The organism is Streptococcus acidominimus (assembly GCF_001921825.1).
GTDB lineage: Bacteria > Bacillota > Bacilli > Lactobacillales > Streptococcaceae > Streptococcus > Streptococcus acidominimus.
Genome location: NZ_MSJL01000017.1, coordinates 1 through 45,848, shown reverse-complemented (window position 1 = coordinate 45,848; position 45,848 = coordinate 1). Strand labels below are relative to the sequence as shown.

Annotated in this window: 40 protein-coding genes and 1 pseudogene; 11 read left to right on the top strand and 30 right to left on the bottom strand. The window is 40.8% G+C overall.

From position 1 onward, the window contains the following. Positions 1-175: pseudogene (locus tag BU200_RS10920) on the bottom strand (IS5/IS1182 family transposase); the annotation flags it as partial. 470 nt (positions 176-645) lie between these two features. On the opposite strand from BU200_RS10920, the gene BU200_RS11685 reads away from it, so the two are divergent. The 6 genes from BU200_RS11685 (at position 646) to BU200_RS04925 (ending at position 8,427) form a co-directional block, all read left to right on the top strand. Beyond that, the gene (locus BU200_RS11685) at positions 646-780 is read left to right on the top strand and encodes a hypothetical protein (protein WP_265588261.1); all 135 of its coding nucleotides are present in this window, start codon (positions 646-648) and stop codon (positions 778-780) included. A gap of 904 nt (positions 781-1,684) precedes the next feature. Next, positions 1,685-2,437 (top strand): ABC transporter ATP-binding protein, encoded by a 753-nt coding sequence (locus BU200_RS04945; protein ID WP_075099116.1) that lies wholly within the window; start codon positions 1,685-1,687, stop codon positions 2,435-2,437. 3 nt (positions 2,438-2,440) lie between these two features. Continuing rightward, positions 2,441-4,411, top strand: a complete 1,971-nt coding sequence (locus BU200_RS04940) for an ABC transporter permease (RefSeq protein WP_075099115.1) — start codon at positions 2,441-2,443, stop codon at positions 4,409-4,411. 45 nt (positions 4,412-4,456) lie between these two features. Next, positions 4,457-5,122: a response regulator transcription factor gene (locus tag BU200_RS04935; protein WP_075099114.1), complete on the top strand. Its 666-nt coding sequence runs from the start codon at positions 4,457-4,459 to the stop codon at positions 5,120-5,122. Further along, positions 5,119-6,060 carry a sensor histidine kinase gene (locus BU200_RS04930; RefSeq protein WP_075099113.1) on the top strand — a complete coding sequence of 314 codons (942 nt, stop codon included), beginning with the start codon at positions 5,119-5,121 and terminating at the stop codon, positions 6,058-6,060. The genes BU200_RS04935 and BU200_RS04930 overlap by 4 nt, the downstream gene beginning before the upstream one ends. A gap of 852 nt (positions 6,061-6,912) precedes the next feature. Beyond that, on the top strand, positions 6,913-8,427 hold the full coding sequence (locus BU200_RS04925) for a phosphohexomutase domain-containing protein (RefSeq protein ID WP_089503548.1): 1,515 nt from the start codon (positions 6,913-6,915) through the stop codon (positions 8,425-8,427). Positions 8,428-8,472: 45 nt separating this feature from the next. Here the strand turns inward: BU200_RS04925 and xerS are convergent, their stop codons facing one another. After that, a complete protein-coding gene (xerS, locus tag BU200_RS04920) occupies positions 8,473-9,543 on the bottom strand; it encodes a tyrosine recombinase XerS (RefSeq protein ID WP_075099111.1) in 1,071 nt (356 codons plus the stop codon). 205 nt (positions 9,544-9,748) lie between these two features. On the opposite strand from xerS, the gene BU200_RS04915 reads away from it, so the two are divergent. Further along, positions 9,749-10,207, top strand: a complete 459-nt coding sequence (locus tag BU200_RS04915) for a GNAT family N-acetyltransferase (RefSeq protein WP_075099110.1) — start codon at positions 9,749-9,751, stop codon at positions 10,205-10,207. A 200-nt stretch (positions 10,208-10,407) separates the two neighbouring features. Here BU200_RS04915 and BU200_RS04910 read toward each other — a convergent pair whose 3' ends face one another. The 4 genes from BU200_RS04910 to BU200_RS04895 form a co-directional block, all read right to left on the bottom strand. After that, entirely contained in the window at positions 10,408-15,561 is a 5,154-nt protein-coding gene (locus BU200_RS04910; protein WP_075099109.1) for a ZmpA/ZmpB/ZmpC family metallo-endopeptidase, read from the bottom strand. Between the two features lie 1,206 nt (positions 15,562-16,767). Beyond that, positions 16,768-18,333, bottom strand: coding sequence for a signal recognition particle protein (gene ffh, locus BU200_RS04905; RefSeq protein ID WP_075099108.1), 1,566 nt, complete (start codon positions 18,331-18,333; stop codon positions 16,768-16,770). 11 nt (positions 18,334-18,344) lie between these two features. Continuing rightward, positions 18,345-18,677, bottom strand: a complete 333-nt coding sequence (locus tag BU200_RS04900) for a putative DNA-binding protein (RefSeq protein WP_075099107.1) — start codon at positions 18,675-18,677, stop codon at positions 18,345-18,347. A 191-nt stretch (positions 18,678-18,868) separates the two neighbouring features. After that, a complete protein-coding gene (locus tag BU200_RS04895) occupies positions 18,869-19,567 on the bottom strand; it encodes a GntR family transcriptional regulator (protein WP_075099106.1) in 699 nt (232 codons plus the stop codon). A gap of 134 nt (positions 19,568-19,701) precedes the next feature. On the opposite strand from BU200_RS04895, the gene guaA reads away from it, so the two are divergent. After that, positions 19,702-21,249, top strand: coding sequence for a glutamine-hydrolyzing GMP synthase (gene guaA, locus BU200_RS04890; protein ID WP_075099105.1), 1,548 nt, complete (start codon positions 19,702-19,704; stop codon positions 21,247-21,249). 499 nt (positions 21,250-21,748) lie between these two features. On the opposite strand, the gene BU200_RS04885 is transcribed toward guaA, so the two are convergent. The 9 genes from BU200_RS04885 to BU200_RS04840 all read right to left on the bottom strand — a co-directional run bounded on the left by BU200_RS04885 (position 21,749) and on the right by BU200_RS04840 (position 29,107). Continuing rightward, positions 21,749-22,054 (bottom strand): hypothetical protein, encoded by a 306-nt coding sequence (locus BU200_RS04885; RefSeq protein WP_083609361.1) that lies wholly within the window; start codon positions 22,052-22,054, stop codon positions 21,749-21,751. A gap of 135 nt (positions 22,055-22,189) precedes the next feature. After that, on the bottom strand, positions 22,190-24,025 hold the full coding sequence (locus BU200_RS04880) for a hypothetical protein (protein ID WP_075099103.1): 1,836 nt from the start codon (positions 24,023-24,025) through the stop codon (positions 22,190-22,192). A 17-nt stretch (positions 24,026-24,042) separates the two neighbouring features. Continuing rightward, positions 24,043-24,336, bottom strand: coding sequence for a hypothetical protein (locus BU200_RS04875; RefSeq protein WP_075099102.1), 294 nt, complete (start codon positions 24,334-24,336; stop codon positions 24,043-24,045). A 141-nt stretch (positions 24,337-24,477) separates the two neighbouring features. Beyond that, positions 24,478-25,647: a site-specific integrase gene (locus BU200_RS04870; protein ID WP_075099101.1), complete on the bottom strand. Its 1,170-nt coding sequence runs from the start codon at positions 25,645-25,647 to the stop codon at positions 24,478-24,480. Beyond that, the gene (locus BU200_RS04865) at positions 25,640-25,858 is read right to left on the bottom strand and encodes a DUF3173 family protein (protein WP_075099100.1); all 219 of its coding nucleotides are present in this window, start codon (positions 25,856-25,858) and stop codon (positions 25,640-25,642) included. The genes BU200_RS04870 and BU200_RS04865 overlap by 8 nt, the downstream gene beginning before the upstream one ends. Before the next feature lie 213 nt (positions 25,859-26,071). After that, on the bottom strand, positions 26,072-26,452 hold the full coding sequence (locus BU200_RS04855) for a hypothetical protein (RefSeq protein WP_075099098.1): 381 nt from the start codon (positions 26,450-26,452) through the stop codon (positions 26,072-26,074). Next, positions 26,439-27,686, bottom strand: coding sequence for a Rep family protein (locus BU200_RS04850; RefSeq protein ID WP_244912650.1), 1,248 nt, complete (start codon positions 27,684-27,686; stop codon positions 26,439-26,441). The genes BU200_RS04855 and BU200_RS04850 overlap by 14 nt, the downstream gene beginning before the upstream one ends. A gap of 535 nt (positions 27,687-28,221) precedes the next feature. After that, positions 28,222-28,632 carry a hypothetical protein gene (locus BU200_RS04845; RefSeq protein WP_075099096.1) on the bottom strand — a complete coding sequence of 137 codons (411 nt, stop codon included), beginning with the start codon at positions 28,630-28,632 and terminating at the stop codon, positions 28,222-28,224. After that, positions 28,625-29,107 carry a hypothetical protein gene (locus tag BU200_RS04840; RefSeq protein ID WP_083609360.1) on the bottom strand — a complete coding sequence of 161 codons (483 nt, stop codon included), beginning with the start codon at positions 29,105-29,107 and terminating at the stop codon, positions 28,625-28,627. Before BU200_RS04840 ends, BU200_RS04845 begins: the two co-directional genes overlap by 8 nt. A gap of 252 nt (positions 29,108-29,359) precedes the next feature. On the opposite strand from BU200_RS04840, the gene BU200_RS04835 reads away from it, so the two are divergent. After that, positions 29,360-29,950 carry a helix-turn-helix domain-containing protein gene (locus BU200_RS04835; protein WP_075099095.1) on the top strand — a complete coding sequence of 197 codons (591 nt, stop codon included), beginning with the start codon at positions 29,360-29,362 and terminating at the stop codon, positions 29,948-29,950. Positions 29,951-30,509: 559 nt separating this feature from the next. On the opposite strand, the gene BU200_RS04830 is transcribed toward BU200_RS04835, so the two are convergent. After that, complete coding sequence (locus BU200_RS04830; RefSeq protein WP_075099094.1) at positions 30,510-30,800, bottom strand: hypothetical protein; 291 nt, start codon at positions 30,798-30,800, stop codon at positions 30,510-30,512. 189 nt (positions 30,801-30,989) lie between these two features. Between BU200_RS04830 and BU200_RS04825 the strand changes: the two genes are divergently transcribed. Then, positions 30,990-31,442, top strand: a complete 453-nt coding sequence (locus BU200_RS04825) for a helix-turn-helix domain-containing protein (protein ID WP_075099093.1) — start codon at positions 30,990-30,992, stop codon at positions 31,440-31,442. 266 nt (positions 31,443-31,708) lie between these two features. On the opposite strand, the gene BU200_RS04820 is transcribed toward BU200_RS04825, so the two are convergent. The 9 genes from BU200_RS04820 to BU200_RS04780 form a co-directional block, all read right to left on the bottom strand. Further along, on the bottom strand, positions 31,709-32,158 hold the full coding sequence (locus BU200_RS04820; RefSeq protein ID WP_075099092.1) for a hypothetical protein: 450 nt from the start codon (positions 32,156-32,158) through the stop codon (positions 31,709-31,711). Next, positions 32,155-32,928 carry an SDR family NAD(P)-dependent oxidoreductase gene (locus BU200_RS04815; protein WP_075099091.1) on the bottom strand — a complete coding sequence of 258 codons (774 nt, stop codon included), beginning with the start codon at positions 32,926-32,928 and terminating at the stop codon, positions 32,155-32,157. The genes BU200_RS04820 and BU200_RS04815 overlap by 4 nt, the downstream gene beginning before the upstream one ends. A 375-nt stretch (positions 32,929-33,303) precedes the next feature. Beyond that, a complete protein-coding gene (locus BU200_RS04810) occupies positions 33,304-33,903 on the bottom strand; it encodes a lysozyme family protein (protein WP_075099090.1) in 600 nt (199 codons plus the stop codon). Between the two features lies 1 nt (position 33,904). After that, entirely contained in the window at positions 33,905-34,879 is a 975-nt protein-coding gene (locus tag BU200_RS04805) for a nucleoid-associated protein (protein WP_075099089.1), read from the bottom strand. A 5-nt stretch (positions 34,880-34,884) separates the two neighbouring features. Then, on the bottom strand, positions 34,885-36,141 hold the full coding sequence (gene glyA / locus BU200_RS04800; protein WP_075099088.1) for a serine hydroxymethyltransferase: 1,257 nt from the start codon (positions 36,139-36,141) through the stop codon (positions 34,885-34,887). Next, the gene (locus BU200_RS04795) at positions 36,138-36,746 is read right to left on the bottom strand and encodes an L-threonylcarbamoyladenylate synthase (RefSeq protein WP_075099118.1); all 609 of its coding nucleotides are present in this window, start codon (positions 36,744-36,746) and stop codon (positions 36,138-36,140) included. The genes glyA and BU200_RS04795 overlap by 4 nt, the downstream gene beginning before the upstream one ends. Further along, positions 36,739-37,569: a peptide chain release factor N(5)-glutamine methyltransferase gene (prmC, locus tag BU200_RS04790; protein WP_075099087.1), complete on the bottom strand. Its 831-nt coding sequence runs from the start codon at positions 37,567-37,569 to the stop codon at positions 36,739-36,741. The genes BU200_RS04795 and prmC overlap by 8 nt, the downstream gene beginning before the upstream one ends. Next, a complete protein-coding gene (gene prfA / locus BU200_RS04785) occupies positions 37,569-38,648 on the bottom strand; it encodes a peptide chain release factor 1 (RefSeq protein ID WP_075099086.1) in 1,080 nt (359 codons plus the stop codon). The genes prmC and prfA overlap by 1 nt, the downstream gene beginning before the upstream one ends. Before the next feature lie 8 nt (positions 38,649-38,656). Further along, on the bottom strand, positions 38,657-39,226 hold the full coding sequence (locus tag BU200_RS04780) for a thymidine kinase (protein WP_075099117.1): 570 nt from the start codon (positions 39,224-39,226) through the stop codon (positions 38,657-38,659). A gap of 152 nt (positions 39,227-39,378) precedes the next feature. Between BU200_RS04780 and BU200_RS04775 the strand changes: the two genes are divergently transcribed. After that, complete coding sequence (locus BU200_RS04775) at positions 39,379-39,564, top strand: 4-oxalocrotonate tautomerase (RefSeq protein WP_075099085.1); 186 nt, start codon at positions 39,379-39,381, stop codon at positions 39,562-39,564. 67 nt (positions 39,565-39,631) lie between these two features. Here the strand turns inward: BU200_RS04775 and BU200_RS04770 are convergent, their stop codons facing one another. The 5 genes from BU200_RS04770 to BU200_RS04750 form a co-directional block, all read right to left on the bottom strand. Next, the gene (locus BU200_RS04770) at positions 39,632-40,447 is read right to left on the bottom strand and encodes a metallophosphoesterase family protein (protein ID WP_075099084.1); all 816 of its coding nucleotides are present in this window, start codon (positions 40,445-40,447) and stop codon (positions 39,632-39,634) included. A 698-nt stretch (positions 40,448-41,145) separates the two neighbouring features. Continuing rightward, positions 41,146-42,144 carry an ABC transporter ATP-binding protein gene (locus tag BU200_RS04765; protein ID WP_075099083.1) on the bottom strand — a complete coding sequence of 333 codons (999 nt, stop codon included), beginning with the start codon at positions 42,142-42,144 and terminating at the stop codon, positions 41,146-41,148. Between the two features lie 3 nt (positions 42,145-42,147). Further along, the gene (locus tag BU200_RS04760; RefSeq protein WP_075099082.1) at positions 42,148-42,921 is read right to left on the bottom strand and encodes an ABC transporter permease; all 774 of its coding nucleotides are present in this window, start codon (positions 42,919-42,921) and stop codon (positions 42,148-42,150) included. Then, entirely contained in the window at positions 42,896-43,759 is an 864-nt protein-coding gene (locus BU200_RS04755) for an ABC transporter permease (RefSeq protein WP_075099081.1), read from the bottom strand. The genes BU200_RS04760 and BU200_RS04755 overlap by 26 nt, the downstream gene beginning before the upstream one ends. A gap of 463 nt (positions 43,760-44,222) precedes the next feature. Next, complete coding sequence (locus BU200_RS04750) at positions 44,223-45,305, bottom strand: ABC transporter substrate-binding protein (protein WP_075099080.1); 1,083 nt, start codon at positions 45,303-45,305, stop codon at positions 44,223-44,225. Positions 45,306-45,848 lie beyond the last annotated feature (543 nt).

The window sequence follows — 45,848 nt, the reverse complement described above, 5'->3', positions numbered from 1 at the left end:
GATAGTCTAGGTGAGGACGACCGCCACGACTGATGACTTTATCTTTACGACTGAATAACTCTGACAACAAAGGAAGAAAGATATTCCAATCCATAACGGCATCCAAACGTTCTAAGGGATTGCCTTTTTCTGATAGTTTTGACAAGATTTTTTCATCGTCTGTGAATAAATGCATGACAGCTCTCCTCATTACTTTTTATTCTATTATCTCATTTTGGGGAAATTTAGGAAGTTTTTAGAGGTCCCCTTCAAAGTAACAGGGGGGTGATGTATGTGAAGAAGTATGCGCCAGTTTTTTTAGTGTTGGAAGGAGTGATTGTTCTATTTTTATGCCTTACTATATACTTACTACAGCCTAAATTTAATCATTTATCAGGTGTTGCATTGGTAACAGCATTAGGGCAACTTATTTTGTTTGCCTCGTATTGGTCAATGTCTAAAGGAAAGTAAACCTTTTATCTAAGATGTAGTAGATTGCTGAAATTTAACTCTATTCCGGAGAAGACAAGTTTCGTCTTCTCCTTTTTAATTTCCCAATTGGCTACCTTACAAGATTGTAAGGTAGAATGATAAGGCTGTAAGGTTGTTGAGGCTTGCATTAGGGTATACTAATAGTATAAAATCATACGAAAAGAGGAATCACCTATGTGGAACAAAGTATTTAAAAAGCAAGCAAAACAAAATGAGGGAGAAGATACAGCAGTTCTGCTGGAAAAAGCCCAGTATGTTGCCGCTCTCTACCAAGACATGAATAGCACCTACCAATTCCTACATAGCTAATATACTCATTTAGTTTATTTCGTTAACTCGTCTCACTGACAAAGCCTAGTCAATTCAAAAGTTGAGTAAATCCAGATATCATCACAGTAGGCAACTGATTATCGCTTTGTCTAGGAGTTCTTCACCAGTCTGGGAATGGTTGGAGATACAACCAAGTAGCGCTCGTATCAAACATCTTCGTATCTTGTAATTGAGTTCAGCCTAAAACCTCGGAAAAAAGAGCCATAACTGTTTCAGCTTTAGTTGCTTCACCAGTCTATTCCTAGACTGTTGAAGGTTGGAAATAGAATGAGTGAAACTCGTGTCGAACGCCTCGTATCTTGTTTAATTGAACTCGAGCTACAACTCACTGACAAAAAGATAAATCTCATTGGGTGCAAAACACCCTGCTTCGATTTCCTATTTTGTCTAGGAGTTGTTTAACGCTCTCGTATCTTGTTTAATTGAACTCGAGCTAAAATTCTAGTGAAAAAGATAAATTTCCTTGTGTCCTGAGACACAGCGTCAATTTCCTATTTTCATACGAATTTTTTTACGCCCTCGTATCTTGATGTAATTGAACTCGAGCTAAAATTCTAGTGAAAAAGATAAATTTCCTTGTGTCCTGAGACACAGCGTCAATTTCCTATTTTCATACGAATTTTTTTACGCCCTCGTATCTTGATGTAATTGAACTCGGGCTAAAATTCTAGTGAAAAAGATAAATTTCCTTGTGTCCTGAGACACAGCGTCAATTTCCTATTTTCATACGAATTTTTTTACGCCCTCGTATCTTATGGAACTGAACACGCCCTAAACTCTGTGCGAAAAAGATAAATTCTCCTAGAAACTGAAGTTTCTTCGTCAAATTTACTATTTTCGCTGGGAGTTCTTAACGGGCTTTGTATCTTATAAAGGAGTTTATATGTTTTTAGAAATCAATCATTTAGAAAAAGTTTACCGTACCCGTTTTTCACAAGAAGAAACCCGTGCCTTGCAGGATGTGGACTTCAAAGTTGAAAAGGGGGAATTTATCGCCATTATGGGAGAGAGTGGTTCTGGAAAGACAACCCTCCTCAATATCTTGGCTACCCTCGATAAACCGAGCAATGGAAGTGTCATTCTCAACCGACACAATATTACCGATATCAAGGAAAGCCAGCTAGCTGATTTCCGCCTGCGTAATCTGGGCTTTGTTTTCCAGGATTTCAACTTGCTGGATAGCCTATCCATCCGTGACAATATCTTTCTACCATTAGTCTTAGCCCGCCACCCATACAAGGAGATGGAGGAGCGCTTGCTCCAGCTTGCTCCTAAGTTGCGGATTACTGACTTGCTCAACAAACGTCCCTTTGAACTTTCAGGTGGACAGAAGCAGCGGGTCGCCATTGCACGGAGCTTGATTACCCAACCTCAATTGATCCTAGCAGATGAACCAACAGCCGCTCTTGATTATCGTAATTCAGAAGATTTACTGAATCTTTTTGAAGATATCAATGCAGACGGGCAAACCATTCTCATGGTGACCCACTCTGCTAATGCTGCAAGCCATGCCAGTCGTGTCCTCTTTATCAAAGACGGTCGCATCTTCCACCAACTCTATAAGGCCAATAAATCTAGTGTCGATTTTGCCAAGGAAATCTCACTTAGCATGTCTGCGCTTCTAGGAGGTGAATAATTCATGTTCTATCTCAAATTAGCCTACGGGAATATCCGAAAATCCCTCCAGACCTTTGCGCCTTTTATCCTAGCCAGCCTGGTACTTTTTATCCTCAACTGCTCAACCCTGCTCCTCATTTCTAGCCCAATGGCACAGAGCATGGGAACCGGAGCTTTGGCACTTGGTTTAGGAACGGTCGTCCTGACCATCTTCTCACTCATCATGGAAATATACAGTTTCAACTTCTTGATGAAGCAACGTGCAAGAGAATTTGGTCTCTACAATATGCTAGGCATGAACAAGAAAAAGCTAGCCTTGGTTGCAACACTGGAATTGATGATGGTATTTGGCTTGGTCGTAATCTTCGGGAGCATACTAAGTGCCGCCTTCTCCAACCTTCTGTACCTTATTTTTGTCAATCTGGTACAGGGAACAAATCTGCATTTTGAGATTTCGTTTGTAGCCTTTTTCATCAATATCTTGATTTTTGCTGTGATCTTTTTCCTATTGGAATTACTGGCTATTCATAGGGTTGGTTTTTCCTCTCCCCTTATCCTGTTTAGAAACAAGGAAGAAGGTGAAAAAGAACCAAAGGGCAATTGGCTGCTCGCCATGTTAGGACTTGTCTGTCTTGGTATCGGCTATTATCTCTCCATTTCATCCAGTCAAATCAGCGCTGTTGTTGTTCTCTATCGTTTCTTCATTGCTGTTTTGTTCGTTATTGTAGGAACCTATCTCTTTTACATCAGCTTCATGGCATGGTACTTGAAACGTCGTCGTAATCAGAAGAAGTATTTCTATACACCTGAACATTTTATTTCTACGTCACAGATGATTTTCCGAATGAAGCAGCATGCAACAGGGCTTGCCAATATCACCCTCCTTGCTGTTATGGCGTTTGTGACCATTGCCACGACCACCTCTCTCTATACCAATATGACTAGCATGATGGATACCCTGTTTCCAAGAGACAGTGCGATCAATTACTACGTAAAAAATCGTCAAGAAGGAGAAGCCGTTTTCCAAAAGACCGTGCTGGATACCTATCCCGAAAGAGCCAAGGACAGTTTACCCTACCTCCTCTTATCAGAGACTATTTTTTATAATGGTGGCAAAACTCTTTCCCTCAATAAGGATAGTCTCAATACATTTTCAGTCAATGATGTCCTCTATTTACAAATTGCTACCCAAGATGATGTCAAGAAATTGGGGAATGCTCTTCCAGATCTGCAAGAACAAGAAGTTATTTTTTACCAACCCAATCAATCCAATCGCCTTGAAACCCTCTACCTAGGTGAAAAGAAGTTTGTGGCTCTGCAAGGTGATCAGAAGATTCAAATACCAGATTTGTTAAATACCTATAACCCTGCCTTACTTATCGTCAGCAACGATCAAGTGCTGGAAGAATTTTTCCAATTCTTTAAAGAGAGTAAGGCAGAGGCCTACGACCGTTTCATGACCTATAAAGTTCAGACCGACCTAAGTAAGGAACAATACCAGACGCTAGTTGGTGCAAGTTCTGGAGATTTTTTGACAGAAGATGGTAGTGGCGTCCTTGGAACGGTGACCCAAAAAGAAGATATTCAAAGTGATATTTTAGGCTTCTTTGGCGGTTTTCTCTTCACAGGTTTCTTACTCGGCATTAGCTTCTTACTGGGGGCTGCCTTGATTATTTACTACAAGCAGTATTCGGAAGGATATGAAGATAAGAAGTCCTATAAAATTCTCCAAGAAGTAGGAATGGGTCAAACGGATGTCAAAAAGACCATCAATTCCCAAATTTTACTGGTCTTCTTTATGCCACTTGCGATGGCAACTCTCCATTTTATCGTATCTCTCGTCATGCTCAAGCAGATGCTTCTCATATTTGGCGTAACCTCGCATACTATGATTTATACCGTGAGCGCGATCACCATTGCGATCATCTGTCTGATTTATTTCGGCATCTATAAATGGACAAGCAGAACCTACTATCGTATTATTGAAAGATGACATTAAAAGTGGCTTGCCTAGCCACTTTTTTGATACAATAAGAATATGAACAAAGAAAAAATTTATATCGTAGAAGATGATGAAACGATTGTCCACTTATTGACGAGCCATCTAAGTCAGCAATACCAAGTGCAAAGCGTCAGTAATTTTCGGGCAGTTAGCCAAGAAGTAGCAGAATGGCAGCCAGATGTGGTACTCATGGATATTAGCCTACCTTATTTTAATGGTTTTTATTGGACGACCGAGATTCGAAAGAGCATGACCATGCCCATTATCTTTATTTCGAGTAGCGATGATGAGATGAACGCTGTAATGGCAATGAATATGGGTGGGGATGATTTTATTTCAAAACCATTTTCCCTAGCTCTTTTGGATGCTAAAATTGCTGCCTTTCTACGTCGTGTCCACCAGTTTACTCACCTGCATCAACTGGTTCTAGATGACTATCAGTTGAGCGTAGACGGTCGTTTTAGCTGTGGTACAGAGTCCATCCAGCTATCGCCTACCGAAAACAAGATTTTAACCACCCTGATGCAGAGCCAAGGGCAGATCGTAGCCAAGGAAAAGCTGTTAGAACAGCTCTGGGAAAACGAAGAATTTATTGATCAAAATACCTTGAATGTCAATATGACCCGCCTGCGGAAAAAGGTCAGCGACCTAGGGTTTGATCGCATTCATACTATTCGTGGAGTGGGGTATGTCGTCCAATGATAAGGAAATTTTTCAAAGAATACCGTGGCTGGTACCTGCTCTATCTCCTTATCTGCCTTGGTTTGATGGGGATGTTTGCTCTCTATCAGCTTCCCTTTGACTTTATCTTGCAGAGCCTCTTTTTTACAAGTAGTCTACTAGCTATATGGACAGTTGGGCTCTTTGTCAAGTTTCAAAGCAAGCAGACCTTGCTAGAAACAGGTCTCTATGAGGATCATGTAGATGCCCTCCATCTCCCGTCTGATCTTGCTTATTTGAGGGTATTAGCACAAGAAAAGACCAGAGCCAAGGAGCATATCTTGGCATACAAGTCCCGAGAAAATGAGCTAGAATCGCTAGTGAAAATCTGGTCCCACCAGATGAAAGTGCCCTTGGCTGCCCTGTCTCTTATGAGCCAGACCAATCAGCTCAATCAGACCGAGGTCGATCACCAACTCTTACGCCTAGATAATTATATGGCAAATCTGTTAAATTATATGAAGCTATCTAGTCAAGCGAGCGATTTCCGTTTTGAAAAGATCGAGGTCAAGGACATTGTCGTTGAATTGATAAAAAAATACCGTAGTCAGTGTTTCCAGAAAGAATTGACGGTTGATGTTTCAGGTAGCTGGCAGCTAAAAAGTGACCGTAAATGGCTCTCTTTTGCTCTTTCACAGGTGATTGATAATGCTGTTAAATACAGCCAAACTGGTGGAACTGTCCGTATTCAGCTAGAAGAGGGGATACAGATTTCCGATCAAGGCATCGGGATTTTACCAGAGGACATTCCGCGCTTATTTGAAGAAGGATTTACAGGCTATAATGGTCGCGAACACCAGAAAGCCAGTGGTTTTGGACTCTATTTGACGAAGCAGGTTCTCACACAGTTGGGCTTATCCATTGACATCACCAGTCAAATCGAGCAAGGTACCGAGGTTCGTATTTGGCAAGAGAAGTAGGAGTGACTGTCGATTTCCCAATCTCAAATTCTATCTTAAAATTTAAATATCCAAAAGTTTACATAATATTTATTATGTAAACTTTTTTAGATGACCAACTGGGGATTGAGCAGGAGTCCCTTTCCTCCCCATCTTTAATTCCCTTTACAACTATCTGCTATTTTCTTACCTCATTAAGATACGAGGACGTCAAAAAAGCGACCGAAAATTAGGAAACATGACGAAGATATTAGAGAGAGTTTGCTTCGCAAACTTCTATTTCTCGCCTCCAAAGGTATCCCATACCTTTGGAGCTAGGAATGTTTATCCCTAAAGGGAGCCACACCTGTAAGCAACTAAAGTTGCAACAGTTGCGTCTCTTTTTTCCGAGCTTTTAGTCCGAGTTCAATTTCAAGATACAAAGCCCGTTAAAAACTCAAAGCGTACTTCTTAATGTATTAACAGTCACTTTCCTGACTGTTAATACCATATCTGTAAAGCAGGCATAGCCTGCAACAGCTACGGCAAACACAGTTATCGCTCTTTTTTGCACAGCTCGTAGCTCAAGTTCAATTATACAAGATGAGTTAACGAAGTAATAAAAATATAAACTAAATGACTATATAGCGCCCAAAATGCGAACACTCCTGTCTCTTTTTACACTGTCTTTTCATGAAAAATCTTCCTATCAAGCCCAAGTTAGGACGAAGAGATAGTGGTGTAGCGCAGATTTCGAGCTTGTAGATATACATAAAAGCAGAAAGACTATCAGAGGTGCTATATATAAAATGCAAAAGAAAGTTTTATCATTACGAAAGACAAACTTGAAAACGGTTTAAAAGATGATATACTAGAAAGTAGATAAAGGAGGAAATTATGGCACATCATGTTTTGCAAAATGGTTCGGATATTCGTGGAATTGCACTTGCAACTGACGAACTAGAAGTTAATTTGACACGAGAAGCGGTCACAAAAATCGTGCGTGGGTTGATTCGTTGGCTCCGTAAAGATGATCAACTAGAGAAGATTTATCAAACAGGCAAACTGACCATCGGGATTGGTCGAGACAGCCGCCTTAGTGGACCCGATTTAGTTGAAGCCTTTACAGCAGAAGCGGTAAGACTGGGCGTACAGGTGATTGATTTTGGTCTCGCAACAACTCCTGCCCTCTTTATGAGTACCCAATATGAAGAATTTACTTGTCATGCTGGCGTTATGGTGACAGCTAGCCATCTTCCCTATTACTTTAATGGGATTAAAATTTTCAGCCAAAAGGGTGGTGCAGAGCATGAAGATATCGCCTTTATTCTAGAAAATGACCAAGATTTAGCCGAGCGAGATGGTGGCTCTCTTCAGACAGCAGATCTATTGACCCCTTATGCAGCGGATCTGGTTGGAAAAATTCGTCAAGCAAATCAAGGAAGAAAAACACCACTTGAAGGCTTGCACATTATTGTTGACGCAGGAAATGGAGCAGGAGGCTTCTTTGCAGAGAAGGTTCTAGAAGCCTTAGGCGCTGATACGACAGGGTCTCAATTCTTAGATCCTGACGGTACCTTCCCAAATCATATTCCAAATCCCGATAACAAGGAAGCTATGGCTAGTATTCAGTCTGCGGTATTAGAGCAAGAGGCTGATTTGGGCATCATCTTTGATACGGATGTTGACCGCGCTGCCCTAGTGACCAAGTCAGGTGAGATTTTAAATCGCAACAATCTTATCGCTATCCTAGGTCAAATCATCTTGCAAGAACATCCTGGAACCAGTATTGTAACCAATTCACCAACTTCCGAGCACTTGAAACGCTTTATTGAAGAGTTGGGAGGCAAGCAAATCCGCTATATTTCGGGTTACCGCAATGTGATCAATAAGGCTATTGCAACCAATCAGGCAGGTATCGATTGCCAACTTGCCATTGAAACTTCTGGGCATGCTGCATTTAAGGAAAATTATTTCCTAGATGACGGAACCTATGCTGCAGCAAAAATCCTCATGCTCTTACCAGATCTACAAGCGGAAGGAAGAAGCCTAGATGACTTAATTTCCCAATTGAAACAACCTGTTGAAACGCAAGAAGTACGTTTCAAGCTAGAGGCAGAGGACTACCGAGCGCTCGGTGAACAGGTCATTGCTGATTTACGCACTCAAGCGATCAAGGGCTTTCATTTCAATCCTGAAAATGAAGAAGGAGTGCGCTTTGATGTGACGGCTCCCTATGGAGAAGGCTGGTTCTTATTGAGAATGAGCCTCCACGAACCTCTCTTGGTACTCCAAGTAGAAAATGATCAATCTGGCTATATCCTGCCTATTCTTAAACGCCTTTCTGAATTTTTAGCAGCCTATCCTCAGGTTAATCAAGCCAAAATGCGAGAGATTATTGGAGAATAAGCAAAAAAGTTTACATAATAAATATTATGTAAACTTTTTGTTTTTCTATAATTTGTCCAAAGCGTTTTTCTGTTCATCATTGACGATATGGGTATAGAGGTCTGTTACCTGTGTATTGGCATGTCCCAGTTGGTGACTGACCAAGACTTGAGACTTGGTTGCATCATAAAGACGGGTAGCGAGGGTATGCCGAAGTTTGTGGGGGGTTACACGAATTTTGAAATCAGCAGAGTATTTGGCGACCATTTTTTCGATACTAGATGCATCCATGCGATTAGGAAGTCCACGGTATTCGGATAAAAAGAAAGCGACGTCGGTCTTTTCAGCCTTGTAGCGTTGTTTGCGAACGGCAAGATAATTCTCTAAGTAAGGTTTCGCAAAAGCTGCTACATTTACTGAATCGCGTTTGCCCCCTTTGCGATTGACTTCAATGATCATCATCTTTACATTGACATCAGATAGATTGAGATTAACAGCCTCTGAAAGCCGGACACCAGAGGCAAGTAGAAGGGCTAAAATCGCCAAATCTCGCTCCTTATTTTTCTGGAAAGATGAGAGGGCACGTTTGGATAATTTGCCCTGATACTCGGTGTCTACATAGTCTAAAAATTCCATGGTTTCATCACCCAAAAAGAGCTTTTGCTTGATGTTTTCAGCTCTGGCAGCAAGGGTTTCTTTTTTCTTCTTGGTGGAAACCTTTTTCATGACATTTCGGTAAAAATAAGGTTCGCCTTGCTCATTTTCAACCTCCTCGGTCAGGTACTTGTAGAGACTGGAAAGTGCGGATAGAGTACGGTTAATGGTCGTCTGTGAAACGCCATTTTGAGTTGTATTGGCATTCAGCAAGGGTCTTTCCCGTAAATATAGGATAAAAGATTCCATGTCTTTCTTGGTCAAATGTTCCAGAGTATCCAAAGAGATCTCTGATATGTGTACCGCAGATACCAAATCCGTATCGATCAGCCATTCAAAAAATCGGCGATATTCTTTTAGGTATTCATATAAGGTTGTAAAACTGTAAGGAACAGCCAGCTTAGACTGATAGTAGTCTAGGATATACCAAGGCATGATTTCCTTTAATTGCTCAATCTTTTCCAGTAATAATTCACGACGCATCATTTTCTCCCAATAGTTTCTTTTCTCTAAGTATAGCACAAGTATCAATATATTTCAAGAAAATTATAGTTTTTCGGAAAGATGTTGATGGGATATGCCATCATCTATCTTAAAACTAGACACTCTTTCCTCACTCTTAATACGTTTGATTTTTACAGTTTTATATGATATGATGTTGCATTATGGTCTTTAGGAGAATGATGAGTTGAAAATTATTGAGATTACTTTAAAAAATAGAACCAAAGATTTAGTGGAACAACTATTAAAGGTTTGGGAAAGTTCTGTAAGATCTACCCATCTCTTCCTTTCAGATAATGAAATCAGAGAAACTAAAAACTATATACCGCAAGCCTTACATGAAATACCTCATTTAGTGATTATAAAAAATGATAATGATCTTCCTGTTGGTTTTATGGGGATTGTTGACAATCATCTTGAGATGCTTTTTATTGCCCATGAAGAAAGAGGAAATGGACTGGGGAAGAAACTCCTTGAATACGGAATCGCTAAATACTCTATCAATGATCTTGCTGTGAACGAACAAAATCCGCTTGCTAAAGGCTTTTATGAATATATGGGGTTTGAAGTCTATAAGAGAACTGATCTAGATGAGCAAGGCAACCCCTACCCGCTTTTATATATGAAATTAAAGAAACCAAATTAGAATGCTTTTGTTTTAGACACTACTGTAACCTGTGCCTGTGTATCTTGGTTTGAATTTTGGTTGTAACATTTTACATAATTTTTATTATGTAAAATAATTTTCTAGTCGATATAGTAATAGTCAGCATACCAAAAACCCCTTCACAATTTTAATCTTGTGAGGGGGTTCACTATTTCTATTTTCGTAGAAGTGAGTAACTTCTAATCATTAAAGATAGAGCTTCTAAAGTCGTCTGTTAGACGAAGGTAGGCATTGTAGACCTTAGAATGAAGCAGGTTGACCCAGCTAGCTGGTGCATGGCTTGTAGTACGATCAATATTGGTCATATCTCGCTCTACTGCTTCTGCCACCATCTCGCGTAATTGGCTTAGAGAGCTGATGGTAACTGTCTTAGTCGAGTTAGGCACGCCAAGTTCATATTGAATGGTAATCGGTTTGATTCCCAGAGTTTCAGCTTTTTGAATCCTTTCTTGATACATAGCTTTCTTGAAATCAGCCCAGGAATTGTACTCATTCTTTAAGATTTTATCAAAGATAAATTGATCGCTGACAAGACCAACGTAGCGGCCAAACCATGAAGACCAGACATGGTGACCTGCCGCAAAAGCTTCGCCTGCATACATATTAGAAACATAAGGTAGGAAGCCTTCACGATAACCCTTAGCTGCTAGAAGCTCAAAGGCTGTCCGCTTGAAGGTCACATCTCCAGGTGCTCCCGTATCATTTGATAGTGCCGAGTAGATAGCAGAGAAAAGTGGAACGTTGTAGTAACTATTTCGTTTGAAAGTGTCTTGATCACCAATACCACGCCGATTAGCAATATCCTTGTCAATCAAGTCATTAAAGACTTTTAGTTGGCTTACTTCCTCATCAGTTAGACGACGAACACGGTTTGAAGCGTGGGTCGGATTGCCATCCTTATCATTATGCTTGACATTTTCAAACTTTCTCCACCATTTCTTCTTCGTCTCCGTACCCTTACTTAGAAGAGCCTCTCCTTCTAAATATTCCGATAGATAGACAATATCAAACATGCCATGCATATATTCTTTCAAATCATCAAGTGTCCGATAGCGTTCATTCGGATTCGCAGCATGATAACGCTTGGTGCTATTCACATCTTCTTGGAAGATGCTATTGATCCCCATTCCTGTATGATCCTGATTGCTCGGTGCTTCAAAAAGTCCCGTAGCAAAGAACTCAGCTAGCAATCCCTCTCGGCGTCCATATCCTTCGAAGAAGACAGAACCATCAAAATTATGGGTCATTTCATGCGTATAGGTTCCAGAACCAAACCTATCTAAGACACGGTTAACAACATAATTGGTAATCTTTCCGGTTGCATAGGCTCCAGAGTAATTGTTTTCATAATATCGTCCTACTGGACCGAAGAAACCTTGGATGGAAGCATCTTTATCTCGAAGCGTTCTCCAGCTTTGACCTCCATCTTTATTAGGATAATAGAAACCCTCATAGGTCAAGATAGGTTTGAATAGCTTATCGCGTGCTTCTTCATTGACCATACGGTACCAGAAATCTAGGAAATCCCTTTGCCAAGTAGCTCCTTGGTTGACCACTTCATGCATTCTCTGATAGTAAGCCTCACCTTCCAAGGTACCGATCTCTCCCACTTTGTAACGTTCATAACCACCAAAGGAGAGGGTGGACATATTGGAGATGACATACATGTTTTCTTCAGAAAGGGTTAAGAGTGGCAAGAGCATATTGCGGTATTCCCAATCATCGCTCGTGATGCGATCGTAGATACCAATAGAATACTTGTTATCCTTCTGCCCCATGGCAGCCTCTTGGATTTGCCTTGCTTCGTCCATATTAGAGAAGCTTTCTACCATATAGGCCTTGCTATTTTCCTTCAACCACTCATTGTTGGTTTTATTTGGTAAGAAAAGCTGACGGTAGGCTTCAACATAGTCAAAGAGAGTAGCCTTTCTTATAGTTGGAGCCAAATGAGAACGATAGGTTTCAGGGGTCTTAGAAGCCCGCAAGACATCATAACCTGCATTTCCTAGAGCAATGATATGGTCCAGAGTAGATACTTGTTGATTGCCGAAGAAGTCCAGTTTATAAGCAGACAACTCCTTGACATTGATGTCTCCATAGTTGATATTATACCAGCGGTTCAGGTAGCTCAACCCTAACATAAAGGCGTTAGCATTGTCTTTTATCTTCTTAGCAATCGCTTCTTGGACAGCACCTTCTGAAGTGTTGAACCCTTGGTTTGTCGCTAAAACTTTCTTCACTTCCTGTGCTAGGTTTGCCTTAACTTCAGCAAAGGTGCGATCTAGGTAGAGATCATCTACCAGCTTATTGGTATCGCCCTCCTGAATTTTCAGGGTCTCGCGCATACTATCAGAGTTCAACTCTACCGCTTCTAAGGTCGGTAAAATCGCGTCTACCACTGATGAGTACGAGCTGATAAAGGATTCTGGCGTGTAAAGAAGTGAGGTGCCGGTAATACTATATTCAGCGATCTGGTTGTTCTTGAAGTCTTCTTTAAATGCCAGTGGCAGATAGGCAACTGTCTGATCGGCATAGTGCAACATCAATTTATTGATGGCAGATTTGTCTGGGTAAACATCTGTTACAATACGATTATCAACCATTGGTACAACGTCTATGAGACGAGTTTGGTAGAGTTTATCACTTGCGCTAATCTGATTTCCTAAATGCACAATGTATTCCTTATTATAGAAAGGAAGTAATTTCTCTGTATTTGCATAGGCAATTGTCCGCTCTGGGCTAGCACCTTGAACAGCTAGATAATCCGCTCGATATTCATTAAGATGACCAATATCAGAATTGTGGTCTCGAGGGATATAAAAGACATGGTTTGGCTGATACTGCCCCTCCTTGCCCTGTACCAATTGTTCGAGCGAAAGACTAATCTTGTAAACAGACTGACCATCTTTTTCTGTTGCTTCAATCGCTGAAACTGGAAGCAGGAGCTCCTTGCTCTGGCTCGGTTTTATTGCAACGTAGTAAGCACTTGTTGCTTTAGGAGCGCTGAGGCTGGTTCGAAGATGATAGTCTTCTCCCTCTTTTTCGTACAAGTTAACGGATTCAATATCCTTAAATTCAATCTTCTTGTAATCGAGGCGGAAATCACGGCTATCTGGCTCCTGAGCAGTCATGTCAGTAGTTGATTGACGGTAGCTAAGCTCCGTTTTTAGCTGGTAATCGGTATAATAGTCCAGACCAGTGATGAGGAGCGGTTGGCTTGGATCCGTAATCGCTACTTCTTTCACTAGCTGATCGCCCTTGTAAATCAAGGCTTTAGCAGATACATAGGCCTTATCTGGATCGGTTAGCTGATAGGTAACGGTAATAGACTTGCGATCCTCATCCTTGGTCAATTCTTGGATTGAAAGAACAGGTTTTGTCTTGACCGCTGGCTTGGTCCCAACCCGAACGACCCTCTCTACGGCTGGAGTGGTTTCAACTACGGGTTCGCTAGCTGTAAGGACACCGGTTTCTTCATTGACTGTATAGGTAATGGTAGTAGTCTTGAGACCTTTTTGCCCCTCGCTTTCGACTACTTCCAGTCCCTCTGACATGTTTTCATCATTTATTTGGCGGGTAGGGAAATCCAATTCCTCACGGGTCACCGTTGGCTGTGTACCAACCTTGATGAGGCGGGTAACAGGAACAGTCAGAACCGTCTCGCTCTTCACTTCACCGGTCTTGCCGTCCTTAACAATCTGCTTTTCACCTGCCTGCCCTGCTTGGGCTTCCTCGGTTTGACCGTGGGCTAGACTAGGATCAGCTTGGTAGCGGGTTTCAAAGGCGATTGGCTCAGTAATGGTAACGTCTGCTTTCTTAGCCCCAACCCGAACGACCCTCTCTACGGCTGGAGTGGTTTCAACTACGGGTTCGCTAGCTGTAACGACACCAGTTTCTTCGTTGACCGTATAGGTAATGGTAGTAGTCTTGAGACCTTTTTGCCCCTCGCTTTCGACTACTTCCAGTCCCTCTGCCATATTTTCATCATCTATTTGGCGGGTAGGGAAATCCAATTCCTCACGGGTCACCGTTGGCTGTGTACCAACCTTGATAAGACGGGTAACAGGAGCAGTCAGAACCCTTTCGCTCTTCACTTCACCGGTCTTGCCGTCCTTAACAATCTGCTTTTCGCCTGCCCGCCCTGCTTGGGCTTCCTCGGTTTGACCGTGGGCTAGACTAGGATCAGCTTGGTAGCGAGCTTCAAAGGCGATTGGTTCAGTAATGGTAACGTCTGCTTTCTTAGTACCGACCCGAATAACCCTTTCTACGGCTGGAGTAGTTTCAACCACGGGTTCGCTAGCTGTAACGACACCAGTTTCTTCGTTGACCGTATAGGTAATGGTAGTAGTCTTGAGACCTTTTTGCCCCTCGCTTTCGACTACTTCCAGTCCCTCTGACATGTTTTCATCATCTATTTGGCGGGTAGGAAAATCCAATTCCTCACGGGTAACAGTTGGCTGTGTACCAACCTTGATGAGGCGGGTAACAGGAGCGGTCAGAACCTTCTCGCTCTTCACTTCACCGGTCTTGCCATCCTTAACAATCTGCTTTTCGCCTGCCTGTCCTGCTTGGGCTTCCTCGGTTTGACCGTGGGCTAGACTAGGATCAGCTTGGTAGCGAGTTTCAAAGGCGATTGGTTCAGTAGTGGCAACATCCTGAGGCTGCACCTCGATTTCCCCTGATTCTGGCACTGGTTTCTCTGCGGACTTGTCAGGGGTAGAAAGTTTCTCCTTATCCTGATCTTGGTTCTTGATCTTAGGTGAGCGAATGTAACCGAGATATTGATGGTTCTCAATTTTTAGAGGACTAGGAAGCTGCTGGCCGCTTTCAAGAGCCAGAGTTTGGTTATAGTCAGCCAATGCACTATTTGACAAGGCTAGAGCACCTGAAGAAAGTACGCTACCTCCCAAGCTCGTGATCAGAATGAAAGTACCCAGTTTTTTCTTTCCATTCTTTCCTAATCTAATCCCTACTACGAGTAAACTTGTAGTAGCTAGGAAGAGAGGCAGTCCCAGCTCTTGGCTTCCGGTACTAGGTAAAACCGACTTCTTTTTAAGGGGAGAGGCAGTTTCTAGCAGAGGGCGGTATACCAAATAGTAAACGCTATCATCTTCCTGGACAAGTTTAGGGAGTTCTTTCGTAATCAGCTGATGTTCAGCTTCCGTCAAATCTCCCTCTTGAACATATCTATACTCAATGGTTTTTGTTGCGATTTCTTCTGCGGCATGAACAGTCTCAGGTGCAGAAAGTAACCACACGCTACCTACTGCGATAGGAACCAAGCCAACGGATAATTTTCTAAGAGAAAATCGTTTTATAGCATCTTTTTTCATATTCTTTCCTTTTATTTTAACCTTTCAATCGGCTTTCACAGTTGAATTTCTTATTCACATGTGAAAGTGAGAATCAGACATCTTACTAGCTCTCCAGCCAAAGATAGAAGAGGTTTAGGCTTGCTTCGGCAAAACGTCAAACTCTTCTATCATCCATCTGATATAGTCATTTAGTTTATATTTTTTATTACTTCGTTAACTCGTCTTGTATAATTGAACTCGGGCTACGAGCTGTGCAAAAAAGAGCGATAACTGTTTCAGTTTTAGCTGATGATGGTTCTTTAGGAAATAGGCTGAAAACCTCCACTGGAGCTTTTCACTCGTCAAAACTCCTATTTTTGCTTTGCTCGCTCCCACAGTCTAGAAATAGACTGTGGGAGGTTGGAGATAAAACGAGTGAAACTCGTGTCAAACGCTCTCGTATCTTGGGGAATTGAGTTCAGCCTAAAACCTCGGAAAATAGATAAACATTCCTAGAAGCTATGCTTCTAGGAATGTTTCCTAATTTTCAGTCGGTTTTTTAACGGCTTCACATCTTAACTGAACACGCCCTAAACTCTGTGCGAAAAAGAACGATAACTGTTTCAGCTTTAGCTGATGATGGTTCTTTAGGAAATAGGCTGAAAACCTCCACTGGAGCTTTTCACTCGTCAGATTTCCTAGTTTGCCGTAGCTGTTGCAGGCTATGCCTGCTTTACAGATATGGTATTAACAGTCAGGGAAGTGACTGTTAATACATTAAGAAGTGCGCTTTGAGTTTTTTACGGGCTTTGTATCTTGAAATTGAACTCGGACTAAAAGCTCGGAAAAAAGAGACGCAACTGTTGCAACTTTAGTTGCTTATAGGTGTGGCTCCCTTTAGGGATAAACATTCCTAATTTTCGGTCGCTTTTTTGACGTCCTCGTATCTTAAATTGTACCATTGAGAAAAGTTACACTTTTCTTATCTGTCACTTGTCTAGTTATCAACTAGACAACTACCTGCGACTTTTAACGAAAACTTCCTTTTCTTCATTTCCCACCTCCAACAGTCTCTCCCCAGACTGTTTTGACGAAAACGTCGTTTTCTTCATTTCCCAGCTCCAACAGTCTCTCCCCAGACTGTTTTGACGAAAACGTCGTTTTCTTTATTTCCCATCTCCAACAGTCTCTCCCCAGACTGTTGGAGCTAGTACTAAAAATAAACTAAACGGCTATACTGGATTGCTACTTACGTTTTTTCTTGGCTTTTTTGAGTTTATTCGCCATTCGTTTCATGGACTGCTTCATAGCGAACTCTCCAATTTTACCTTTCAAGCCGCCGCCAAACATTTGTCCCATATCTGGCATACCAGCACCACCCAAGGCTGATAAATCAGGCATTCCACCTTGTCCCATCAGACCATCTAGGGCAGATAAATCCATATTGTTTGGCAGATTTTTAGGGAGATTATTGGGGTTAATACCCATTTGTTTCATCATTTTCTTCATGTCACCAGACATCACACCTTGCATCATAGCCTTAGCATGATTAAAGTCCTTGATGAATTTGTTGACTTCGACAAAGGTATTTCCAGAACCGTTGGCAATGCGACGACGCCGGCTAGGGCTTAATAAGTCTGGATTTTCCCGCTCGGCTGGTGTCATGGATGATACAATGGCACGCTTTCTGGCAATTTCCCGCTCATCTACCTTGAGATTGGCAAGGGCAGGATTACCTGCCATTCCTGGGAGCATCTTGAGCAGGTCTTCCATCGGTCCCATATTTTGAACCTGATCCAATTGATCAATGAAATCGTTGAAATCAAAGGTATTTTCCCGCATTTTTTCTGCGAGTTCAAGAGATTTCTTCTCGTCGTATTCTTGAGAAGCCTTTTCAATCAGGGTCAGCATATCCCCCATACCGAGAATACGGCTGGACATGCGGTCTGGGTGGAATGTTTCAATATCGGTAATCTTTTCACCAGTACCCGTGAACTTGATTGGTTTACCCGTGATATGACGGACAGAGAGCGCTGCACCACCTCGAGTATCCCCGTCAATCTTGGTCAAGATTACCCCGGTAACTTCCAACTGATTGTTGAACTCCCGGGCAACATTCGCAGCTTCCTGACCGATCATGGCGTCCACTACGAGGAGAATTTCATTGGGCTGGGCAAGCTCCTTGACATCGCGCAATTCATTCATCAACACTTCGTCAATTTGTAAACGCCCCGCCGTATCAATCAAGACATAGTCATTGTTGTGCTGTTTAGCTACTTCAAGACCTTGTTTGACAATCTCAACTGCTGGCACCCCTGTCCCCAACTCAAAGACAGGCACTTCAATCTGTTGTCCCAAGGTTTTTAACTGGTCAATAGCTGCTGGACGATAAATATCCGCCGCAATCAGCAAGGGACGAGCATTTTCTTCTTTTTTGAGCTTGTTTGCCAATTTTCCTGCAAAGGTGGTCTTACCCGCACCTTGCAAACCGACCATCATGATAATGGTAGGAATCTTTGGTGATTTAATAATTTCTACCGTATCAGAACCCAGAATAGCCGTCAGCTCCTCATCAACAATCTTGATGATTTGTTGGGCAGGGTTCAAGGTCTCAATCACTTCATGACCAACCGCACGCTCGCGAACTTTCTTGATGAAATCCTTTACAACGGGGAGAGCAACGTCCGCTTCAAGGAGGGCCAAGCGGATTTCCTTGGTCGCCTCTTGGACATCACTATCACTGATTTTTCCCTTGCGACGTAGGTTTTTAAAGACATTCTGTAAACGTTCGGTTAAGCTTTCAAAAGCCATGGTATTCTCCTCTACTCTCTATTATCGATACTGCTTAAAATGCTGATTTGCTCCTGCAAAAAGTTATCTGCTGGATAGCGTTCAAGAATTTGATCAAAAATCTGATTGCGGACAATGTAATCGGAATACATGTGCAACTTCTTCTCGTAGTCTTCTAAGATTTTCTCTGTCCGCTTGATATTATCATAAACCGCCTGACGGCTGACCTGAAATTCTTCTGCAATCTCGGCTAAGCTATAATCATCAGCATAGTAAAGCTCAATATAGTTCATCTGTTTGTCGGTTAAGAGTGCCGCGTAAAATTCAAACAAGGCATTCATTCGATTTGTTTTTTCAATTTCCATACCCTTTATTATACCAAATTTCTCCTATATGATAAAGTGATACTTCGCACACATTCTAGATTATTTCTTAGTTGTGAGAGCTACTACTTTCAAGGATTATTGCTCCTGCGACTATGAATGGAATGAGAGTTTACATGTTGCAGCATTGAGTTCTCTTCCGGCATTAGTTTACATAATATTTATTATGTAAACTAATTGTTTTCCAAATAAAATTCAAACCGCTCTCCGACATACTGGCTGTTTACATACTCGAAGGGCTGTCCATCTTCTAAGTAGGACACTTGACGCAGGGCTAAAATAGCTTGATTCTTCGCTATTTGCAAGTGTTTTGCGACCCGTTCGCTCGCCAAGCGAGCATAGATGGTCTGGTGACTTTTGCCAATACGGTAACCATTTTCTGTCAAGGTTTTAAAGAAATGATTGGTCACATCACTTTTTTTGACCTTGTGAATCAAGCGCTCAGGAATACTTGCCACTTCATAAACGACTGGAATATCATCCGCAAAACGCACACGTTCCATCCGTACAATATATTCTCCATCCTGTAAATTCAGCTGGCTAACTTCTTTATCATTGGGCTTTGTTCGGATATAGGATAATAATTGGCTAGAGGGTGTTTTGCCCTGAAGTTGAATAATATCTGTAAAAGACATGGTCCCACGCATTTTTTCTTGAACACGAGTGCTGGCTACGTATGTGCCCGAACCAATTTTCCGCTGTAAAATCCCTTCTTCCACCAGCAGGGTAATCCCTTGGCGCAAGGTCATTCGCGACACGCCAAACTCATCTGCTAGGTCGCGTTCACTAGGCAAACGTTCTCCAATTTTCCAGACCCCTCGGTCGATTTCTTCTTTTAATTTATCATGAATGGCAATATAAGCAGCTTTCATAATGACTCCCCTTTGTTTCTGTCCCTATTGTACCAAATTTCTATCTTTTTAACCATTCTTACTGCAAATTGTTCGTTTTTGTGATAGAATAAGAAACATCATTTGATATTTTGAAATGAAAGAAAGGAACTAACATGACAACCCAAGACGTCGAAAAAATCATTGTTCTGGACTACGGTAGCCAGTACAATCAACTGATTTCACGCCGTATTCGTGAAATTGGGGTATTTTCCGAACTCAAGAGCCATAAGATTTCAGCGGCAGAAGTTCGTGACATCAATCCTGTCGGAATTGTTCTCTCTGGTGGTCCAAACTCTGTTTATGAGGACGGATCTTTCGATATTGACCAAGAAATTTTTGAAATAGGCATTCCCATTTTAGGAATTTGCTACGGAATGCAACTCTTGACCCACAAGCTAGGCGGTAAAGTTGTGCCTGCCGCTGATGCAGGAAATCGTGAGTACGGTCAGTCCTCACTCTCCCATACTCCTTCTCCCCTCTTTGAAGGAACACCTGATGAACAGCTTGTCTTGATGAGCCATGGAGATGCGGTAACAGAAATCCCTGATAACTTTGTCCGTACGGGAACTTCTGCTGACTGCCCTTATGCAGCTATTGAAAATCCTGACAAGAAGATTTACGGAATCCAGTTCCACCCAGAGGTTCGTCACTCTGTTTATGGAAACGACATTTTACGGAACTTTGCGCTCAATATCTGTGGTGCCAAAGGCGACTGGTCAATGGATAACTTTATTGACATGCAGATTGCAAAAATCCGAGAAATAGTTGGGGATAAAAAAGTATTGCTTGGACTTTCTGGCGGTGTGGATTCGTCTGTCGTGGGTGTCCTTCTCCAAAAAGCTATCGGTGACCAACTCATCTGTATCTTCGTAGACCACGGTCTTCTTCGCAAGGGAGAAGCTGATCAGGTAATGGATATGCTGGGCGGTAAGTTTGGCTTGAATATCATGAAGGCAGATGCTACCAAACGTTTCCTTGATAAACTGGCAGGCATATCTGATCCTGAACAAAAACGTAAAATCATTGGAAATGAGTTTGTCTACGTCTTTGATGATGAGGCGAGCAAGCTCTCTGATGTCGCATTTCTTGCCCAAGGAACCCTGTATACAGATGTAATCGAGTCTGGAACAGACACCGCTCAAACCATTAAATCGCACCACAATGTGGGGGGATTACCAGAAGACATGCAATTCAAGTTGATTGAGCCGCTCAACACCCTTTATAAGGACGAAGTTCGTGCTTTGGGAACAGAGCTTGGCATGCCTGATGAAATTGTCTGGCGTCAGCCATTCCCGGGTCCAGGACTTGCCATTCGCGTTATGGGAGAAATTACTGAAGAAAAACTAGAAACGGTTCGTGAATCTGATGCCATTCTCCGCGAAGAGATTGCTAAGGCAGGTCTCGACCGCGACATCTGGCAGTATTTCACAGTCAATACTGGCGTACGCTCCGTCGGCGTTATGGGAGACGGTCGTACCTATGACTACACCATTGCCATTCGAGCGATCACTTCTATTGACGGCATGACCGCAGACTTTGCCAAAATCCCGTGGGAAGTTCTCCAAAAAATCTCGGTTCGTATCGTCAATGAAGTTGAACACGTCAACCGTATCGTCTACGACATCACCAGCAAACCACCCGCAACTGTTGAGTGGGAATAGAGTTAATAAGTATAAAAAGCCTATAAAATCAACATTTCTAAGGCTTTTTATTTTATTCTAACAACATTTTAACAACAAAAAATAGTTAGGGGCTATGCTGGGTAAGTCCTACAAATCGCTTACTTTATTCCATGGTCTAATTGACAACAAGTAACCAGTTGCTGTCGTACTGCGTCCGTGTCCCTCCCAAACGCTAAAGCCTTTCGGCTGGCACGTCCTAGCGTACTTTGCAACTGCTTATTGTCAATCAGCTTTCACGGCATAAATCGCTTGATGTAGGCAGTAGGTAACAGTAAAACGTAGTGGCTTGTTGTTTTATTTGGTCGCACGTGCAAAAAATGTTCGGGAAATAAAGGGACTATCTGAATCTGGAGCTGAAATAATGTTCGGGAAAACGTGCTGATATAGCGTATCCCTGGTTGAATTTTGTTCGTGTTCTTTAAATAGTTATCCCCTCAACAATTATCCAGTTGCCGAGGGGATAGGGAATAGTATTCTGCTACTTCATAGCTTCTTCCAAAGCCTTACTATCTTCTTTGTAATATGTTCCTTCCATACCACCGCCATTTAATATCTCCAATTCTCCCGTATCAGAAATATTATATGCAATTACAACAGTCAAAAAACCCGAAACTGCAAATTGTTTTTTATCCCGTTCAATATTAGTAATCGGTACTGCACCACCCATCGAAGACAAATGATAGAAACCAGAATCTTTATCAAACTCAAAAGCAAGTGTCTTCTCACCTTCATATACTTTATAAAACTTGCCTTCTAAACTATTGGCAGGTTTGCCACAAGCCACAAAGAATAGAGAACATAAAGCAATAATAACTACCCAATAAACCTTTTTCGTAATATAAACTCCTATTCATTTTTTTGTATTATACTAATTTAACACACAAACGTCAACATTCTAATAACACTATATTCTTATACTTCATAGCTTTTTCCCTAAAGTATAATTTCTAGTATTATGATTAACCTTTGGTACTGGTAGTTTCGTTTTAAAGGTCTTATTACGAAAATCAATAAACATTGGACCTGTCGGCTCAATCACAGCTTGTTCTGGTTGCTTCCAGTTCTTCTTAAAGTTATCTATCCCTTGTTGGTGGCGGATAGAGCGGTCTAAACTCTTAATCCGTTGTTTTCTATCCAGTGTGTCGATTTTGTCTTTCTGAATACTAAGCAATGCCCCCTGTCGTTTTCGTCCATAATGCTGGCTACCTGCAGTATTATCTCTATAACCTTTTGATAAGAGATGATAGGCTAAAGCTTTACTTTTATTCCCCACTGCTCGTATCTGTTTCATTGGTTCTTTTCGCCTTAAAGTGCGCATCTCTTGACCTCTTTCTGTCTTTTGAGTAGCGACCTCAAAGCTATCTCCTCGTTTCATATAGCCTTTCACAGAACGATTATAGGCATGTGCTCGTTGTTTGGCTAGTAGCTTTTCTGCTCCTATTTTACCCGCACCAACTGCCATTAGTCCACCGACTAAAGCAGTTTTTGAAGCCATTCCTAAGCCTTTCTTGACAGTTGTACCTGTATTTGAGGTTAGTTGCCGTAACATGCGACCTGCTGGCGCTAAGCGTCGACCTTGAAAAATACGAGCAATTTGTGAACGGAACTTCCAAAGTAAATAATAAATGATTAAGCGGAGGAACAAGGAAAAGACAATATCTTGCCCCGTCAGTTTCAAAAGAATACTATTTAGGGTGGCATTAAAGATAACAAGTAAGGTTGTACTTGCTCCTATCATAGAAGATAAAACCATGGCATAGCCAATTGTTCTTGTTGTATTCCATAAGACATTCCAAAAGAAGGGGAAAATAGCGATTACAAGAATATAAGGAAAGCCAATAAACAGAAAAAGAATCCCTATTTTTAAGACAAAGGCAAATATAGATAAACCATTTAGAAGAATCCCTAAAAACGGAACCTCTATTAACATGACTAGAATATATTTCATTTTTGTACCTAAAGTCCTAATATTTTTTACTTTAGGTTGTTCTTTGGTTCCTACTACCTCCTCTATTTTTTTACCTAAAACCATATACTCTTTATCGTTATCACGAAAACCAAACAGGGCTATCATTTGTTTGTCTGTAAGGTTGTACCCTCCCTCTTTTTTCAAATCCGCATTCATACCCCAATACGGCTCCCAGATAGCCTGCTCAAAGTAAGCAACAAGTACTTGATTAGAACTTTCTTCTAACAATCCCGCCGTAATCTCTTTCTGTACCTTATCAAGAGCAGTTGATATACCATAATACAATTTAGAAACATAGGTACGGGGTTGCGTTACCTCCACACCACCTGAGAGAGAATAGGCGACTGGGTCAAGTTTGGGAGGAGCTACATAGAGTTGTTGCACAAACCCCATGACAAGCATACTTAAACAGATGATTTTTAAAGCAGAACCTCGCCTAGCTACCTGCATATAGAATGCATAGGAAAATATAACAATTAAAGCATACCAATGCACAGCCCCGAAAAGAGTTTGAAAAGTAGAAGCGCTTTGATCTATCATTTTGACAATTGCCGTATCTACAGTACCGCCACTTTTTCCTAGCAAGTCATAGGTTTTTACGAATAATTCAAATAAGAATTGAGCTACCCAAATAAGCCCATTAAACATCTTATTAAAAAAAGTATCAATACCAGTCATTGGGTTATACCAATCCACATCATTTAACAATTTAGAACCTAGGTCGGATAAATTGATAGCTTGTTCAGTTCCTTTTATAAAAAATTCACCGTCTTTAAATTCAAACATAGCTATCCCCTTTCTCTCTAATCACTCTTTTTTGTCTCCTTGAAAAACAATATGCCTATTATAAAATCAGATGTCACCAAGATATACTTAATTAAAAAGCAAGCTACTGCTGTTAAAATTAAAAACATATAAAAATAATTAAACACGAAACTTAAATATTCATAACGTACTCCTAAAACCAATAATAAACCAAGAACAAGTGGTAATAAGACACTTAATCCCACTAATAGTACGATACGAAATAAGACAGTAGTATATTTATCTTCTGGGGTATTCAATTTTACCCATAACAGTTTTAATAATTGTTTCATCATTTTTTCCTTTCTGTGGTAGCTACTTTGGTAGCCAAATCTTAAAAACTCCCATTTTTTCCTAATTTCGGTTAAAACTAAACATTGTTAAATCAACTTTTATTCTCTTTTTGAATATAAGTTTTGAATTAGAAAAAGCTGTCACATTTTTATAGTATGTTGATTGCCATTGAATTTACTTTGCCTGATATTATTTTCTGTTACTACTACTTTTCCTGTCATACGATTAGCGACTTCTTTCATAGCATTAGGTCGTAAATGGGAGTATGTGCCAAGCGTTGTCTTAATGTCAGCATGTCCTAGGCGATTTTGCATTTCTAAATCATTCATACCAAGCGATAACATGAAACTAGCATGTGAATGTCTTAAATCGTGAATACGAATAGTTTTTATGCCTGCAAATTCACTATGTACTTGTAATACACGTTTCAACGTTGATTTTACAAGCGGGTTATCTGCTAAAGAAAAGACAAATCTGCATTTTCCTACTTGAACTTGAGCATGCTTCCAGTATTTCAAGTATTCCAAAGTATCATCATCAAGATACAATAGCCTAACACCTGAGATTGATTTTGTATCTGTAATGTACCATTCTTTTTGATTTTTATAATACATTGAACAGTCTATTAGAACTGTACTACTATCAAAGTCAATTTTTGACCACTCAATAGCTTGTAATTCACTTGTACGAACTCCAGTCATAAAGAAAAACCAGAACGTAGTAAAATATAACAAATCATAAATATTCGACCTATCAAATGTGCTGATAAATTTCTGAAACTCTTCAACAGTCCAAAAATCAACCTTAGGCTTATCTTTTTTGACATTGCCGACTTGCTTAGCCACATTACTAGATAACATACCTAGTCGAACAGCTAAATCAAAAACTTGTTGCAATATCTGATGTACAGATCGAATATAGTTATTAGACAAACCCTCAATAAACATAGTATTCTGCCATTGCTTAATATGAGGAGCAAGAATATCTGATAACTTCATATTTTCAAAGTAACTTAATCTTTTAAACTTTGAACGTGTCATATCAAAAGTACGTTGTCTAACTTGGCTTTGATAATCTGGGATAAAATAATCATCTAAAAACTTTTTAAAAGTCATTGAACTATTAGATGACAATGCACCCTTACCAAAATCAGCAAGTATTCTCATGCGCCATTCTAACGCTTCTTTTTGCGTTTTAAAGCCGTTTTTAAACTTATGTATCCTTTTACCTGTTATAGGGTCAAATCCAAGCGATACAGACGCCCTAAACGTACCATTTGACATAGGATAAACATTGGGGATTTTAGGCATGTTCTGCCACTCCTTTATCAATCAAATCATCTTCATCAATTTTTACCCCCAAAATCTCTTCAACCGTTTCTAAAGGAACTCGCCCCAATCCCTTACTCTCATACCATGCTAGACCTTGACTGGCTAATTTTGCTTTTGCTTGTTTTACCAACATCATAGCCTGCCAAGAACTAAATCCTAGTTTCATCAAATCTTTTTTTACCACAAACATAGCTTTTATTTTCCTTTCATGTTAAAATGTAGTTGGTTATTTTTAATTTTGATGCGGTTTGCCGACTGCATCATTTTTTTCATTTTGCAATACCTTGCCTTACTTTGTAAAAAGATATAAATATCTGGCAAGTATTGGTATTTTTCGGGAGCTTGCCTAAAATCGACAAGATAGTTATCTTGCTTGGTACGTTCTGTAAATATGATTATCTTCCTAGTCATTGGTCACGTCCTTGTTATTGCTATCTAAATATTCCATATTATAAACTGTGAATGCGATATAAGCTAGTTTCATCAAGCCAACATCATTTTCGCAACATAAGTACGCAAGTAAATCATCTTTTTCCCAAGTAACCAAAACACTACCTACAAATTTTAATAATATGGCTCTTTCTCTAGGGATCAAGTCTCCTAATTCTTTTTTATTAAAATCAAGAATACAATCATACAGACAATCAAAATCTTCTTCGCTTTTTGCATGTCGTGATAGATATTCTTGTAAGTTCCATCTAAAAACTTTATCTTCATGTACAACGATATGAATAAACAACATCATCACCATGTACTCTTTTTCTGAAATATCAATTTTCTTCATTTGTCACATCCTTTACTTTCTTTGGCAAAATTCTAGGATAAATATACTCATCTAGTAATTTTGTTATAAACGCTCCCTTATCTTGAAGCGAGAATAAATCCTCATAGTCAAAATTTAAGACAACACTAGAGCCGTCAGAACGTTGATAATGTCCGTTAGCTTTTCTCTCTTTTACTTCTGATACGCTATAAAAACGTTCCTCCATGCCATGCTTTCTGGCAATTTCAGAAGAATAATTTACTCGACGCAAATATTGGTTAATATCTTCTGTCTCAATTTTTCCAAAAAATTGCTTAGGAGACATGTGTGCAGACATAATCACTAAGCGAGGTACGACTAATTTGTTACGATACCGTGCTGACATTCTCGCAGAGTTTACAGGGTCAAAGAGTTTCAACCAATCTGTTGCTGATAAGCTATCTTCTCGTAAATCGTCTAACAGTAAGATTTCTTCTCCAGCGTAGTTATCAAATGGATTTTTTGAACTAGCTGAATAAGAACTACCTTTCAAACCTGCATTATCTAAAGCGGTTTGCACCTCTAACGCAATATCTCGGGCAAGAGTTGATTTTCCTATCCCTGGTTTTCCTTGAATATAGAGAACCGTCAAATCATACTCGCCATTTTGTAAAGCTTCCAACCGTAACACGCTCTCACGTTCTCCAAAAATATCAAATCCCTCTAGGAATTTTTGGCGATTATTTGCCATTAGATAATACAGGTTATCATCTTTCATAATATCAAAATAGGTCAGTTCACCCTTATATACTTTGGCTAAGACTAAATCAAGGCTTTCATCTGACTTCTCACGCTTTTTAGTTGCAGAGTATTTTTCAAAATCTTCCTTGTTTTGATTGATGAATGTTTCATAATCAAGCGTATCAAAGGTTTCTACATCACTGACAGGATATTGGTACTTATCTTTATCTTTTGCATGGATAAGATACGCTAAAGCATTAATACGTGTATAGGCTCTACCACCTTTTGATTTTGGGGTTTCTATTCGCTCACGCTCCAAACCTAACGCACCAGCCACTTTTGATAAATCGATACGTTTCGGAAAATCAATATAACCATGCACATGTGGTTCTACTAATTTTGTGCCATAAGAAATATCTTTATCATGAACTACTACTGCAAATTCTACAAACTCATCTTCTTCTACAAGCTCGCGGATACAGTCAAAGATATGTCTGAATATCTTGTCTTTATTTTCCTGCCAATTATCTAGCATTTTTTTCTCCTCGGGAGACCAGCTCCAATAATTCGATTTCAACTGTTGCTCAAATAGAAATCGTCTGTTTTGAATTCTTTTCGTCATATTTTCCTTTCTTTTCATTTTCAGTCTTTTTTCATTAAAACTATGAGTATATACTCCGATTTTTGGAGAATATACTCATGTATATACTCACGTATAAGCTCACCATTTTTTCACCATTTTAGGACTTTTTCGCTTTCCCTTTCGGGGGATTTTTTGCTTCAAATCCCAATGGTGACAATGGTTTTGCACCATTCTATCGTCAAGTCCAGAATGGTGCCCGCACATAGAAATGAGTATATGAGTATATACAACCCCTATAAAACTCTTGAGCAAAAAATGACTACGGAAAATCCTAAAATAATGAAAATTTATGAAAACAACTCTTGAGCAAAAATTCGACTTGTTTTTTGGTAGCCATGTAGCTTCCCGCGTCCGTCGGCTAGGGCTTGCCCTAGCCCGCACGACGGAGCGCTGGCTACTGCTCCCAAAAAGTCGAATTTTTAGCACTTTACAGGAGTTTTAAACCACTAGCTACCAATTTCAGCCCCTTATAGCCTGCGTTTCGACCATCAACCCATTGAGCCATCACTCGAGTATCTAACAACTCCACAAAAGCTAGCTGTTGACCTGCCATGGCTCCCTCGATTGCATCAAAGCTCCCTAAAACTTCAATTGCGATAGTCTTGACATCCTCTAGGTCAATTAGACCTTGCTCAATTGCAGAAGCTGTCCTTTCATCAATACCGTTTAACATATAGCTTTCGACAATATCTGTCGACTTGCCGTCCTTATACTTGTTACGTGGACGAGCTTGCGAAAAGTCAACTTTTACTTTTTTAGGAATATAAAACTGACTGCTATCAAGAGCCATAGTTTTCAAATTCAAATCACTTGTTAATTTTAGTTTATTATTAGCCATTAATATTTACCTCTTTTTTCTTTTTGATTTTAGAGAAGAAACCTTTACCTTGGTTTTCTTCCAAGGTTTCAAGTCGTTCTTCTAACCTTTTTAAGCTACTCGTTAAGACAGAGACCGTTATGTCCTTGCCCTTATTAGCCTTTATTAGTTCGTTTACAGTGTTTTTCAGTGTGTAGACATCTCTGTATAGCTGACGCTCTCTACGGGCTTTTAAATCGCCCCAAATTGCCACGACAGACTGCGATAGGTTATTGGTCTCATCAATCCGCTTGGATAGCTTGACAAACTTATCAAACTCTTCTTTAGTGAACTGATAAATGTCCTGCACCCGTCTACGGCTAACTCGCATTCTAGTCTTTTTAAATTCATGACCCGAAAGTTCCTCGACTTTCAAGCGCCACTTTTTAACCGAAGAAAACGATTTGCCTGTGGCTTCCATGATGTCCTTGTATTCGTAATAGTCCTTATAAGCCATTCTCCTATTCTCTTTTCTCTAAATTATGATATAATCAAGTTAGTTATTTTTCGTAAGTCTTTGAAGAGTTCTCCTTTTCAAAGACTTTTTTTATACAATCATAGGCAGATACCTCACTTTCACTTGCCAAACGTTAGATTAGTTTGGTATAATTTGATTAGTTCTTTTTTTGAACAAATAGATTGTAACATTATTGAACATTTTTTGTCAATAGATAAAGTTCAATTTATGAACTTTATTTTGGAGGTAATTATGTCCCATTTTTCAGATAGACTAAAAGAGTTGAGAAAAAAAAATAAGCTAACCCAACAAGAATTAGCAGATAATATAGGAGTAAATAGAGTTACATTAACAAAATGGGAAAAAGAGTATATCGAACCCAATTTAGAAACATTGACTGTTATTGCCAGTTACTTTAATGTATCAACTGATTTTCTATTAGGTTTAGATAAGTCAGTTGCTTCAAATTGGATAACTAGTATGAAAACAACTATCACTAAAATATTAGATATACCGAAAGATTCACAGCTTCAAAAAAGAATTGAGGAAAAACTAGAATATGAGTGGAATAAGTATCAAGAAAAATATCCAGATATGCCAATTTATTCAAAAATTGATTGGATTCCATATCAAAATTTAGAACTTGAAAGCTATAAAGAAATAATTGAAAATAAAGATAAACGTGACATATTAAAAAAATCAATCTTATGTGCTTATTTAGATAATGAAAATATATTTGATGTACACTACTACTTAATAAAAAAATGGGGATTAAGCGAACCAGAAGTAAAACATTTAAATACTATTTTTCTTGAAGTAGAAGAATACCATTATCTCCGCTAACAACAATTTAACAACAAAAAACTCAAATAACAACGAATAATACTTATTGATTGTATTAACAGACGCTATAAAATCAATAATCCTAGTTAGTCAATATCTGACTATTAGCGAGTGGGAATAACCTAGTCCAGTGGACTAGGTTATCCGGCGCTTAAAAACAAGAGAGCGGCGTTAAGTCCAGTGGACTAGGTTATCCGGCGCTTAGAAACAAGAAAGCGGTGTTAAGTCCAGTGGACTAGTTTATCCGACGCTTAGAAACAAGAAAGCGGTGTTAACCCCAGTAGATTAGTGGACTTTGCTTACGGCTGGACGTGTTATCCCTGCTTCAAATTTGAAATTCAAAAGCGCATGAAATCATTGATTTCAGCGTTTTTTTCTTTCTTATAGAGGTAGCCTCATATAAAATAAAACAACCGACTGTAACTCGGTTGTTTTATTAGGGTGATGTTGATTACCTTAAAGGGATCAGACTGTTAGCATTCCTTTCGCTAGGACGGCTTGTCTGCTGTCAATAGCACTTCTTAGAATGCAATCTGAAGGTCAGCCGTGAATGACTTGATCACTCTGCTATCTCGTCATCCTTTTGGGGTTTCTCGCTGAAATCAGACAGGCTGTCAATTCCCTCTTCTGATAGAAAGTCTTTTACTAAATCCATTGCTTGCATGACAGCTTGGTACCGAGATTGATGAAGCTCTAGTTCCTCCCTGTCCAATTCATTATACATTTCATTGGTCAGAAGAATCCTTTTCTTCAATTTTGGCGAATACATAATATAGCCAACCATTTCTAGCTCTGTCAGTTTCCCGATAATCTCCGTCAATGTTTGAGGCTCCGTAGGGCAATGTTCCATCTTCTCTCTCCTCCAAGTGCTGTTTTGTGCAAACTCTTCATTTGACCATAGGCAATCAGCCTAATTTATGGTAAAATAAAGCTAAAGATTTAGATATAAGACATACCAGTTGGTATATTTATATTATACGAATTAGTATCCGGTTTGTCAATAAAAAATATATGATTGTGAATAAAAATGGAGTCAATCATGGACACGAGTAAAAACCTTTTTCCTCAACGACTAAAAGAACTACGAAAAAGTGCCAACCTAACACAGCAGGAATTATCCAATAAGATCAATATTAAACAAGGAACCTACTCCCGTTGGGAGCGCGGTCTACTTGAACCAAATCTTGCACAGATTACAGATCTGGCTATCTTCTTCCATGTGAGCGTTGACTACCTAACAGGAAAACGCGATAGGGAATATAGTACGATTTCGACCTTTGATCATGAGCCAATGTCTGTCGAAGAAAGCAGTAAAATTGCTGACTATGTTATCTCAAGTATCTTTACTGCCCTCTCTTCTGCCAAAGAAAAGGGAATCTCTGAAGCAACGATGGTTGCCCTACTTTCTGAACTGGGCTTTGCCCCAGAAGCCCAGACGAAGCTCATAAAGCAGCTCTATGAAACTGGTGCACTCAAGCAGACTGAAGAGTAAAAGTCATTCTCCTTATTGGAGAGAGCTTATCCATACTCTAACAACAACTATTCTGCGAAAATCAAATGAATACTTTGTCAAGTGTCTCATTAAACGATTGCAGGCTACCCTTGAATATGGTAGGCTTTGAGTTCTAGACGGTCTATATATCTTGCGCTCCGACAGAGCTTTCAGCAGGATTTGAAGCATCTACCAACAATGATGATAAACAAAGGAGTTAGAACAGCTGTTCTAACTCCTTTGTCGTATTTTATAGAGCCAATTAGTTACGGTTGATGCACAATCACGTCATCCATATCGACGATCACACCATTTTGGTAGACACGATAGAGAGAACCGTCTGTCCCTTGTAAGAGATTGTAAGGAGTTGAGTCAGTGCGGTTATAATTGTCCTCTAGGACTGTCCATTCCTTATCACCGAGGATCATACTAGCATAATTGATGGTATCTTGACCGCTTTCTAGGGTCACACCTGTATTCTTATCTTGCAGTAGGTCGGCAGTATCTGACGCTGGATCAATATCAGATTTTGCTTCACCAGAGCTAGTACTAGCAGGTTCTGTGGTAGACGTAGAGCTTGACTGATGACTGGTTGACGATACCTGACTGGTACTTGTGCTACTGCTTGTATCGCTCTTGTTCGTCTTTTTAGTACATGCTGTCAGTAAGACCAAAACAGCTAGTGCTGACACGGTAAGAAGTGTGTATTTTTTCATTCATGTTCCTCCTCTTCTCTGTGGATTGTGAAGCCTGTTGCTTGTTTGGTCGCCATGATCGTCATGTCTGAAATTTGGACATGACGAGGTTGATTGGCAACAAAGAGTACGCTCTGGGCAATATCCTCTGCCTGCAAGGCTTCAATTCCTTGGTAGACTGTCGCTGCCCGCCCCTTGTCCCCATGAAAACGTACCTGACTAAAGTCTGTTTCGACAATCCCTGGTTGAATGGTTGTTACCTTAATATTCTTTTCAAGAGTATCAATGCGAATTCCATCACTCAAGACCTTGACAGCCGCTTTTGTGGCTGCATAAACTGCCGCTCCTGCGTAAGCATAGATTCCAGCGGTAGAGCCGATCGTGATGATATGACCTTGATTTCTTGTAATCATTGTTGGCAAAATCTGACGGGTCACATAGAGCAAGCCCTTAACATTCGTGTCAAGCATGGTAATCATATCTGTGACATCATACTCATGAAATTTTTCCAGTCCTAGCGCCAATCCAGCATTATTGACTAGGATATCAACCTGAGGTACATCTTCTAGAACCTGCTGGCAGACAGCCGTCACTTCTGCTGCTTGCATGACATCCATTTTGTAGGAAAAAACCTCGATACCGTATCTTTTAGCTAAATCCGTCTGGATTTCTTCTAGCTTTTCCTCTCGTCGTCCTATAATAATCACATTGTCGTGATTTTCCGCAAAAGCGTAGGCGATTGCCTTTCCGATACCGCTTGTTGCCCCCGTAATCAGTACATATCGTGCCATATTCCACCTCCCTTTCATCAACTTTATAGTCGTTTCGTTTATATTTTGTAATTGAACTTGGACTAAAAGCTCGGAAAAAAGATAGACTTCCTTGTGTTCATCGAACACCTCGTCACTCTCCTATTTTTCAGCCGCTTTTTTAACGTCCTCGTATCTTATAATTAAACTCGGACTAAAAACTCGGAAAATAGAGACACAACTGTTGCAATTTTAGTTGCTTGCAGGTGCGGCTCCCTTTAAGTATAGCCTTCCTTACTCCAAAGGTATGGATACCTTTGGAGGTGGGAAATAAACTAATCAACTGTATTATATCACTTTTTTTGCCAAAAGAAAAAAGAGCAGGAAATAACCTTATCCCCTTGCTCTTTTACTGGGTTAAAATAGGCTCATTAGACGGATTAAATAAACATTGAATCGCACCTGTCTGGAATAATAGATATTGCCACCATTCACGTAGAGTTTACCCCCGTTGACGAGGGCGATAGGATGGTAATAGATATAGGTTTTCTCTGTGGTGTTTCCAAGGCTAGGGGCTACAATATCTTTTGAATAATCAGTTGATAAGGCAATGGTATTTTTGCCTCCGTGCTGGGCAACGTAATCAATATAGGAGGGACCGTAATTATAGGCCTGAACCGCCGTCCAGACATCAACTCCTGCATCTTCAGCTAGAGAAAGATTGTGGTTTAGGTATTCAATCCCTTGGCGGATGCTTTCCTTACTATCTGTAATCGTATTAGTAGAGCCTGAAGCGGACTCACTCGATTGCATAACGTCAGCCCGTTTCCCTTTCGTTTCCGTGTAAATCATTGCTAGAACCAATTCTTCATTGGCCTCGGTATCATTTTCATCCAAGATTTCTTGTACCATGGATTGATAGGTCATGACTTGCTTGACATCTTGGTGGATTTTGTAGAATTGATAAGCTAGAAAAACAAGGACGACAAGGGCTATCGTTCTTGTTAATTTTTTCATGCTATTTGCTCTTAATATCTTCTATGTTCTTGATGAGGATAGAATAGGTTCCGTTATTATTCTGAATAAACTCGACCGCTTCTGCGTCTTCATAAATGGTGGTAGGGACAATCAGCTCGATCCCATTTGAGAGGGATAGTTTCTGGTTTTCAAACTTTTTCAATTGGCGACTGCTGTCAATCTCCTCGAAGCTGACTTTTTCGGGAATGACCTCTTTCAGCTCATCTACGAAGCTCAAGCGAGCCGTCAGATTATTGTCGAATAATTGATTTGCTAGCTTTTCAGGTGATAGTTCATTGTCTTCTTCCAGATGATTGAAAATAGCCGACTTGACTTTGGATTGAAATTGAAAATCCGCCTGATTGAAATTTTCAGCAATTTTCTGGGCTGTCTGCTCGACTGCCTTAATTGATTTCTTGGCAGATATGGCTGGACTATCTTGCAGGACATTATCTGAAAAATAGTTCAGGAAGGTGCCATTGTACTTAATCCGCTTTTCGATCAAATGGTATTTACGGGTTTGGAGGTTGAGAATCAAGGCCTCGTCGGGTGCTGATCCTGCACTTGGCAGATTGTTCTGCGTGAGTTTCAAAGGGCTGTCACTTTCTGCACCGACATGGACTAGATTTTCACGGAGTGAAATCCGCAAGAAAGCAAACTGCTCTACCCCATTTTTCTCAAAACGGACGAAAACTAGATCATTGGTTTTGAGATTTTCAGAAATGGAAAATTCTTCCTTCCAAAGTTTGGCAATGGCAACTGAACTAGCCAATAAATCGTCTGATAGGTAGTCAAGAAAGGGGCTTTCAGCCCCCAATTGCCCTGTTTTTGCCTCGTCCGAATAGGAGCGCTCAATCTTCTTGCGCAAATATTCTTCAATCTTCGGCGTAATCGTCAACAATTTGTCCGCCAAGACTAATTCGGTATCTTCTGGACTAAACTGGTGAATAACAGCTTCTTTAATGTAGATATCCATAGAGATTAAGCCTCATAGAGTGGGAAAGCATCTGTCAAAGCGCGAACTTCCTGACGTACTTCTTCAAGATCTGCTTCATTATGCTCGTTTTCCAAGGCTTTCACGGTCAATTCAGCCACCTTGCGGGCTTCTGCAACACCGAATCCACGGGCTGTGATGGCTGCAGAACCAATCCGGATACCACTTGTCTTAAATGGTGAGAGGGTTTCAAATGGAATTGAGTTTTTATTCAAGGTAATATGTACTTCATCCAAGAGATGTTGAGCGACTTTACCGTTTTCTACCACTTGGGTGACATCTACAAGAAAGAGATGGTTGTCTGTTCCACCAGTAATGACACGGAATTTATCATGAGCCAAGAAAACTTCAGCCATTGCTTTGCTGTTTTCGATCACTTTTTGAGCATATTCCTTAAAGGCAGGATCCAAGACTTCCTTAAATGCAACCGCTTTGGCAGCAATAACGTGCTCAAGCGGACCACCTTGGATTCCAGGGAAAATAGCTGAATTGATTTTCTTTGCCAAGTCCTCATCATTGGTCAAAATCAAACCACCACGAGGACCGCGAAGGGTCTTGTGGGTCGTCGTTGTCGTGATATGGGCATAAGGAACAGGATTTGGGTGTAAACCTGCTGCAACCAGTCCAGCGATATGTGCCATATCAACCATCAGCTTAGCCCCAACGCTATCTGCAATTTCACGGAATTTAGCAAAATCAATGATACGAGAATAGGCAGAAGCCCCTGCAACGATCAATTTTGGTTGTGCTTCTTGAGCTTGGGCTAAGAGGGCATCATAGTCAAGCAAGCCTGTTTCTTTATCGACATTATAGGCAACAAAATTGTAGGTCTTACCAGAGAAGCTGACAGCTGCACCGTGGGTCAAGTGTCCACCAGCTGCTAGATCCATCCCCATGACGGTATCGCCCGGCTCAATCAATGCCATGTAGGCTGCGCAGTTGGCTTGACTACCAGAATGAGGTTGTACGTTGGCAAATTTCGCACCAAAAATTTCTTTGGCACGTTCAATCGCAAGGCTTTCCACAATGTCTACGCACTCGGTACCTCCGTAGTAACGGCGAGCTGGGTAGCCTTCAGCATATTTATTGGTCAAGATAGACCCTTGTGCTGCCATAACGGCTTTTGAAACAACATTTTCTGAAGCAATCAACTCAATATTGTGCTGTTGGCGCTCTTCTTCTGCGGAAATGGCATCCCATAGTTCCTTGTCGTAAGCCTTGTAATCTTCTTTATCAAAAATCATGCGTTTTCTCCTTTAAACTTGAGTTCTGGTAGCTGTGCGAGAATGTCCTCGCGAGTGATAGCGCCTTGGCGTAAAATCTGGGCTTCCTCTCCTGACAAGTCCAATATCGTTGAATCCTGCCCTGTTAGGAAGTCATCATCTTTTACCCCCACGACCTCGCCATGGAAGTCTTGCATAATCTGGTCAAACAAGACACCGCTTGTTCGACCCGTGATATTAGCAGACGGCCCAATCAGAGGCCCAAATGTTTGTATCAAGTCGCGCGTAACAGGGTGACTTGGGACACGAAAACCTACGGTTTTCATGCCTGAATTAACCCAGTGCGGAACTTGTTCATTTGCTTGTAAAATAATGGTCAAGGGACCCGGTAAAAAATTCTGGAAAAGATCGGCAAGATAGGCTGGCTGATCCTTAGAAAAAGCTAGAATATCCTCTAAACTGGCAACGTTCAGATTCATTGCCTTATCGAGCGGACGTTGCTTGAGTTGGTAAACGTTTCGGACAGCTTGTTCGTTGAGTGCCCGTCCAAATAAACCGTAGACGGTCTCTGTCGGAAGCACCACTGCTTCGCCTGCTTCTAATCGCTTCGCAATCCGTTCATCCATCATCGACCACCACCATTCTATCTTGTCCAAAGTGATCTTTTAGGACACGAACGTGTTTATCTGGCAGAGCGGATTGAAAGAGCTCTTTGACCTCTTGTCCTTGCTTATAGCCAATTTCAAGGTAGATTTTCCCCCCCTCGGCTAGAAAGTGCGCTACTCCTGCTGCGATTTCTCGATAGATAGCAAGACCGTCTTCGGCTGCAAATAGGGCTAAGTGAGGCTCGGAGTGAAGTACGTTTAAGCCGACTTCAGCTTCATCTTGTCGTGAAATATAAGGGGGATTGGAAACGATAAGATCGTACTTCCCACTGATGTTCTCCCAGACATTGGACTGGATAAGATCAAGTTGAACCTGATGCTGTTCTCTATTCTCCTTTGCAACAGCAAGAGCATCTAGCGAAATATCAGAGGCTGTCACGCGCCAGCTGGCTCTACTATGAGCCAGTGCAATCGCAATTGCCCCACTTCCTGTACCTATATCGAGTACTGAGAGGTCTTCTCTAGGATTTTCAGCTAGGATCAACTCAACCAACTCCTCCGTCTCAGGACGAGGAATCAGCACCCGCGGATCCACCAGTAATTCCAAACCGTGAAACTCGGCTTTTCCGATAATATAATGGGCAGGATAATGCTCAAGCAACTGCTGGAAAATGTCGGCTAACAGAACCTTATCCTCTGCTGTGACCTCTTTGGTTAGCAGAAAGACAAACTCCGTCAGAGTCAGCCCTTTCACCCTGCGAAAGGTATAGGCTAGGCTTTCTGCTTCTTCTCCAACTTCCTCCAACTTGCTTTCATAGCTTGAGAACAATTGAGCATAGTTCATTATTTGTTCAACTCTTCTAATTTCTGTGTTTGATCATAGAGCACCAAGGCATCAATCACTTCATCCATTTTCCCAGATAAGATGATATCTAGTTTCTGCAAGGTCAAGCCGATACGATGGTCGGTCACACGGTTTTGGGGGAAATTATAGGTTCGAATCCGCTCCGAACGATCCCCTGTACCAATGGTCGACTTCCGCTCGGCGTCCTGCTCATCTTGAGCAATTTGTGCAAAGTGATCTGCCACACGCGCACGGATAACCTTCATTGCCTTATCACGGTTTTTCTGCTGGGTACGTTCTTCCTGCATCTCGACCTTGATATTCGTCGGTAGGTGGACAATCCGCACCGCTGTTGCAACCTTATTGACGTTCTGACCACCTGCCCCAGAGGCGTGGTAAATGTCAATCCGCAAGTCTTTCGGGTCAATGTCATACTCGACTTCTTCGATTTCTGGCATAATCAAGACCGTTGCTGTCGAGGTATGTACCCGTCCCTGGCTCTCGGTCACAGGTACACGCTGTACCCGGTGAGCGCCTGATTCATACTTCAACTTAGAGTACACCGATTGCCCCGATACCATGGCAACGACCTCCTTGATACCACCGACACCATTGTAAGAGGCCTCCATGACTTCAAAGCGCCAGCCTTGGCTTTCTGCGAATTTCTGGTACATGGTCAGCAGATCTCCTGCAAAGAGGGCTGCCTCATCTCCACCAGCTGCTCCACGGATTTCTAGGATAATATTCTTGTCATCATTCGGATCTTTAGGCAGGAGCAAAATTTTCAACTTTTCTTCATAGGCTTCCTTATCCGCCTTGGCTGTTTTAAGTTCTTCCTTAGCCATTTCTTCTAGTTCTGCATCACCAGACGCATCCTTGATCATCTCTTCTGCATCGACGATACTTTGAAGGACTTTCTTGTACTCGCGGTAAGCGGTCACCGTATCACGGGTTGCTGCTTCTTCCTTTGATAGTTCCATAAAACGCTTGGTATCGCTGACCACAGCGGGGTCACTCAGCAATTCTCCGAGCTCCTCATAGCGGTCTTCCACCGCCTGTAATTGATCATAAATATTCATCTTTTCTCCTATCTTTCTGGTCTAAAATAGTGCCTACGACACACAGGGATATAGGTTTCGTTACCCCCGATTTGAATCTGCTCTCCCTCATAGACAGGTTCGCCATCCACTGTCCGCAAGACCATGGTAGCTTTTTTCGAGCAATATTGACAGATGGTTTTAATTTCATCCAGCTTATCTGCTAATAGCAGTAAGTGCTTGGAGCCTTCAAATAAGTCATTGCGAAAATCATTTTTAAGACCAAATGCCATGACTGGCACTTTCAGTTCATCCACCACGCGGGCAAAATCATAGACATGCTGTTTGGTTAAAAATTGAGCTTCATCAATCAAGACACAGTAGGGTTTCAAAGACAAGCCAGCGATATAATCATAGACATTCATTTCTTCTGTGATAGCAATCGCTTCTCGCTGCATACCGATACGACTTGCGACAACTCCAACGCCTGCGCGTGTATCAAGGGCTGACGTCATGATGACCACATTCTTGCCCTGCTCCTCGTAGTTATGCGCTACCTTTAAAATTTCAATGGTCTTTCCAGAATTCATGGAGCCATATTTAAAATAAAATTGAGCCACTTTCTTCTTCCAATCTATCAAACTCACTCATTCCATTCTACCATAAATTTGATAAATACGATACTAGAGAAAAAGAAAAAACGTTTCCGTTCGGCTATCGCATTCCTTGCGAATATGCTATACTAGTCCTAGAAAAGAAAAAGGAGAATCTTATGCCATTTGTACGAATTGATTTATTTGAAGGACGCACGGAAGAACAAAAAATCGCCCTCGCGCGTGAAGTTACCGAGGTGGTCTCCCGTAATACCAATGCCCCTAAAGAAGCCATCCATGTCATCATCAAGGACATGCCAGAAGGCAGCTACTTCCCCCATGGTGAGATAAAACGCAAGGGTTAAGTGATTGGGCACTCTTCAAAAAAGAAAGATGAGAAAAGGAACAAATGCTTGCTCCTTTTTTCTTTTTCTACTCCACTATGCTTGATTGAATCCTTTCTTCTTCAATCAGGATCAGGCGTCCACCTCTTTTTAAGTGACCATAGGTGTTAAAACCTGTCACGCGTCCATAGTTGAGTTGAATCCCAAAATAATCAGCTGAAAAATCGTTGTCATGATCGTGACCACAGTAGACAGCCTTTATCTTGGTATGAAGGTAGAGACGACTAAACAAGCCCGTATTTAATCCTGGACAGTTGATCTCTTCATCTTGATGACCGACTGCTAATCCCATTTGCTTAGCTCGGTTGTATTCCTCCAGCGGAATATGGATAAATAGCTGGCTGATCCCGTCAAAGCCTTTCTCATTTTCAACCAGCCAGTCGATCTGCTGGGGTTCTATAAAACCATATTCTCCAAAAGAGTATGTATCATAATCGCCCGAATCAATAAAATATAGCCTGTGGGATACTCCACCATCTTGAAATTCAACATAATAGTTCAAACGCCCGTCCGCCCGAAACAATGCTTGTGGCGTAACAAAATGAGGCTGTTCTAGCAGGATAAGATTTAGTGCTTCTCGGTCAAAGTCGGCTTCAGAATCATGGTTCCCAAAGGTTACTGCAAAGGGAAGCTCAAAAGCATTGATAAAGGCTAGCACTTCCCTAAATGTCACCAGACTCTCCTTTGCCAAGCTCCAAATTAAATCGCCAGTTATGGCAATCAAATCAGGACTGTGTTCGTCCACAAGTCGAGTGATCAGCTCTTTGGTCGCAGCATCTCCTCGTTGGGAGTCTGGGTGTATGTCTCCGAAATGCAAATCGGTTAATTGAAGAATTTTAAACATTGCTATCTATCCTTTTCTTTTGTCTTTGTTTTTTCAAATCTCTTAATTACCTAGTTTCAAATGAAATTACTTAATCAATCAAAAGTCGCCATTTGTAGAATTGAGTTCAGCCTAAAACCTCGGAAAAAGAGACATAACTGTTTCAGCTTCAGCTGATTACAGGTATGGCTCCCTTTAGGGGGACGCAACTGTTGCAACTTTAGTTGCTTCCACAGTCTAGGAATAGACTGTGGAAGGTTGGAGATAGAACGAGCGAAACTCGTGTCAAACGCCCTCGTATCTCATGTAATTGAACTCGGACTAAGCACTGTGTGAAAAAGAGACGCAGATGTTCTAGCTTTAGCTAGTTACATCTGCGGCTCCCTTTAGGGATAAATACTCCTAGCTCTAAAGGTATAGTATACCTTTAGAGGCGGGAAATAGAAGTTTGCGAAGCAAACTCTCTCTAATCTCTGCGTCGTATTTCCTATGTTTTCACTGTGTGCTTCTAACGTCCTCGTATCTTAACTGAACACGCCCTAAACTCTGTGCGAAAAAGAGAAATCTTATCGGGTGCAAGACACCCTGCTTCAATTTCCTATTTTCTACCATTTGTCAAGTATTTCAATGGTTTTCGGGTAAAAAATTTATAAAGTTACTTGATATTATCCTCCATGCTCTCCATGTTTTCGCTGTGAGTTTTTAACGGGCTTTGTATCTTAGATTTTCACCATATCTTCTTCTTTGACATAGAGGAGAATTTTATTATCTGTATCTAGTTGCTGGTAGGAGCGATTTAGGCGATCTAAATAAATCATCTGATTGCCTATTTTTATATCATACCGTACAATCGAGCCTAACATGGAACTCCCCATAATTTCTCCCTCGACCTGATAGGCATCAGCTAAGGGATCCGGACTGAAAATTTCAGGGCGGATGGCTACGAAAGATGCTCCTTGTAGAGGAGATTTGAAAATGTCATAGAAAGCCTCAGCATTGAGCAGATTATAACTGCCGATAAACTTGGCGATAAACTCTGATTTCGGATGCTTGTAGATGTCATTGGGCTCTCCTTCTTGAGCGATACAACCGTCCTTTAAGATATAGATATAATCACTTAGCGCCATCGCTTCTTCCTGATCGTGGGTGACCAAAATCATGGTTATTCCCAATTCATACTGTAAACGCCTTAGTAATTTTTGTATACTCTTTCTAATTTGGGCGTCTAGCGCACTTAGCGGTTCATCTAATAGCAACACTTTCGGCTTTGTCACCAAAGCCCTCGCCAAGGCTACGCGTTGTTGCTGACCACCTGAAAGCTCTCTTGGAAGTGCTGTCTCTTTTCCCTCAAGCCCAACTAGCTGAATCATTTCCTGCACGGAAGCATTGGCTTCCTGTTTATCAATCTTTTTCATATCCAGTCCGAAACGGATATTGTCTTGGACAGTCATATTTGGAAAGAGGGCATAATTTTGAAATACCATCCCGATTTTTCGTTCATTTGGAGGTAGCTGGTCAACCCTTTTTCCATCAATTATAATCTCTCCCCCCTCGATAGGATGGAGACCGACAATGCTACGCAGCAAGGTACTTTTCCCACAACCACTTGGTCCGAGTAGGGTTGTGATGGTCTTTTCCTGAATCCTTAGATCCAAGGACTTTAGAACTTCCTTACCATTAAATTTTTTAACCAATTGATTTACTTGTATATAACTCATCCCTTAGCCCTCCTGACGTCCAGAATTTGCTCTCAAAACAATGAGAGCAACCACTGCAAGCAAAATGAAATAAGATCCTACAATAGCACTTGAAAAATGACCATTTTTCTTTATATTTTCCATCAAAAAGATTTGTACTGTTTTAAATCTTGCCCCCAGTAACATATTGATGACTACGAACTCACCAAATAGGACTGAAAAACTCAAAAGGGCGGATACCTTAATACTGTGCATCATACTAGGTAGGATGATGGTCTTGAATGTTATCATCTTAGTAGCACCCAGCACTTCTGCCGCTTCATTTAATTGAATCACATCTATATTTCTCAAACTATTCCGAATGCCTTGATACATAAAGGGCAGCGTACTCGTGAAATAGGTACCTGCAACCACAAAGAGCATAGGGAGCGGACTATCCGCATAAGCCTTTAGCAGACCGACACTTAAAATGATGCCCGGCATTGCGTAACTTCCGACAATGGCCCATTTTATAAAGCGCTCTAATCTCGGATAAAAAAGGATAATCCCATAGATGGCAGGAACCATGATGAACACTGCTGCAATGACGACCCCTCCAACCAGCAGCAAGGAACGTAGCATTGATTGGAGAAAATCAACCCTCAAGAATAGGTCACTGTACCATTTTAAGGTCAGGCTTTCTGGTAGAATCGTATGGCTCCAATTACTAGAAAGGGAGTAGAATAAGGTGGCGAGTAGCGGCACCGTCAAATACATGCAGGACAATAGTAGACTAATGCGTCGTATGGACTTTTTCATTCCTATCCCTCCTTCCCCTATTCATTAACCATTCGCCAATCAACATATTTACTAATAGAATAAATGCCAAAATAATAGATAAGGTCGAAGCGATTTCAGGTCTCGCAATCACATCTCCTGCCACTGTTGTCGCAATACGAACGGATACTATATTATAGGTACTCCCCGTTAGAGCATAGACCGAAGCATAGGCGCCCATTGCATTGGCAAACATAATCGTAAACACTCCAAATAAACCGGGGGAAATAATGGGGAGACCGATATATCTCCAGTATTGAAAATCACTAGCCCCCAAGATTGCGGCGGCTTCTTTCCAGTGTTTATCCAAATGATCAAATACCGGATATAATAACATGATTCCTAAAGGTAATTGAAAATAGATATAGATGAGTGACAACCCGTCCCTACTATATAAATTAAAATGCTCAAGTAGATTCAGACCGAGCAACTGGTCTAGCAATACAAGAATACCAGTATTCCCAAGTAAAATAATAAAAGCAAAGGCTAGCGGAATCCCCGCAAAATTACTCGTTAAATTTGCCAGAACGAGTATATTATTTTGGAATCTTTTTGATTTTTCCTTAATGACATCCACCGAAATAGTAGCTAAAAGGAGTGCAATCATGCTGGATACTACTGAAATAACAATCGAATTTCGAAAAGCCATCAGATAGATAGATTTTGAAAAGATTTCAAGATAATTGTCCAGTGTAAAGGTACCCTGTGCAGTTGATTGAAAACTATTCAGTAACATGATAGCAAATGGATAGACCAAAAAGGCGGCTATAAAAAGAAATAAGATACTGATACTAACGATAAATAGTGACTTTTCTTTCACATTCTCCCTCCCAAAGTATTACAAACCACTATCAAACAATCACGCTCCGTCGTGAGACCCTAATACTCTATAAAATCAAAATCTGGAACTGTTTAAAAACCTCCACTGGAGCTTTTTAAACAGCAAGGCGAGTTAAGGACGTCAGATTTTGATTTTTGACGAATATAAGATACAAAACTCGCTATATCCCTCACAGTTCACTCCTTATCCGTAAGGGAGCATAGCCGCAACGGCTACAAAACAAAGAAATCCAAGTGCGCTATCTTGCCCCTATGAGATTTACCCCTAAGGAGCCATATCCGTAAGTAGCTAAAGCTGAAACGCCTGCTAAAGGCTTCCATCCCTTTTTGACAAGTAGCCCTTAAACCCATTGAGGCAGGGCTTGAGCCCAGCCTCAATGACTGTACAAAAGAAACGATGAATTTGAAAGCAGTTATCCTTTTCCAAGAAGTTTATTCCGATATTATTGTAGCAATGCTGAAATCTCTTCCTGCCATTTTTGCGGTAATTCCTTTAGGGTTTCATTCCAAGCGTCAGAATCCTTAACAGGAGTTACATTTTTATACATTTCATCCGGCAACAATTTCTCTTTAGCTTCGTCTGAAATAGTGGCATTCTTCCGAATCGGTTTTGCATATCCTTTTGCTAAGTTATCCTGCCCCTCATCAGATAGGATAAATTCACGAGCTAGGGCAGCAGCATGCGGATTCTTAGCATGTTTATTGATAACAGTCGCATAACCGCTCATTACTGATGAATCTTCTGGTATCGTGATATCAAATCTGCCCTTATCAATTTGGTCGCGATAGTTTAAGGCATTGAAATCCCAGATCAACACTACCTCATGCTCTCCCTTTTCAATGGTAGCAAGATCGGGAGAGGTGGTTACTATACGCCCTTCTTTCGCCAACTTCTTAAAAAAGTCGATCCCCGGTTGCAGGTTCTTCTCATCACCACCAAAGGCATAGCTAGCTGCTAGGACAGCAAATTGAGCTTGGTTCGCTTTTTCAACATCACCTACCGTTACTTTAAAATCACCATTTTTGAGATCCTCCCAAGATTTGGGTGGGTTTTTAACGCTTTTCGTATCGCTCATAAATGCCATTGTGCCGGTGTAACCAATAATCCATCTTCCCTCCTTGTCTTTCGCCCATTCAGGAATCTCGTCAAAGTACGAAGTTTTATAGCCTACTACCAAATCCCTCTCGACTGCCAATGAACCAAAAGCGATTCCGACATCTCCAATATCCCCAGAGGCATTTTTCTTTTCACTCTCGAACTTGGCTAACTCTTCTGCCGAAGACATATCTGTATCGCTATGCTTGATGCCATACTTTTCATCCAAATCCTCCCAGGTTTCCTTCCAATTTGCCCAACTATCAGGCATTCCTAAGGAGTTTACTTGGCCCTCTTCTTTTGCTTTCACTACCAATTCTTCTAGCGAAATACCATTTAAATCGAGATCACTTTTTTCCGTAGAAGCTGTACTGCTGCAACCCGCTAATGCCAAGGCTGCCAACGTCACTAAAACTGTTCTTTTTACCATTTTTAAACCTCTTTTATGAAATAGTTAGTTGATATTAGACTTGTCTCTAAATGAAATGAATTAGTGAGTAAGTCCACTATCAGTCTAACAATAAATGATAAATTCTAGATAAAGAGGTTGTAATTATTTTGTTAAAGTTGAAAAATCCTACAAAAATAGTGAGCTATCAATTGAAAAAGAGTTGAATTTTTCTCACTCCTTGGATTTTAGAAGCTAACTTGTGAAAGGAGCAAAGACTACTCCCTCAATTTAAAACAAGAAGAGACTCCTTTTCCTCTCTGACATATATTTATTGGGTTAAATAATAATCAAACTGCTATTTAAAAAACTGGAATAAAAAAAGAAGATTGTTTTATAGCCGTTTAGTTTATTTTTAGTACTAGCTCAAACAGTCTGGGGAGAGACTGTTTGAGATGGGAAATAAAGAAAACGAAGTTTTCGTCAAAACAGTCTGGGGAGAGACTGTTTGAGATGGGAAATAAAGAAAACAAAGTTTTCGTCAAAACAGTCTGGGGAGAGACTGTTTGAGATGGGAAATAAAGA

Excerpts from the sequence above, each read along its gene's own strand:
- BU200_RS11685 (WP_265588261.1), top strand. The coding sequence starts at position 646 with ATGTGGAACAAAGTATTTAAAAAGCAAGCAAAACAAAATGAGGGAGAA.
- BU200_RS04945 (WP_075099116.1), top strand. The coding sequence starts at position 1,685 with ATGTTTTTAGAAATCAATCATTTAGAAAAAGTTTACCGTACCCGTTTT.
- BU200_RS04940 (WP_075099115.1), top strand. The coding sequence starts at position 2,441 with ATGTTCTATCTCAAATTAGCCTACGGGAATATCCGAAAATCCCTCCAG.
- BU200_RS04935 (WP_075099114.1), top strand. The coding sequence starts at position 4,457 with ATGAACAAAGAAAAAATTTATATCGTAGAAGATGATGAAACGATTGTC.
- BU200_RS04930 (WP_075099113.1), top strand. The coding sequence starts at position 5,119 with ATGATAAGGAAATTTTTCAAAGAATACCGTGGCTGGTACCTGCTCTAT.
- xerS (WP_075099111.1), bottom strand. The coding sequence starts at position 9,543 with ATGCGTCGTGAATTATTACTGGAAAAGATTGAGCAATTAAAGGAAATC.
- BU200_RS04910 (WP_075099109.1), bottom strand. The coding sequence starts at position 15,561 with ATGAAAAAAGATGCTATAAAACGATTTTCTCTTAGAAAATTATCCGTT.
- ffh (WP_075099108.1), bottom strand. The coding sequence starts at position 18,333 with ATGGCTTTTGAAAGCTTAACCGAACGTTTACAGAATGTCTTTAAAAAC.
- BU200_RS04900 (WP_075099107.1), bottom strand. The coding sequence starts at position 18,677 with ATGGAAATTGAAAAAACAAATCGAATGAATGCCTTGTTTGAATTTTAC.
- BU200_RS04895 (WP_075099106.1), bottom strand. The coding sequence starts at position 19,567 with ATGAAAGCTGCTTATATTGCCATTCATGATAAATTAAAAGAAGAAATC.
- guaA (WP_075099105.1), top strand. The coding sequence starts at position 19,702 with ATGACAACCCAAGACGTCGAAAAAATCATTGTTCTGGACTACGGTAGC.
- BU200_RS04880 (WP_075099103.1), bottom strand. The coding sequence starts at position 24,025 with ATGTTTGAATTTAAAGACGGTGAATTTTTTATAAAAGGAACTGAACAA.
- BU200_RS04875 (WP_075099102.1), bottom strand. The coding sequence starts at position 24,336 with ATGAAACAATTATTAAAACTGTTATGGGTAAAATTGAATACCCCAGAA.
- BU200_RS04870 (WP_075099101.1), bottom strand. The coding sequence starts at position 25,647 with ATGCCTAAAATCCCCAATGTTTATCCTATGTCAAATGGTACGTTTAGG.
- BU200_RS04865 (WP_075099100.1), bottom strand. The coding sequence starts at position 25,858 with ATGTTTGTGGTAAAAAAAGATTTGATGAAACTAGGATTTAGTTCTTGG.
- BU200_RS04855 (WP_075099098.1), bottom strand. The coding sequence starts at position 26,452 with ATGAAGAAAATTGATATTTCAGAAAAAGAGTACATGGTGATGATGTTG.
- BU200_RS04850 (WP_244912650.1), bottom strand. The coding sequence starts at position 27,686 with ATGCTAGATAATTGGCAGGAAAATAAAGACAAGATATTCAGACATATC.
- BU200_RS04845 (WP_075099096.1), bottom strand. The coding sequence starts at position 28,632 with ATGGCTAATAATAAACTAAAATTAACAAGTGATTTGAATTTGAAAACT.
- BU200_RS04840 (WP_083609360.1), bottom strand. The coding sequence starts at position 29,107 with ATGGCTTATAAGGACTATTACGAATACAAGGACATCATGGAAGCCACA.
- BU200_RS04835 (WP_075099095.1), top strand. The coding sequence starts at position 29,360 with ATGTCCCATTTTTCAGATAGACTAAAAGAGTTGAGAAAAAAAAATAAG.
- BU200_RS04830 (WP_075099094.1), bottom strand. The coding sequence starts at position 30,800 with ATGGAACATTGCCCTACGGAGCCTCAAACATTGACGGAGATTATCGGG.
- BU200_RS04825 (WP_075099093.1), top strand. The coding sequence starts at position 30,990 with ATGGACACGAGTAAAAACCTTTTTCCTCAACGACTAAAAGAACTACGA.
- BU200_RS04820 (WP_075099092.1), bottom strand. The coding sequence starts at position 32,158 with ATGAAAAAATACACACTTCTTACCGTGTCAGCACTAGCTGTTTTGGTC.
- BU200_RS04815 (WP_075099091.1), bottom strand. The coding sequence starts at position 32,928 with ATGGCACGATATGTACTGATTACGGGGGCAACAAGCGGTATCGGAAAG.
- BU200_RS04810 (WP_075099090.1), bottom strand. The coding sequence starts at position 33,903 with ATGAAAAAATTAACAAGAACGATAGCCCTTGTCGTCCTTGTTTTTCTA.
- BU200_RS04805 (WP_075099089.1), bottom strand. The coding sequence starts at position 34,879 with ATGGATATCTACATTAAAGAAGCTGTTATTCACCAGTTTAGTCCAGAA.
- glyA (WP_075099088.1), bottom strand. The coding sequence starts at position 36,141 with ATGATTTTTGATAAAGAAGATTACAAGGCTTACGACAAGGAACTATGG.
- BU200_RS04795 (WP_075099118.1), bottom strand. The coding sequence starts at position 36,746 with ATGGATGAACGGATTGCGAAGCGATTAGAAGCAGGCGAAGCAGTGGTG.
- prmC (WP_075099087.1), bottom strand. The coding sequence starts at position 37,569 with ATGAACTATGCTCAATTGTTCTCAAGCTATGAAAGCAAGTTGGAGGAA.
- prfA (WP_075099086.1), bottom strand. The coding sequence starts at position 38,648 with ATGAATATTTATGATCAATTACAGGCGGTGGAAGACCGCTATGAGGAG.
- BU200_RS04775 (WP_075099085.1), top strand. The coding sequence starts at position 39,379 with ATGCCATTTGTACGAATTGATTTATTTGAAGGACGCACGGAAGAACAA.
- BU200_RS04770 (WP_075099084.1), bottom strand. The coding sequence starts at position 40,447 with ATGTTTAAAATTCTTCAATTAACCGATTTGCATTTCGGAGACATACAC.
- BU200_RS04765 (WP_075099083.1), bottom strand. The coding sequence starts at position 42,144 with ATGAGTTATATACAAGTAAATCAATTGGTTAAAAAATTTAATGGTAAG.
- BU200_RS04760 (WP_075099082.1), bottom strand. The coding sequence starts at position 42,921 with ATGAAAAAGTCCATACGACGCATTAGTCTACTATTGTCCTGCATGTAT.
- BU200_RS04750 (WP_075099080.1), bottom strand. The coding sequence starts at position 45,305 with ATGGTAAAAAGAACAGTTTTAGTGACGTTGGCAGCCTTGGCATTAGCG.